The 54,595-nt window shown below is 68.2% G+C and carries 59 protein-coding genes (1 of these 59 only partly in view); 23 read left to right on the top strand and 36 right to left on the bottom strand.

Annotated elements, in window-relative coordinates:
• Positions 1-19: 19 nt before the first annotated feature.
• The 4 genes from MLE64_RS01330 to MLE64_RS01315 form a co-directional block, all read right to left on the bottom strand.
• On the bottom strand, positions 20-493 hold the full coding sequence (locus MLE64_RS01330; protein ID WP_243314985.1) for a hypothetical protein: 474 nt from the start codon (positions 491-493) through the stop codon (positions 20-22).
• Entirely contained in the window at positions 493-2,334 is a 1,842-nt protein-coding gene (locus MLE64_RS01325) for a proline--tRNA ligase (protein ID WP_243314983.1), read from the bottom strand. The genes MLE64_RS01330 and MLE64_RS01325 overlap by 1 nt, the downstream gene beginning before the upstream one ends.
• 204 nt (positions 2,335-2,538) lie before the next feature.
• On the bottom strand, positions 2,539-2,988 hold the full coding sequence (locus tag MLE64_RS01320; RefSeq protein WP_243314982.1) for a GatB/YqeY domain-containing protein: 450 nt from the start codon (positions 2,986-2,988) through the stop codon (positions 2,539-2,541).
• A 104-nt stretch (positions 2,989-3,092) separates the two neighbouring features.
• Complete coding sequence (locus tag MLE64_RS01315) at positions 3,093-3,347, bottom strand: ferredoxin (RefSeq protein WP_243314980.1); 255 nt, start codon at positions 3,345-3,347, stop codon at positions 3,093-3,095.
• 134 nt (positions 3,348-3,481) lie between these two features.
• Between MLE64_RS01315 and MLE64_RS01310 the strand changes: the two genes are divergently transcribed.
• Genes MLE64_RS01310 through recR form a run of 4 tightly spaced genes read left to right on the top strand, consistent with a single transcriptional unit; the run spans position 3,482 to position 5,870 of the window.
• Positions 3,482-4,399 carry a thiamine-phosphate kinase gene (locus MLE64_RS01310; RefSeq protein WP_243314971.1) on the top strand — a complete coding sequence of 306 codons (918 nt, stop codon included), beginning with the start codon at positions 3,482-3,484 and terminating at the stop codon, positions 4,397-4,399.
• On the top strand, positions 4,396-4,914 hold the full coding sequence (locus MLE64_RS01305; RefSeq protein WP_243314969.1) for a DUF2062 domain-containing protein: 519 nt from the start codon (positions 4,396-4,398) through the stop codon (positions 4,912-4,914). The genes MLE64_RS01310 and MLE64_RS01305 overlap by 4 nt, the downstream gene beginning before the upstream one ends.
• A 1-nt stretch (position 4,915) precedes the next feature.
• Entirely contained in the window at positions 4,916-5,218 is a 303-nt protein-coding gene (locus MLE64_RS01300; RefSeq protein ID WP_243293418.1) for a YbaB/EbfC family nucleoid-associated protein, read from the top strand.
• 52 nt (positions 5,219-5,270) lie between these two features.
• The gene (recR, locus tag MLE64_RS01295) at positions 5,271-5,870 is read left to right on the top strand and encodes a recombination mediator RecR (protein WP_243293417.1); all 600 of its coding nucleotides are present in this window, start codon (positions 5,271-5,273) and stop codon (positions 5,868-5,870) included.
• 310 nt (positions 5,871-6,180) lie between these two features.
• Here the strand turns inward: recR and MLE64_RS01290 are convergent, their stop codons facing one another.
• The 5 genes from MLE64_RS01290 to MLE64_RS01270 all read right to left on the bottom strand — a co-directional run bounded on the left by MLE64_RS01290 (position 6,181) and on the right by MLE64_RS01270 (position 10,304).
• Positions 6,181-6,462: a 2Fe-2S iron-sulfur cluster-binding protein gene (locus tag MLE64_RS01290; RefSeq protein WP_243314966.1), complete on the bottom strand. Its 282-nt coding sequence runs from the start codon at positions 6,460-6,462 to the stop codon at positions 6,181-6,183.
• Between the two features lie 59 nt (positions 6,463-6,521).
• Positions 6,522-7,931, bottom strand: coding sequence for a cryptochrome/photolyase family protein (locus MLE64_RS01285; RefSeq protein ID WP_243314964.1), 1,410 nt, complete (start codon positions 7,929-7,931; stop codon positions 6,522-6,524).
• 29 nt (positions 7,932-7,960) lie between these two features.
• Positions 7,961-8,302: a P-II family nitrogen regulator gene (locus MLE64_RS01280; RefSeq protein WP_243288214.1), complete on the bottom strand. Its 342-nt coding sequence runs from the start codon at positions 8,300-8,302 to the stop codon at positions 7,961-7,963.
• Positions 8,303-8,311: 9 nt separating this feature from the next.
• Positions 8,312-9,634: an ammonium transporter gene (locus tag MLE64_RS01275; RefSeq protein WP_243314962.1), complete on the bottom strand. Its 1,323-nt coding sequence runs from the start codon at positions 9,632-9,634 to the stop codon at positions 8,312-8,314.
• 157 nt (positions 9,635-9,791) lie between these two features.
• Positions 9,792-10,304 carry a YqgE/AlgH family protein gene (locus MLE64_RS01270; protein ID WP_243314961.1) on the bottom strand — a complete coding sequence of 171 codons (513 nt, stop codon included), beginning with the start codon at positions 10,302-10,304 and terminating at the stop codon, positions 9,792-9,794.
• 48 nt (positions 10,305-10,352) lie between these two features.
• Here MLE64_RS01270 and MLE64_RS01265 point away from each other — a divergent pair, with 48 nt between their 5' ends.
• A complete protein-coding gene (locus MLE64_RS01265) occupies positions 10,353-11,093 on the top strand; it encodes a hypothetical protein (protein ID WP_243316793.1) in 741 nt (246 codons plus the stop codon).
• Here MLE64_RS01265 and MLE64_RS01260 read toward each other — a convergent pair whose 3' ends face one another.
• The 8 genes from MLE64_RS01260 to MLE64_RS01225 form a co-directional block, all read right to left on the bottom strand.
• A complete protein-coding gene (locus MLE64_RS01260; protein ID WP_243314958.1) occupies positions 11,094-11,309 on the bottom strand; it encodes a hypothetical protein in 216 nt (71 codons plus the stop codon). It lies immediately after the preceding gene.
• The gene (locus tag MLE64_RS01255) at positions 11,306-11,791 is read right to left on the bottom strand and encodes a MogA/MoaB family molybdenum cofactor biosynthesis protein (protein ID WP_243314955.1); all 486 of its coding nucleotides are present in this window, start codon (positions 11,789-11,791) and stop codon (positions 11,306-11,308) included. Before MLE64_RS01255 ends, MLE64_RS01260 begins: the two co-directional genes overlap by 4 nt.
• Before the next feature lies 1 nt (position 11,792).
• Entirely contained in the window at positions 11,793-12,290 is a 498-nt protein-coding gene (gene purE, locus MLE64_RS01250; RefSeq protein ID WP_243314952.1) for a 5-(carboxyamino)imidazole ribonucleotide mutase, read from the bottom strand.
• A 75-nt stretch (positions 12,291-12,365) separates the two neighbouring features.
• Positions 12,366-12,791 carry a hypothetical protein gene (locus tag MLE64_RS01245; protein ID WP_243314949.1) on the bottom strand — a complete coding sequence of 142 codons (426 nt, stop codon included), beginning with the start codon at positions 12,789-12,791 and terminating at the stop codon, positions 12,366-12,368.
• Positions 12,792-12,864: 73 nt separating this feature from the next.
• Positions 12,865-14,571: an N-acetylmuramoyl-L-alanine amidase family protein gene (locus tag MLE64_RS15925; protein ID WP_243314947.1), complete on the bottom strand. Its 1,707-nt coding sequence runs from the start codon at positions 14,569-14,571 to the stop codon at positions 12,865-12,867.
• A complete protein-coding gene (locus MLE64_RS01235) occupies positions 14,568-15,116 on the bottom strand; it encodes a hypothetical protein (RefSeq protein WP_243293405.1) in 549 nt (182 codons plus the stop codon). Before MLE64_RS01235 ends, MLE64_RS15925 begins: the two co-directional genes overlap by 4 nt.
• A complete protein-coding gene (rdgC, locus tag MLE64_RS01230) occupies positions 15,117-15,707 on the bottom strand; it encodes a recombination-associated protein RdgC (protein ID WP_243314945.1) in 591 nt (196 codons plus the stop codon).
• A 17-nt stretch (positions 15,708-15,724) separates the two neighbouring features.
• On the bottom strand, positions 15,725-16,645 hold the full coding sequence (locus tag MLE64_RS01225) for a PP2C family protein-serine/threonine phosphatase (RefSeq protein ID WP_243314930.1): 921 nt from the start codon (positions 16,643-16,645) through the stop codon (positions 15,725-15,727).
• A gap of 87 nt (positions 16,646-16,732) precedes the next feature.
• On the opposite strand from MLE64_RS01225, the gene MLE64_RS01220 reads away from it, so the two are divergent.
• The 4 genes from MLE64_RS01220 to MLE64_RS01205 are packed head-to-tail and all read left to right on the top strand — an operon-like array spanning position 16,733 to position 18,997.
• Positions 16,733-17,755 (top strand): NAD(P)-binding domain-containing protein, encoded by a 1,023-nt coding sequence (locus tag MLE64_RS01220; RefSeq protein WP_243314928.1) that lies wholly within the window; start codon positions 16,733-16,735, stop codon positions 17,753-17,755.
• On the top strand, positions 17,752-18,621 hold the full coding sequence (locus MLE64_RS01215) for a 3-hydroxyacyl-CoA dehydrogenase family protein (RefSeq protein ID WP_243314927.1): 870 nt from the start codon (positions 17,752-17,754) through the stop codon (positions 18,619-18,621). Before MLE64_RS01220 ends, MLE64_RS01215 begins: the two co-directional genes overlap by 4 nt.
• Positions 18,618-18,770, top strand: coding sequence for a hypothetical protein (locus MLE64_RS01210; RefSeq protein ID WP_243314925.1), 153 nt, complete (start codon positions 18,618-18,620; stop codon positions 18,768-18,770). Before MLE64_RS01215 ends, MLE64_RS01210 begins: the two co-directional genes overlap by 4 nt.
• A 26-nt stretch (positions 18,771-18,796) precedes the next feature.
• On the top strand, positions 18,797-18,997 hold the full coding sequence (locus MLE64_RS01205) for a hypothetical protein (protein WP_243293399.1): 201 nt from the start codon (positions 18,797-18,799) through the stop codon (positions 18,995-18,997).
• A gap of 62 nt (positions 18,998-19,059) precedes the next feature.
• On the opposite strand, the gene MLE64_RS01200 is transcribed toward MLE64_RS01205, so the two are convergent.
• The 7 genes from MLE64_RS01200 to MLE64_RS01170 all read right to left on the bottom strand — a co-directional run bounded on the left by MLE64_RS01200 (position 19,060) and on the right by MLE64_RS01170 (position 25,432).
• Positions 19,060-21,078, bottom strand: coding sequence for a type IV pilus secretin family protein (locus MLE64_RS01200; protein WP_243314923.1), 2,019 nt, complete (start codon positions 21,076-21,078; stop codon positions 19,060-19,062).
• Entirely contained in the window at positions 21,075-21,536 is a 462-nt protein-coding gene (locus tag MLE64_RS01195) for a pilus assembly protein PilP (RefSeq protein WP_243314921.1), read from the bottom strand. Before MLE64_RS01195 ends, MLE64_RS01200 begins: the two co-directional genes overlap by 4 nt.
• A 10-nt stretch (positions 21,537-21,546) precedes the next feature.
• Positions 21,547-22,158, bottom strand: coding sequence for a type IV pilus inner membrane component PilO (locus MLE64_RS01190; RefSeq protein WP_243314920.1), 612 nt, complete (start codon positions 22,156-22,158; stop codon positions 21,547-21,549).
• Between the two features lie 8 nt (positions 22,159-22,166).
• Positions 22,167-22,766, bottom strand: a complete 600-nt coding sequence (locus MLE64_RS01185; RefSeq protein ID WP_243314919.1) for a PilN domain-containing protein — start codon at positions 22,764-22,766, stop codon at positions 22,167-22,169.
• Positions 22,763-23,845, bottom strand: a complete 1,083-nt coding sequence (pilM, locus tag MLE64_RS01180) for a type IV pilus assembly protein PilM (protein ID WP_341482248.1) — start codon at positions 23,843-23,845, stop codon at positions 22,763-22,765. The genes MLE64_RS01185 and pilM overlap by 4 nt, the downstream gene beginning before the upstream one ends.
• Before the next feature lie 79 nt (positions 23,846-23,924).
• The gene (locus MLE64_RS01175; protein ID WP_243314914.1) at positions 23,925-24,692 is read right to left on the bottom strand and encodes a Stp1/IreP family PP2C-type Ser/Thr phosphatase; all 768 of its coding nucleotides are present in this window, start codon (positions 24,690-24,692) and stop codon (positions 23,925-23,927) included.
• Between the two features lie 2 nt (positions 24,693-24,694).
• Positions 24,695-25,432, bottom strand: coding sequence for a J domain-containing protein (locus tag MLE64_RS01170; RefSeq protein WP_243314906.1), 738 nt, complete (start codon positions 25,430-25,432; stop codon positions 24,695-24,697).
• A gap of 212 nt (positions 25,433-25,644) precedes the next feature.
• Here MLE64_RS01170 and gatA point away from each other — a divergent pair, with 212 nt between their 5' ends.
• Both gatA and MLE64_RS01160 read left to right on the top strand, forming a co-directional pair.
• On the top strand, positions 25,645-27,105 hold the full coding sequence (gene gatA, locus MLE64_RS01165; RefSeq protein WP_243314903.1) for an Asp-tRNA(Asn)/Glu-tRNA(Gln) amidotransferase subunit GatA: 1,461 nt from the start codon (positions 25,645-25,647) through the stop codon (positions 27,103-27,105).
• Between the two features lie 9 nt (positions 27,106-27,114).
• Complete coding sequence (locus tag MLE64_RS01160; RefSeq protein ID WP_243314901.1) at positions 27,115-28,464, top strand: dihydrolipoamide acetyltransferase family protein; 1,350 nt, start codon at positions 27,115-27,117, stop codon at positions 28,462-28,464.
• Positions 28,465-28,712: 248 nt separating this feature from the next.
• Here the strand turns inward: MLE64_RS01160 and MLE64_RS01155 are convergent, their stop codons facing one another.
• On the bottom strand, positions 28,713-30,086 hold the full coding sequence (locus tag MLE64_RS01155; protein ID WP_243314899.1) for a replicative DNA helicase: 1,374 nt from the start codon (positions 30,084-30,086) through the stop codon (positions 28,713-28,715).
• Between the two features lie 17 nt (positions 30,087-30,103).
• Positions 30,104-33,259, bottom strand: a complete 3,156-nt coding sequence (locus tag MLE64_RS01150; RefSeq protein WP_243314897.1) for a CehA/McbA family metallohydrolase domain-containing protein — start codon at positions 33,257-33,259, stop codon at positions 30,104-30,106.
• Between the two features lie 187 nt (positions 33,260-33,446).
• Here MLE64_RS01150 and MLE64_RS01145 point away from each other — a divergent pair, with 187 nt between their 5' ends.
• A complete protein-coding gene (locus tag MLE64_RS01145) occupies positions 33,447-34,016 on the top strand; it encodes a SanA/YdcF family protein (protein ID WP_243314896.1) in 570 nt (189 codons plus the stop codon).
• Positions 34,013-35,155, top strand: a complete 1,143-nt coding sequence (locus tag MLE64_RS01140; RefSeq protein WP_243314894.1) for a thiolase family protein — start codon at positions 34,013-34,015, stop codon at positions 35,153-35,155. The genes MLE64_RS01145 and MLE64_RS01140 overlap by 4 nt, the downstream gene beginning before the upstream one ends.
• Here MLE64_RS01140 and MLE64_RS01135 read toward each other — a convergent pair.
• Positions 35,152-37,782, bottom strand: coding sequence for an AMP-binding protein (locus tag MLE64_RS01135; protein WP_243314892.1), 2,631 nt, complete (start codon positions 37,780-37,782; stop codon positions 35,152-35,154). The two genes, MLE64_RS01140 and MLE64_RS01135, sit on opposite strands and share 4 nt — an antisense overlap.
• Before the next feature lie 162 nt (positions 37,783-37,944).
• Here MLE64_RS01135 and MLE64_RS01130 point away from each other — a divergent pair, with 162 nt between their 5' ends.
• Together MLE64_RS01130 and MLE64_RS01125 are read left to right on the top strand one after the other, a co-directional pair.
• Entirely contained in the window at positions 37,945-38,676 is a 732-nt protein-coding gene (locus MLE64_RS01130; protein WP_243314890.1) for an ABC transporter ATP-binding protein, read from the top strand.
• Positions 38,677-38,699: 23 nt separating this feature from the next.
• The gene (locus MLE64_RS01125) at positions 38,700-39,368 is read left to right on the top strand and encodes a carbonic anhydrase (RefSeq protein ID WP_243314888.1); all 669 of its coding nucleotides are present in this window, start codon (positions 38,700-38,702) and stop codon (positions 39,366-39,368) included.
• A gap of 16 nt (positions 39,369-39,384) precedes the next feature.
• Here the strand turns inward: MLE64_RS01125 and era are convergent, their stop codons facing one another.
• The 4 genes from era to MLE64_RS01105 are packed head-to-tail and all read right to left on the bottom strand — an operon-like array spanning position 39,385 to position 43,315.
• Positions 39,385-40,317, bottom strand: a complete 933-nt coding sequence (era, locus tag MLE64_RS01120) for a GTPase Era (protein WP_243314886.1) — start codon at positions 40,315-40,317, stop codon at positions 39,385-39,387.
• Positions 40,310-41,095, bottom strand: a complete 786-nt coding sequence (gene lpxA / locus MLE64_RS01115; RefSeq protein WP_243314885.1) for an acyl-ACP--UDP-N-acetylglucosamine O-acyltransferase — start codon at positions 41,093-41,095, stop codon at positions 40,310-40,312. Before lpxA ends, era begins: the two co-directional genes overlap by 8 nt.
• A complete protein-coding gene (fabZ, locus tag MLE64_RS01110; RefSeq protein WP_243288180.1) occupies positions 41,092-41,562 on the bottom strand; it encodes a 3-hydroxyacyl-ACP dehydratase FabZ in 471 nt (156 codons plus the stop codon). Before fabZ ends, lpxA begins: the two co-directional genes overlap by 4 nt.
• Before the next feature lie 49 nt (positions 41,563-41,611).
• Positions 41,612-43,315 carry an HD family phosphohydrolase gene (locus tag MLE64_RS01105; protein WP_243314882.1) on the bottom strand — a complete coding sequence of 568 codons (1,704 nt, stop codon included), beginning with the start codon at positions 43,313-43,315 and terminating at the stop codon, positions 41,612-41,614.
• Positions 43,316-43,403: 88 nt separating this feature from the next.
• Between MLE64_RS01105 and MLE64_RS01100 the strand changes: the two genes are divergently transcribed.
• Together MLE64_RS01100 and speD are read left to right on the top strand one after the other, a co-directional pair.
• A complete protein-coding gene (locus MLE64_RS01100; RefSeq protein WP_243314880.1) occupies positions 43,404-44,576 on the top strand; it encodes a class I SAM-dependent RNA methyltransferase in 1,173 nt (390 codons plus the stop codon).
• Positions 44,573-44,932 (top strand): adenosylmethionine decarboxylase, encoded by a 360-nt coding sequence (gene speD / locus MLE64_RS01095; RefSeq protein WP_243314878.1) that lies wholly within the window; start codon positions 44,573-44,575, stop codon positions 44,930-44,932. The genes MLE64_RS01100 and speD overlap by 4 nt, the downstream gene beginning before the upstream one ends.
• Here speD and MLE64_RS01090 read toward each other — a convergent pair.
• The 4 genes from MLE64_RS01090 to MLE64_RS01075 all read right to left on the bottom strand — a co-directional run bounded on the left by MLE64_RS01090 (position 44,868) and on the right by MLE64_RS01075 (position 47,919).
• A complete protein-coding gene (locus MLE64_RS01090) occupies positions 44,868-45,425 on the bottom strand; it encodes a methylated-DNA--[protein]-cysteine S-methyltransferase (RefSeq protein WP_243314875.1) in 558 nt (185 codons plus the stop codon). The two genes, speD and MLE64_RS01090, sit on opposite strands and share 65 nt — an antisense overlap.
• Positions 45,422-46,834 (bottom strand): DNA-3-methyladenine glycosylase 2, encoded by a 1,413-nt coding sequence (locus MLE64_RS01085; RefSeq protein ID WP_243314873.1) that lies wholly within the window; start codon positions 46,832-46,834, stop codon positions 45,422-45,424. The genes MLE64_RS01090 and MLE64_RS01085 overlap by 4 nt, the downstream gene beginning before the upstream one ends.
• 65 nt (positions 46,835-46,899) lie before the next feature.
• The gene (locus tag MLE64_RS01080; protein ID WP_243314871.1) at positions 46,900-47,400 is read right to left on the bottom strand and encodes a methylated-DNA--[protein]-cysteine S-methyltransferase; all 501 of its coding nucleotides are present in this window, start codon (positions 47,398-47,400) and stop codon (positions 46,900-46,902) included.
• Between the two features lie 54 nt (positions 47,401-47,454).
• A complete protein-coding gene (locus MLE64_RS01075; protein WP_243293376.1) occupies positions 47,455-47,919 on the bottom strand; it encodes a methylated-DNA--[protein]-cysteine S-methyltransferase in 465 nt (154 codons plus the stop codon).
• A 34-nt stretch (positions 47,920-47,953) separates the two neighbouring features.
• Between MLE64_RS01075 and MLE64_RS01070 the strand changes: the two genes are divergently transcribed.
• The 6 genes from MLE64_RS01070 to MLE64_RS01045 all read left to right on the top strand — a co-directional run bounded on the left by MLE64_RS01070 (position 47,954) and on the right by MLE64_RS01045 (position 54,303).
• Complete coding sequence (locus MLE64_RS01070) at positions 47,954-48,763, top strand: menaquinone biosynthetic enzyme MqnA/MqnD family protein (RefSeq protein ID WP_243288172.1); 810 nt, start codon at positions 47,954-47,956, stop codon at positions 48,761-48,763.
• 37 nt (positions 48,764-48,800) lie between these two features.
• Positions 48,801-50,114, top strand: a complete 1,314-nt coding sequence (gene pepQ / locus MLE64_RS01065) for a Xaa-Pro dipeptidase (protein WP_243314869.1) — start codon at positions 48,801-48,803, stop codon at positions 50,112-50,114.
• A 144-nt stretch (positions 50,115-50,258) separates the two neighbouring features.
• Positions 50,259-50,579: a hypothetical protein gene (locus MLE64_RS01060; RefSeq protein WP_243314867.1), complete on the top strand. Its 321-nt coding sequence runs from the start codon at positions 50,259-50,261 to the stop codon at positions 50,577-50,579.
• Positions 50,580-50,607: 28 nt separating this feature from the next.
• Positions 50,608-51,279 (top strand): hypothetical protein, encoded by a 672-nt coding sequence (locus MLE64_RS01055; RefSeq protein WP_243314865.1) that lies wholly within the window; start codon positions 50,608-50,610, stop codon positions 51,277-51,279.
• Positions 51,255-52,094, top strand: a complete 840-nt coding sequence (locus tag MLE64_RS01050; protein ID WP_243314863.1) for a sensor histidine kinase — start codon at positions 51,255-51,257, stop codon at positions 52,092-52,094. The genes MLE64_RS01055 and MLE64_RS01050 overlap by 25 nt, the downstream gene beginning before the upstream one ends.
• 46 nt (positions 52,095-52,140) lie before the next feature.
• A complete protein-coding gene (locus MLE64_RS01045; protein ID WP_243314861.1) occupies positions 52,141-54,303 on the top strand; it encodes a S9 family peptidase in 2,163 nt (720 codons plus the stop codon).
• Positions 54,304-54,577: 274 nt separating this feature from the next.
• Here MLE64_RS01045 and MLE64_RS01040 read toward each other — a convergent pair whose 3' ends face one another.
• Positions 54,578-54,595: the 3' portion of an MFS transporter gene (locus tag MLE64_RS01040; protein ID WP_243314859.1), read on the bottom strand. It continues 1,230 nt past the right edge of the window; 18 of the gene's 1,248 nt are visible here — the last part of the coding sequence; the start codon falls outside the window, past its right edge — the gene reads right to left on this strand; its stop codon occupies positions 54,578-54,580.

The raw sequence follows: 54,595 nt of genomic DNA, 5'->3' as shown, positions 1-54,595 counted from the left end.
ACGGAAAATGGACGGAGCCTCACCCCTCCATCACCGCCTGCAGGGCGGCCTGGCAGAGGCGCCGCACGCCCATCTGCAGGTCCGCGCTCTGGAGGGTCTTCTCGCTGAACCACTGGCCACCGGTGGGGGGCGGGGGCACCAGGTCCTCGGGCGCCTTGGTGCGGAGCAGGTGACTGAGGTAGAGGCGCTGCTGGCCTTCGAGACCTTCCAGGCGGAGCAGCCAGGGCGTCGGCAGGCGGCTGGTGCGCTCGTCGAACACCACAGGGAGCTTGGAGCTGTCCACGAACCGATAGGGCATGCCCCAGCCGGCCTCGATCTGCGCGCTCAACAGGGCTGTGGGCAGGAAGCCCGGCGACCATGGGATCTGGACCGGCATGAGCAGGCCCCGGTTCGGCGCGTGGGGCGAGGGCACGAGCAGCACGTAGGGCGTCTGTCGGCCGTGGACCAGCACCCCCTCGATGAAGGTGGTGAGGTGGACCCGGCCCTCGGCCATCAGCGGCCCCCTGCGGTTTCCAGTTCCTGCATGATGCGGTCGCGGGCGGCGGCCACCTCCGCGGTAGCGGCCTCGGGCTTGAGCTTGACGACTTCCTTGGTCCGGCGGTCGCGGAGCTCCACGATGCCGTCCTTCAGGCCCTTGGCGCCCACTGTAAGGCGCAGGGGGAAGCCCAGCAGGTCCGCGTCCTTGAACTTGGCGCCGGGGCTCATGCCTTCGCGATCGTCGTGCAGCACCTCGAAGCCGGCCTTCTCCAGATCCTGCTCGACCTGGGAGGCCACGCCGGACACCTCGGGATTGGCCGGGTCCAGGCACACGATGTGCACCTGGTAGGGCGCGATGGGCCAGGGCCAGATGATGCCGTCGGCGTCGTAGTTCTGCTCGACGGCGGCGGCCACCGTGCGGGTGATGCCGATGCCGTAGCAGCCCATCACCATGGGGTTCTCCTTGCCCTGCTCGTCCAGGAAGGTGCAGCCCATGCTCTTGGAATACTTCAGCCCCAGCTTGAAGACCTGGCCCACCTCGATGCCGCGGAAGGCCTGGTACGTCCCCTTCCCGCAGCGGGTGCAGGTGTCGCCCTCGGCGGCCATGCGCAGGTCCGTGTAGGTGCAGCCCGGCAGGTCGCGCACGGGGTCCAGCCCGAAGTGGTGGTAGTCCGTGTGGTTCGCGCCGCAGGTAAGGTTCACCGCGCCTTCCAGGCTGCGGTCGATCAGGAACTGGACATCCTTCAGGCCCACCGGCCCCATAAAGCCGCTCTTGGCGCCGGTGAAGGCCTCGGCCTCCTCCAGGGGCATCATCTCCATCTCGGCTGCCCCGATGGCGTTCTTCACCTTGACGGGATTGACCTCGTGGTCACCCCGCAGCACCGCGCCCACCAGCTTCGTGGTTCCGTCCGCGAAGGTGGCCCGGTAGAGGAAGAACTTGCTGGTCTGGGTGATGGGCATGCCGTCCGGATGGTCCGCATCGATCATCCCCGCCGCCTGCTCCACCTGCCCCACCACGCCCGGCGTGCGGAAGTGGTCCTTCTTCAGCTCGGAGGCCTTCCCGTGATCGCCGACAGACAGCGCCGGAGCCTCCGTCTTCTCGATATTGGAGGTGTAGTCGCAGGCGTCGCAGCTGAGGATGGCATCCTCGCCACTGCCCGCCAGCACATGGAATTCGTGGGTGAAGCTGCCGCCGATGGCGCCGCTGTCGGCCTCCACCGGGCGGAACTTCACACCCAGGCGGCCGAAGATCCGCTTGTAGGCATTGAACATGGCCCAGTACTCGCGGTCGGCGCAGGCATCGTCCACGTGGAAGGAGTAGCCGTCCTTCATGGTGAACTCGCGGCCCCGCATCAGGCCGAAGCGGGGTCGGCGCTCGTCGCGGAACTTGGTCTGGATCTGGAAGAGGTTCATGGGCAGCTGCTTGTAGCTGCGCACATTCTTCCGGACGATGTCGGTGATCACCTCTTCGTGCGTCGGGCCGAGGCAGAAGTTGTAGAACTCGCGCTCGTCGGGCTTCTCGCCCCGGGCTCGGCGCTCGGCCATCTCGGCCTTGGCCTTGCGGTCGCAGAAGCGCAGGAGCTCGTCGCCGTAGAACTTCCAGCGACCGCTCTCCTGCCATAGCTCCGCGGGCAGCACCGCAGGCATGAGCAGCTCCTGGCAGCCGTCCTTGGCCAGCTCTTCGCGGACGATCTCCTCGAACTTGCGAATGCTCCGGAAGGCCAGCGGCAGGTAGCTGTAGATGCCGGCGGCCACTTTCTGGATCATGCCGGCCCGCATCATGAGCTGCTGGCTCACGACGTCGGCATCGCGCGGCGTCTCGCGCAGGGTCTGGATCAGGAGCTTCGACTGCTTCATCAGGGGCCTCGAATCTCCAAGTCTAACCCAGGCAGCGGCCACATCCGGGCCAGGAATGCCGAACCTCGAAAGGCGCGAAAGGCCCTGCGGGCCTACGCGGAAGCACCTGAGCGAGAAGGAATCGGATCGCCTCCGGAGGTCAGAGATGGAAGCCCGGGCCAAGAGCCCGGCATTCTTTCGCGCCTTTTCGCGTGTTTCGCGGTTTCAATTCAAAAGGCTCTGCACCAGGGCGCTGGCGGCCTTGCCGTCGAAGGCGCCGCCGTGGGCGGCCTGCATGGCCTTCATGACCAGGCCCATGTCCTTCTTCGTGGCGGCCCCCGTCTCGGCGATGGCGGCCTTCACCGCCGCCTCTAGGGCCGGACCCTCCAGCATGGCGGGCAGGTAGGGATTCAGCAGCTCGATCTCCGCCCGCTCCTGGGCGGCCCGCTCCGCCTGGCCCACCTTCTCGAACTGGGCGATGCTGTCCTCCCGGGACTTCACCAGCCGCTTGAGGACGGCCAGGGCGTCGGCCTCCGCCAGCGTCCCCTGCGGGCCCAGCCCCTTGGCCACCGCCTCGTTCTTGTAGGCGGCGAGCGCCATGCGGAGTACCTGGGTCCGGGCGGCATCCCTGGCCAGCATGGCGGTTTTAAGATCGGCCTGCAGACGGTTGAGCATGGGAACCTCCGGGGACTTCCATGGTGACGCAGTTGCATCTCGAAGTACAGAACGGGCGCCGATTGGCGCCCGTTCTCATCTGAAACGGCGAAGCCGTTTCAGCCCTAGGCCTTCTCGAACTTGATGACTTCCACGGGGCAGCCGGCCGCGGCGGCCTCGATGCTGGCCTCCAGATCAGTGCCGAAGCTGCCGGAGAGGGGGCTCTGCTCGTCCCGGTTCTCGGAATCGACGCCGTCTTCGCGCACGGAGCCGTTGATGTTGCAGCTGGTGTCGGTGACGTGGAACACGTCGGGGCACTCGGCCTCGCAGGCATTGCACACGATGCAGCCTTCGTCGATCCAGACTTTGGTGATGGCCATGGTCGTCTCCTCGAGATTCAATGGGGGCCCTGGCAGGGGCGAACCCAATCAACCTAGCATCGCGCGGGCCTCGGACCAAGCGTCGCCTGGCCTCCAGGGGCGTGGGAGACTGGAGTTGTGACGGAGGTCCGCCCATGCGCCTGAAGGAAACGGGAATTCTTGCCCGTATCCGGGAGCTGCTGCCCGGCGGCGGCACGCTCATGGACGATTGCGGCGCCCTGCCCGCGACCCCGCCGGGCCAGACCCTGCTGGTCACCACGGACCTTATGGAATCCGGCCAGCACTTCCGGCTGGATTGGCACCCCCCAGACCTTCTGGCCCGGAAGCTGTTGATGGTCAATCTCTCCGACCTGGATGCCTCCGGGGCCCGGCCCTTCGGCTACACCCTCACGCTGGCCCTGGGCCCGGAAATCGACGGGGACTGGCTGGAGACCTTCCTGGCGGGCCTGGCCGGGGTCTCCCGCGAAGCCGGTGTCCAGGTGCTGGGCGGCGACACCGTGGGCCGGCCCGCGGGGCTGGGCCTGGGTCTCACGGCCTTCGGCTTCGCCGCCCGCTGGCTGCGGCGGGACGGCCTGCGGCCCGGTGACCGGATCTTCGTCGACCAGCGCCCCGGTGCCAGCCTGCGGGGCCTGCGGAAGCTCCAGTCGGGTCAGCGCTGGAACCCGGCGAAGCCCGACGCGGATCTGGAGGCCCATCTGGCGCCCCACCCGCGTCTGGGCCTGGGCCCACGCCTGGCGGAGATCCCCGAGGTCCATGCCTGTCTCGACCTGTCGGATGGCCTCAGTCGGGACCTTCGCAACCTGGCGGAGGCCTCGGGACTCAGCATCGCCGTGGAACCCGGCCTGGACGAGGATGCGCTACGCGGCGGCGAGGACTACGCTCGCTGCTTCGGCGCCGCCCTGCCTCCGGCGGAATTGGAGAAGCGCCTCGGCCTGCCGCTGATTCCCGTGGGCGCGGTCCTGCCCCGCGGGGAATCACCCCTCCTGGCCTATGATGGAGGATCGCTCCGCCCCCTGCCCGACCTCAGCTTCGACCACTTCGGACCTTCATGACGCACCACGACAAGACGCACATCTGGGCCCGAACCAAGCGGTTCCTGGCAGACCCCGACCTGGAGCCGCACCACCTGGCCTGGAGCTTCGCCCTGGGATTCGCCATCGCCTGGAACCCGCTGCTGGGCACACACACCGGTCTGGTCGTCCTGTTCTGTGCCCTGGCGAAGAAGCTGCACCGGCCCCTCGCCTTCATGGGCGCCTTCACCAACAACCCCTGGACCATGGTGCCCATGGCCACCGGCTCGGCCCTGTTCGGCAACGTGCTGCTGGGGCGCGGCCTGCACCTCGATCTCAGCGGCGTGGACTGGAAGAGCTTCGGCTGGCAGAGCTTCACCACCCGCGAGGGCTTCGAGGCTGCGGCCGCCATGCTCAAGCCCATCCTGGTGCCCTATCTGCTGGGCGGTTTCGTGTTGAGCGCGCTGGCCATCCCCGTGGGATATTTTCTGATGCTGCGGCTGGCGCACCGCTTGCGCGGCCCGAAACCGGTTCCCACCCCTCTTTCCGGAGACTGACATGGACATGCGCTTCCTGATGAAACAGGCTCAGCAGATGCAGGCGAAGCTCGCCGAGGCCCAGGCCAACCTGCGCATCGAGGGCACCGCCGGCGGCGAGCTGGTGAAGGTCACCCTGAACGGCTCCAAGGAACTGATGGGCCTCTCCATCGCCAAGGACGCCATGGATCCTGAGGATCCCTCCATGCTGGAAGACCTGCTCATGGCCGCCTTCCGCGACGCCACCGCCAAGGTGGACGAGGCCATGAAGAAGCAGATGGGCGGCATGGGCGCGGGTCTGGGCATCCCCGGGCTGGGGCTCTGATGGCCATCAGCTGTCAGCTGTCAGCTGTCAGCCGGAACTGTGAGGGTTCGCGGTGAAGCTGCCGCCGCCCCTCGAGGCCGTGGTGGAGAGCCTCCAGAAGCTGCCGGGCGTGGGCGCCAAGTCCGCCCAGCGCATGGCCCTGCACCTGCTGAAGGAGGGGCCCGAGGCCATGGCCCACCTGGCCCATCAGCTCCAGCAGGCCGCTGACAAGGTGGGCTTCTGCCAGGTCTGCGGCGCCTTCACGGACCAGCCCACCTGCCCCATCTGCCTGGATCCGCGGCGGGACCCCTCCAGCCTCGTCATCGTGGCTGAGGCCTCCAACGTGTTGAGCTTCGAGCGCAGCGGCCACTTCCGCGGCCGCTACCACGTGCTGGGCGGCCTCATCTCGCCCCTGCGCGGCGTGGGCCCCGACCAGCTGCGCGTGCGCGAGCTGCTCAAGCGCCTGGAGGACGGCGCCATCCAGGAGATCATCCTGGCCACCAACCCCACTGTGGACGGCGAGGCCACCGCCAGCTGGCTGGCCCGCATCCTCGAGCCCATCGGCGTGCGCACCACCCGCATCGGGCTGGGCCTGCCCATCGGCAGCGACCTCGAATACGCCGACGAGCTCACCCTGGACCGCGCCATGGAGGGTCGCCGACCCGTCGGGTAGCCTTCCCTTCCTGACGAACAGAAAGAACCTTCGAAGGAATAACGCGAAGAGCGCCAAGAGGAGCTTCGATCCTGGCGAAGGGCGCGAAGATAGCCCATCGCCTCGGCGGAGGACATCCAGGCCTTCGGCCTCAGGTTGCGTGCGGCGCGACCTGATTCGAGGGTGGCGGATCGAGGCGGCCCTCGAAGCCGCCCAAATCCGCCACCCTCGAAGGGATGTCCGGGATGGGTCGAGGCCCCATTCGCGCTCTTCGCGCGCCCAGAGGGCGTCTTGGCGCGCTTCGCGTTCTGCTTTTCGAAAACGATCCGGGTCAGTACTTCACGGAGACATCGCCCCGGGCCCAGGCCTGGCAGGCGAGGCGCTGGTCGGGGCCGGCCTTGAGGACTTCGAGCACGCGGGTCTCGGCGGTGCCCTTCTCGCTCAGGTGCTCCGCACCCTCGACGACGGTGACGAGGCAGGTGCCGCAGCGAGCGTGGCCGCCGCAGCGGTGGTTCAGGGGCACGCCGGCCCGGGTGCTGGCCGCCAGCAGGGCGGTCTCCTGCTCGCACTCGGCGCTGCCGGGTTTCTTGCCGTCGAATCGGATGGTGTGCATCGGATACCCATAAGTCAATAAAGCAGAAGGGATAGCGGTGGACCGCTGCCTCCACTCTATCAGGGCGCCCCAGGCCCCAGATGCCCTTTCGCGGTGGCCAGGAACCGCTCCCGGGCGAAGGCGTGGTCCACGATGGGTTCGGGGTAGTCGAGGCGCTGGCGGACTGCCTGCGGCGCCTTCCAGGGCTCATGTATGAAGGCGGTGGGGCAGTCGGCCAGCTCCGGAACCCAGCGTCTGACGTAGGCGCCCTCCGGATCGAACTTCAGTCCCTGCGAGGTGGGGTTGAAGATGCGGAACCAGGGCTGGGCGTCGCAGCCGCAGCCGGCGCACCACTGCCAGCCCGCGTTGTTCGCGGCCCAGTCGCCATCCGTGAGCCAGCGAAGGTAGTGGGCCTCGCCGGGCCGGTAGTCGAGGAGCAGGTGCTTCGTGAGGAAGCTCGCGGCCACCATTCGCGCACGGTTGTGGACGAAGCCTTCGGACTTCAGTTGCCGGGCCGCCGCGTCCACCACCGGATAGCCCGTGCGGCCCTCCGTCCAGGCCTCCCAGGCGGCCTCGTCCTCGCGCCAGGGAAAGCCCTCGAACGCGGGACGGAAAGGGCGCTCCAGCACCTCCGGCCACTCCCACAGAAGGTGGTGGCTGAACTCGCGCCAGAGCAGCTCGTTGAGGTAGCGGCGCCCGGACTCCCCTGCTCCGGCTGCCGCCACGGCCTGCCAGAGCGCACGCACGGACAGGGTGCCGAACTTCAGATCGGCGCTGAGCCGAGAGGTGCCGGGCAGGTCCATGCGGTCCCGGCCCACCCCGTAGTCCGCCAGAGCCGCTTCCAGGAAGGCTTTCAGGCGCTGGTGGGCCGCCCGCTCCCCGCCGGCCTGGAGGCGGGGATTGGGTGCGAGCCCCAGGGCCTGCGGCGAAGGGATCGGCACCGTGTCAGCCCGGATGTCCCCGGGAACCGGCGGGAGCGACCGCGGGGCCGGCAGCGCCGGTTCCAGGTCCAGCTTCGCGCCGCAGGCCCGGGCGAAGGGCGTGAACACTCGGAACATGCCGCCCTGCCCGTTCCGCACCGAGCCTGGCGGCAGCAGCGTTTCGCCTTCGAACAGGCGGAAGGCGATGCCCGCGCGGGCCAGGGCCTCATCCACCCGGCGGTCGCGCTCCCGCGCGAAGGGCTCCACCCAGCGGTGGGCCAGCACCTGGTCCGCTTTCCAGGCCGCAGCCAGGCGGGGCAGCACCTCCACGCTGCGGCCCGGCACCACCAGCAGGCGCGATCCCAGGTGCGCCAGGTTGGCCTCCAGGGACACCAGCGACGCCAGCAGGAACTGCATGCGATGGGGCAGGCCCTGGGCCCGCTCCGGCGCGAAGAAGAAGGGATCCAGCACGAAGAGCGGGATCACCTCGCCTACGGCGGCGGCCGACGCGAGCGGCCCGTGGTCCGCCACGCGGAGGTCCTTGCCCCGGAACCAGACGATGCTGCGCATGCAGAAAGCCTAGCCCGGAAGCCAGGGATTCAGATGGCCTGGCCGCCCCGCTCGCCGGTGCGGATGCGGATGCACTCCTTCAGGTCCTGGACGAAGATCTTGCCGTCGCCCACCGCGCCCGCCCCATGGCGGGCCGTGCGGATGATGGTGTCCACGGTGATGTCCTCGAACTCGTCGTTGCAGGCGATGGTGATCTGGACCTTGGGGATCAGGTTGGGCACGATCTTCTTGCCGCGCTGGACCATGATCTCCTGCTGCCGGCCGTGGCCGCTGACGCGGGAGACGGTGATGCGTTCGATCTCGGCCTCGATGAGGGCCTCGCGGACCTCGTCGAGCTTCTCCTCGGGGATGATGGCGGTGATGAGCTTCATCAGAGCCTCCTAATTCAGGTTGTTCAAGCCGTAGGCGCGCTCGCCGTGGATCTCATGGTCGAGGCCGGTCTTCTCCACGCCCTCGGCCACGCGGAAACCGACCACCTTCTCCACCAGCCAGGCGATGAGCAGCGTCATGGCCACGGAGAAGACAATGGTGGTAGCCACCGCGAAGGCCTGGACCTTCAACTGGGAGAGCAGGCCCCAGCCGGGGTGCCTGGCCGCAGCCTCGGCCCACCAGGAGCCGCGGATGAAGAAAGTGAGGCCCAGGGCCCCGACGATGCCGCCGGTGCCGTGGATGCCGAAGGCGTCCAGGGAGTCGTCGTAGCCCAGGCGGTTCTTCAGCATGATCATGCCGTAGCAGGTGCAGGAGGCGATGGCGCCCATGGCGAGGGCCCCGCCCACCTGGACCACCCCCGCGGCCGGCGTGATGACCACCAGACCCGCCAGGATGCCCGAGGCCATGCCCAGGCTGGTGGGCTTGTCCTCGCGGATGATCTCGATGAGCACCCAGGTGAGGGCGCCCGCGGCCGCGGCCACCTGGGTGACCGTGAGCGCCCGGGCGGTCTCCAGGTTCGAAGCGATGGACGAGCCCGCGTTGAAGCCGAACCAGCCCACCCACAGCAGCCCCGCGCCGATGAGGGTGAAGGTCAGGTTGTTCGGGGCCATGGCGGTCTTGGGATAGCCGTGGCGGGCCCCCAGGAAGAGGGCCAGGGCCAGTCCGGCCACGCCCGAGGAGATGTGCACCACGGTGCCGCCGGCGAAGTCGATGGCCCCCTTGGCGCCGAGGTTGAAGAAGTAGCCGTCCGAGGCCCACACCCAGTGGCAGAGCGGGCAATAGACGAACAGCACCCAGAGCGTGATGAAGGAGACCCAGCCCCGGAAGGAGATGCGCTCGGCCACGGCTCCGGCGATCAGGGCCGGCGTGATGATGGCGAACTTGCCCTGGAACATGGCGAAGGCGTACTCGGGAACGCCGGCCGGCAGGATGGTGTGATCGATGCCGCGCAGGAGCACCAGGTCCCGGCTCCAGCCCACCAGGCCGCCGAGGGCGTTGGGGCCGAAGCTCAGCGCGTAGCCCACCACCGTCCAGAGCACGCCCACCACGGCCATGGCCGAGAACGAATGCATCATCGTCCCCAGCACGTTCTTGGTGCGGACCAGCCCGCCGTAGAACATGGCCAGCCCGGGCACCATCAGCAGCACCAGGGTGGTGGAGGTCAGCATCCACGCTGTGGTTCCCGTGTCGTTCACCGGGGCGGTCCCCGTGGCAGCCAGGGGGAGCCCCGCGCCCAGGATGGCGGCGAAACAAAGGGATCGCATCCAGGTCATCGGTTCCTCCGGGGAAGCGGGGTGGGCCTGCCGGTGAAATTGAAGATGGAAAGTCTACCTTTGAATCAATCCATTTAATGGATTGAGCGCCAATCATTAAAATAATTGATACACGTATAACCCGGCCCTCCGGGGACCACGGCGAGAAGCGCCCCGCTCAGCCGTTGGCGCCGCTGGCCAGGGCCACCTGCCAGAGCCCCGTGGGATCCGGATGCATGAGCCATTCGGAGACCACCGGACGCCGCGTCCATGCGCCCACCTCCAATTCGTGATCGAGCTGCCCCGGGCTCCACCCGGAGTAGCCCAGGAAGAGGCGGTAGCGCGCCGATGGATCCGCCAGCAGAGACTCCAGCAGGTCCTTGCGGTGGCTCACGAAATGGGTGAGGTCCACCACCGTGTCCTCCTCCGCCGGCAGGCCGCCCTGCACCAGGAGGATGCCCCGCTGCGGATCCACGGGTCCGCCCCGCCAGGCGGTGGCGTCCTCGGAGCCTTCATAGGCCAGGCCGTCCTCCTCGCCGACCTGGGCCAGCGCGAGGGGCAGGGGCCGGTTGAGGATGATCCCCAGCGCGCCCTCCTCGTCGTGTTCCACCACCAGCACCACCGTGTGCAGGAAGTTGGGGTCCAGGAGAGAAGGACTGGCCACCAGGAGGCAGGGGGCTTCAGGCGTCATGATGCCGAGAATGATAGCCCACGGGGCGCGCCCGGATAGCCTGGAGGGATGCGCACGCCTGCACCATCCCACCTCGGCGCCCTGGGCGAAGGCCTCGCCCTGCTCCGCCGCCACCCCCTGCTCTGCCTGGGACTGGCGCTGCTGGCCATGGGCCTCTCCCAGCTGGGGCCGGCCCTGGAACTGGCGGCCGGCGCCGGTCCCAGCCTGCCGGTCCAGGCCCTCTTCGGCCTCGCCGGCCTGCTGCCGTTGGAGATGTACTTCATCCCCAGGCTGACCGCGCGACTGGATGCGGAGCGCTGCGACCATCCGGCCAACCCCGGCGCCGGCTGGCACGACGCCTTCGAAGGCCGCTGGCTGCGCACCTTCCTGCTCCGCCTCGGCCTGAGCGTGGCCATCGGCCTGGGCCTGCTGTGCTTCCTGCTGCCCGGCATCCTCATCCTCACCCTCTTCGGCTGGGCGCCCCTGCGGATGCTGCTCCGCGGGGATTCCGTGCCGGCCGCCCTGCGCTGGAGCCAAGCCGCCATGGCGCGGCATTGGCCCCGGGTCGTCCAGGCGGTGCTCGCCCTGCTGCTGGTGGCCCTGCTCTACCAGATCGTCGCGGGCTGGGCTCTGGATCGCCTGCTGCCGCCCACGGACCCCGACCTGGGCCCCGGGGCCCTGCTCCGCCTGAAGCATCCGGCCTTCTGGGTCTTCAACCTGCTGGGCGGCGCCATGAACCTCTGGCTCAGCTGCTCCCTGCTGGCGCTGTACCACCGGCTGGAAGCCGTGGTGGCCACGCCTGCGCCCTGATCAATCCTCGTCGCTGAAGAAGCCCGGATCCTCGATCTCGACCAGGTCTCCGGCCTCCAGGGACCGTCGCTGCGCGGAGGTGAGAGAGGCTTCCGCCCAGCGCGGGTCCGTCTTGCCGTGGAGGAAGTGGGCCGAGGGCTCGGCTTCCTCGAAAGCCTCGCGGGTGCGCCAGAGGTGCACCCAGCCCACGTGGTTGATGCGGGCCCAGACCTTCACGTGCAGGGCCCTCCGGCCGGGCCTTCCTTCCGCAGCACGGACACCGCGTGCAGGAGCAGGGGCCAGGCCAGCTGGATCTGCTCCAGGGCCGCCGCGGGACGGCCGGAGAGATTGAGGATCACCGTCCGCCCCGCGATGCCGCAGACCGCGCGGCTGGCGAAGGCCAGGGGGTGGCCGCCTTTGGCGCGGATCAGCTCGCAGATGCCCGGTGCCTCGCGCTCCATCACCCGGCGCGTGGCCTCGGGCGTGGTGTCCCGGGGCCCGAAGCCCGTGCCCCCGCAGGTCAGCACCAGGGGCGCACCCGCGGCGACCGCGGCCCGGAGGTCCGCCTCCAAGGCCGCAGGATCGTCGGGCATCAGCGAGGATGTCACCGCCTTCACCCCTTGTCCCTGGAGCCAGGAAGTCAACATCGGTGTCGACTGATCCTGGTACTCTCCGCGCGAAGCGCGGTCCGACAGGGTGATGAGGTGGACGCGGTCCATGTCAGGGCATCACGAGATCGTCGTCGGCCAAGGCCTTCTCGGTCTGGGCCTTCCGATAGGCCAGGTAGCGGTCGCGGATGCCGGCATCCGTAAGCGACAGGATCGAGGTGGCCAGCAGGGCGGCGTTGATGGCGCCGGCCTTGCCGATGGCCAGAGTACCTACCGGAATGCCCGCGGGCATCTGCGCCGTGGACAGCAAGGCGTCCATGCCCTCCGTGGCCCAGCCCTTCATGGGCACGCCCAGCACCGGCAGGTGCGTCTTGCTCGCGCAGACGCCCGCCAGGTGCGCTGCCCCGCCCGCCGCCGCGATGATCACCTTCATGCCGCGGCCTTCGGCGCCCTTGCAGAACTCGACCACCTTCTCCGGCGTGCGGTGCGCGCTGGCCACATGGGCCTCGAAGGGGATCCCCAGCGCCTTGAGCGTCAGCGCCGTGTGCTGCATGGTCTCCCAGTCGTTCTTGGATCCCATCAGGATGCCCACCAGGGGAGTCGTCGTCATGGTCGCCTCTCAATCACCAGGGGCCAGGAGGGCCGCCTTGGGAAGGGCCATTCTAGCGGAGCCCGAGGGCGCCTCCTACCACCTCGACCACCCCAGCGCCCAGAGGATGCCCAGGAAGGCCAGGGCTTCGCGGTCGTCGTCATCCATGCGCTGGTTCCGCTCGCGGAGCTCCTCGGGGCCGGGGCCGCGCATGACGACACGGTGGGTGTCCTGGGCGGGATCCTCCAGCAGCACCCAGTCGGGGGCCGTGCGGCCCACCACGGCAGCGCCGATGCGCGGGGCGGCGCCCTGGGCGCCGGGCTTCCAGCGCACTTCCAGGGGCTCCCACTGCCCGGCGTTCATCACGCGCCAGGAGCCTTCGGCCGGCACCGCGGCGAGGTCCAGCACCGCGTCGCGGTCCAGGAACCGCACGATGAGCCGCGCCTGCGGCGCCGCCACGGCCTCCGGCTTCCGACAACCAAGACCGGCCAGCAGGAGGAATGCCACCATCAGCCACCGCATCCGATCCCTCCGGCCCCCATTCTGAGTCTTTTCCCTCCTGCGCAAAGGGCACCTTTGCGCAGCCACCGGCTCCCTACTTCCGGTAGTACGCCCGGATCGCGTTGACTACGGCCACGGCGTAGCGCTCGCGGAAGCCGGGGTCGCGCAGGTTGGTGGCATCGTCCTCGTTGGTGAGGTTGGCCACTTCGATGAGGGCCTTGGTGGCGCCGGTGCTGTAGCGGATGACGGCGGGGATCCACTTGCCGCCGCCGCGGTGGATAACGTTGCGGATGGGGCGGTTGGCGTGGACGGGGATGCTGTCCTTCTGGAGGGCCGTCAGGAGGGCCTCCGAGAACTGGCGGGACCGGGCCTCGCCCTGAAGCTTCTCCCGGCCCGTGAAGGCCACGTGGCTGGAACGCCTCGCCTCGGCCACGCGGCCGGTCTTGGCGCCGCCCAGGGCGAAGGTCGAAGGCACCAGGGCGGCCCCGGGCACGTAGATCATCGATCCCCGCGCCGAAGGGTGCAGGCTGTCCGCGTGGAAGCTGAGGAAGAGCGTCTTCTGGGCATCGCCCCGGGTCCTCCGGAAGTCCGCGAAGAGGTCGTTGGCCAGCACCCAGCGCAGGTGGACGCTCACCGCAGACGGGCTTTCGCCATCCACGGCGAAGGGCGGGCTGGTGAGGATCTCCGCGGCGCGGCTGGGCGTGCGGATCGTTTCGCGGCTCCTGAAACCCAGGCCGGGGTAGCGGATGGTGCTGCTCACCTGGGCCTCGGTCTCCTGCTCCAGGAGCCGGCGCACTCGCATGGTGATGTCGTAGACGAAGTCCGATTCCCACAGACCGTTTGCCCGGGCGCCGGGGTCTACGCCGCCGTGGCCGGCGTCCAGGATGATCCGCACGCCCTTGAGCTTGGGACCAGCCTCCACGCGGGCCGTGCGGCGCACCTCGGCGCGGACCTCGCGTTCTTCCGCCAGACCCGAGCTGCCTTCGGACTGGAAGGGATCCGCCAGGTAGGCCACGGGAATCTTGACGAGCTGGCCGGGCTGGATGCCGCGCACGTCGGCGATGCCGCTGCGTTTGGCGATGAGGTCCGCCAGTTCGTTCACGCCCTTGGGATCCACGCGGTCCGTGTAGCGGATGACCACACTCGAATACAGCGCCTCGCCCTTGCGCATGCGGTAGGCGGCGTACTTGCCCTGGGCGTCCTCGCCGAAGGAGAGCAGCGCGCGATAGGCCGCCACGCGGGCCTCGTCGTCCAGTTCGTCCTCGGGCTGGGACCGGTCGGGGCCCCGGCCCGCGCCGCCGAGGTCCGCCGACAACAGGTTGCGGGGGATGCGCCAAGTGTCGCCCTCCCGCAGCTTCTCCGGCAGGTCGGGATTCTCGGCCATGAGCCGGTCGTAGTTCTGGCCGTGACCGGTGAAGAGGGCCGCCAGGGTCCAGACCGATTCCACCTCGGGGTGGCGGACGGTGTGCCGCACCTCCTCCTGCCGCCACTGGTCGTCCGGGAACAGCGCCGACAGGGCCCAGCGCTTGCCCTGGGGGCTGAGCCCCTCGAAGGCCACCCAGCCCGTGGGGTCCGCGCCCTTGGCCAGAAAGGCCTTCGGCAGGGCCTTCCCTTCGACGCTCAGCCCCTTGCGGAACTGAAGACGGAGGAGGATGGCCCGCCCTTCGGGGGTGCGGGCCTGCGCCAGCACCGGCGCGGGCTCCTGCGCCACGGCGATCACCGCGGGCAGGAGCAGGAGCGCCGCGCCCCCCAGGCCTGCCGGCATGCGGAGGCTCACGCCTGCCGGTATGCGGAGGCTCACGCCTCCCACGGGGCCTCGCCCGTGGGCAGCGCCTCGCCGGAGCGTCCGGCCCGCACCCAGGCGCGGAAGGATTCCTGGAGGCCCTCGGGATCCTCCGAGCGGGCGCGGAGGAAGATCGCCAGGCGGCGCTCCAGGTGGCCAGCACCTTCCTCCAGCAGGAAGAGCCGGTCGTGGAGCCGCTCGTGGGGGGCCTTGCCGGTGCTGGGCGGCAGCTTGAGCGTGCCCATGTCCAGCGTGGCGGCGTTGAGTGTGAACACCCACTCCAGGTCGCCGGAGAGGATGCGCAGCTTCATCTTCGCGGGGCGCATGCCCCGGCCCAGGGCTTCGAAGGCTTCGCGACTTTCCGAGGGGTTACCCTTGCGGAGGCTGATCTCTTTCACCTCGCCACGCTCGGAGGCCAGCTGGATGGCGTCGTCCACGAAGCAGCCGGAGCCGTCGCCGTCTTCGCCGCTGGCGCCGCCCTCGGTCATGCTCTTCATCCACAACCAGAGCAGGAACTCTTCGCCGAGAAAGCGGCCCTGCTCCATCAGTTCAAGCGGCTTCACCTAGGCCTCCTCGACTTCGAGATCCAGCGGATCCAGGGCCATCAGGCCCTCCACGGGCAGTTCGGGGCACAGCCGTCCGGCCAGCACCAGGGGCGCCAGGGGATGGACCTCGCACCCAAAGGACTTGATGAAGAGGCTCGTGAGCGCGCCCTGGGCCTTGCTGGAGGAGGCCGTGGTCCAGAGGATGCCGCCCTTCAGGTCCCAGGCCACCTCCACCACCTTGGGCGTGGGCAGCACCTTGCGCAGCAGCTCGGCCTTCACCTCGTCCTGCAGGGAGATGCGGGCCTCCTTGCCGATGAAGGCCAGGTCCTTCTCCTTCTGGATGGTCTGCAGGCGGAGCTCCACATGGGCCTTCAGCAGCGTGGCCGGGACCCGGCGCGTGTCGATGCGGAGGCCGAAGACCGCGAAGCGCTCCTGGCTGACCCAGTTCTCGTCAGGCGGGGTGATGAGCGGGTTGCGCCAGTCGCACCAGCCGATGCGCTCCTCTTCAGAACCATCCTGGAAGGGACGGAATTGATCCTGTTCCAGGCCCGCCTGGAGATCCTTGGGATCGGGCACGGGACCCAGCACCAAGAAGCGTTTGAGAGACACGGTCCCTTGAAGCATGCTCATGAGGCGCCGCCTCCGAAAAGTCCCCGCAGGCGGCCCCAGATACCGCTGGCATGATCCCGGGCATCCGGGCGCAGCAGGTCCAGGGGCTCTCCCCTCGCGGGCAGGGGAAGGGAGGGGTCGTTGAGGACCAGGACCACGCCGGTGACGTTGTCCCGCCCACCCCGCGCAATGGCCTCTTCCACCAGCAGCTCCAGGCTGCGCCGGGGGCTGAGGCTCTGATCCAGCACCGTCCGGATGTGGCCGTCGCCCACCTCGCCGTGGAGCCCGTCGGAGCAGCAGAGGAGCCGGTCCCCCCGCCGCAGGGTGAGCCGGGAGAGGGCCACCTTCAGCGGCTGGGGCGAGCCCAGGGCCTGGGTGATCATGTTGCGCTGGGGATGGGTGCGCGCCTGCTCCCGGGTGAGGGTGCCCTGGGCGACCATGTCGTTCACGAGGGTCTGGTCCTCCGTGATCTGGTGGAGGGCGCCTTGGCGCAGCAGATAGGCTCTGGAGTCACCGATCTGAGCCACGTAGGCGCAACCGCCCCAGATGACCGCGGCCGTGAGCGTGGAGCCCATGCCCCGGGCCGTGCGGTCGTCATCGGAGTAGCGCAGGACGGCATCGCTGGCCTCCCGCACCGCGGCCTCCAGGGCCTTGACCAGGTCCGCCTCGCGGCCCTGGCCCGGCGCAAGGCGCCCCCAATGCCCGAACAGGTAGAGGGAGATCGCCGCCAGCCCCTCGCGGCTGGCCACCTCGCCGGCGGCGGCTCCGCCCATGCCGTCGGCCACAGCTACCAGCAGGCCCGGCTCGCCCACTTTCAACGAGTTGGCGGGCGCATTGATGATGGGCTCTTCGCCATCCAATGCGCTCAGCAGGTAGGCATCTTCGTTGTTCCTCCGGACTTTGCCCGGATGGGTGATCGCGGCGAAATCGATGAGCATGAGGAATGACAACCCTGGCGAGCGGCGGGTTCGGGGAGGTACGGAGGGCCCTTTCCGTTCATCATAGCGGGTGGAGGAGCGAATCTAATGGCTGAAGGCCCCACGGGAACGGATCTTCTGGACTTGTTGATCATCGGGGCGGGCCCCGCGGGCATCGCCACCGCCGTGGAGGCGCGCCGGGCGGGCATCCAGCGCCTGCTGCTGCTGGAAAAGGGGCCCAGCCACAGCTTTTCCATCGAGAAGCTCTACACCCCCGGGAAACGGGTGGACAAGGTCTACCTGGGCCAGGACGTGGATTGCGAGGGCGCGGTCTGCATCGTCGACGGCACCCGGGAGACCGTGCTGGCGACCCTGGACGACTTCGTGCGCCAGTACGGCCTGGAGATCCGCAGCCACACGGAAGTCAGCCGCATCACCCCGCTGGAGGGGGGCGGGTTCGAGGCCGCGGATGCGCAAGGGACCCTCTACCGGGCAAAGACCGTGGTCATCGCCATCGGCGTGTTCGGCCGGCCCAACAAGCCGGACTATCCCATTCCGGCCAGCCTCAAGGGCCATGTCCGCTTCGACCTCACGGAGGCGGTTCCCGAGGGGGAGCGCGTGCTGGTGGTGGGAGGCGGCAACACGGCGCTGGAATACGTGGAATACCTCTATGCGGGGCGTTCCGTGACCCTGGCCTACCGCGGGGCGGAGTTCAACAAGGCCAACGAGGTGAACCGCCGGATCCTCCAGGAACTGGAGGCCTCGCGCCAGGCTGCGGTCTGGCGGAACGCGGACATCGCCTCGCTCAAGGACACCGGGGAGGCCTCGCGGGTCGAGGTCCTCTTCAAGGACGGCCGGACGGCCCGGTTCAACCGGGTGGTCTACGCCCTGGGCGGCGCCACGCCGGAGGGATTCCTGCGCCAGGCCGGAGTCGAGTTGGACGGCAGGCACCCCCAGGTGGACCACCGGTACCACTCCACCGTCCACGGCCTCTTCCTGGCGGGCGACCTGGTGGCGGGCGGGAGAGGTTCCATCGTCAAGGCCTTCAACACGGGTCGGGCCGTGGTCTGGGAGGGACTCTGCCAGGGGCACCTGGAATGCCGGATTCCGGGGTCTGAGGCCCGGCTTTGACGGACTGCCTCGCCATCCTCGGGCCGGGCGCCCTCGGCCTGTCCACGGCCCAGTGGGCGGCCGAGTGCGGGCTGGAAGTGCGGCTTCTGGGCCGGGATCTGGCGCATGCCCACCACGGACTGCAAGAGGTGGAACGACGCTGGAAGGCAGCCCTGGAGAAGGGCACCTTGTCGCCCGAGGCCCATGGGCACGCCCGGACCAGAATCCATGCGGCCCCTTTTGGACCGAAGGCCATGGAGCACGTGAACATCTTCCTGGAGGCCCTGCCCGAAGATCCCGCCGTGAAAGCCCCGGCCCTGGCCGAAGCCGCCCGCTGGGGCGCCGCAAACCTGCTGCTGCTGTCCGGCACCTCGGCTCTGCCCATCTCCGGTCTGGCGGAAGCCGCGCGGATCCCCGGGCGCCTCCTGGGCTTCCATCTCTTCGTGCCCGTGCCCCGCATGGCGGTGGCGGAAGTCGCGGTGCCTCCCGGGGCCACGCCGGATCTGCTGGCCCGCGCCCGGACCCTCGGCCTGGCCCTGCGCAAGCGGGTGGTGGTCGTGAGGGACCAGCCCGGATTCGCCGCGGCCCGCATGGCTCTGGCCCAGGGGCTGGAGGCCATGCGGCTGCTGGAGGCCGAGGTAGCCACCGCGGAGGACCTGGATGCGCTCATGACCCTGGGCTACGGCCACCCCGCCGGGCCCCTGGAGCTATCGGACCGCGTCGGCCTGGACCTGCGTCTGCGGATCGCGGAGGGGCTCTTCCAGAGCTCCGGAGACGCCCGTTACGAACCGCCAGCCCTGCTTCGGCAGCTGGTGGCCCGGGGAGAGACCGGCCGGAAAGCGGGGAAGGGTTTCTACAGCTGGGACCCAGACGGGAGGCGCCGATGAGCCCCACCATTCTCGTGGTCGGAGGCCTGGTCCTCCTGTTCGTGATCTACGTCGCATATCGGATCGGCAAGGTCCTGCTGCGGGTCTTCGTGGGCCTGGCCGCGCTGGCTCTGCTAAGCTGGGGGCTCTGGAAACTGTTCCATTCCTGAATCTCCAGCCTTCCCGAGGAGCAAGCATGGCCGCCATCTCCTGCACCCACTGCGGCGCCGATCTGACCGCCCCCCAAAGCGTGCGCATCGCCGAATACCACTTCGGCCGCCTGGAGAAGGTCTCGGAGGATCCCGGGTTCAAGTACCACTTCGAGCAGGCGGACAACTTCACCATCCTCTGCAACAGCTGCAAGCGCCTCGTCCGCACCCTCCCCATCACCAAGTAGTTTCTTCTTACCCAAAAGGAAACGGCCCCGTTCGGGGCCGTTTCCTTTTGGGTGGCGCCGGACTACTGGCGCAGCACCCGCGGCGTGATGAAGATCAGCAGCTCGCTGTTCGATTCGGCCTTGGTGTCCCGACGGAAGAGGAAGCCCAGGAGCGGGATCTTCGACAGGAAGGGAACGCCGGCCCGGCCTGTCGAGTGGTTCGTGATGTAGACGCCACCCAGCACCGCGGTGCCGCCATCCCGCACGAGCATCTGGGTTTCCAGGGCCTTGCGGAGGATGGTGGGAGTGCCGTTCACGGTGCGGCTGAAATCGGCCTCAGCCTTCTCCAGCTTGATGTCCATGATGATGGTGCCCTCGTTGGTGATCTGGGGCGTGACATCGAGCTGCAGGTTCGCGTCCACGAAGGCCACGGTGATCGCGCCGCCGGCCGCGCCGCCCTGCTGGGTGGGATAGGGGATCTTCTCACCGCTGAGGATGGTGGCCTTCTTGTTGTTCTGGGTCACCACCTTCGGAGAGGACACGATCTTGACCGTGCCGTCCGACTCCAGACCTTGCAGGACAGCATTGATGCTCAGACGGTTGCTGAGGAAGGAAAGCCACAGCTCACCCGCGGGAGCGGCGATGGACGTGACGCCAGGCATGCCCGGAGACCACGCCACGGAGGCGTGCTGGCCCGAGGCCGTGCGCGTGTAGCCCTGGATGCCATTCCAGAAAGGAGCCTGGCTGCCCACCCACGGTCCCCCGAGGGTGGCGTTGCCACTGTCGGCTTGGGGCCATTTGACGCCGAACTGGCGCTGCCAATCCTTGTTGGCTTCCACCACGCGGGCTTCGATCTGCACCTGCTGGATCTGGACATCCAGGGTGTCCAGCAGTTCAGAGATGACGGGAATGCGGGAAGGCAGGTCCGTGATGATGAGGGTGTTGGTGCGGTCATCCAGGATGGCCGAACCGCGCTTGGTCATCATCTCCTTGAGGATCCTCTGGACATCGCTCACCTTCGCGTAGGAGAGAGGGCGGGTGATGGTTTGGAGTTCGCCGGCAAGGGCCTTCGTCTCCTCCAGCCGCTTGCGCTCTTCCTCTTCCTTCTGAAGCTTGTCCATCCTGGCTACGCGCAGGACACCGTTCTGAATCTCCTTGCCCAGGCTGGCGTTCTTGAGCACCACATCCAGGACCTGGTCCCAGGGAGTCTCGTTGAACTTGAATCCGTAGTTGCCCTGCACGTCCGGGTCCATCACCAGGTTCAGCTTGCCGGTGTCCGCGAGGATGCGGAGGAAGTCCCGGATATCCGTGTTCTGGAGGTCGATGGTGATCTTGGCGCCGGTGTACCTGGTGGTGGTCTCACCGAGGGTGCGGCCTGCGTAGCGGTTGTGGGCCGGAGCCTGGGTCTTCTCGGCTTCGGGCAGCTGCACGGCTTCGGGACTCGCCACCGGGAGGGCCGTGGAAGCGGCCAGCTGGGGCAGAAGCTGGAAGGAACCACCCATGGCCGGGAGGCTGGCCAAGGGCTTGGACGCGGCAGCGGATGTCGGAGTGGGTGCATTCACCGGGGTGGAGGCGACAACCATAGGAGCCGAAGCCTTGATGGCCGTCGGAAGCGGCAGAACCTCAGGGCGGTAGATGCCCTCGAGATGAGCCTGCACGGGACCCGCGCCGGGATTCAGCATCAGCTGGACCCCCTCGGGGTTGCTGCCCACCACCACCTGGGTGCCGGGTGCCACTTCGAGCACCAGTCGGGTCACCGGCTTAGGCGCCATCGAGAATTGGCCGAGACGGGCCTTCTGGACCAGCGGATGGGTCAGAAGGGCCAGGTCCTTCTTCGTGACGGCGGTCCCCCGCTCGACACCCGGAAGATCCAGGACCACCCGGAGGGGACTGGACAGGACCTGGATGGCGGGCTGCCCTGCCATGCCCGGGATCCGGAGCAGGACCTTGGCCCCCGCGCCGGCGGGTTCCAGGGTTGCGCCGGCCAGGACGGCCTTCGCGGCAGTGGTTTCCACGGTCGGCGAGGCGTGGAGGGACCCCGTGTGGATCCCCGCCAGGACCACGCCCCCTGCGACCAGCAAGGAACTCAGGCGAGCATTCATCGTTTACCCTCCTCACGCTTGAACGTCTTCGTGATGGTGCGGAATACAGAGCGGTTTGTGGTGTTCACGTCCCATTGACGGAACGTCACGGCCTTGTCGGTGATGCTGGCGATCTCGCCGTCCTTGAACCGGTGGCCGACTGGCAGCCAGCGGACGGTTCCGCGGCTGTCGGAGACGATGGCAAAATTCTTGCCGTCTTTTCGGATCATGCCCTTGACGGAGATATCGTCGATGAGGTCGAGCGCATCGACGGGACGATCATCCCGGGGAGTGGAAAAGGGATCCCGCTGGATGGTTGGCTTGTAGGGCGTGATCTTGATGACGGCCACGTCCTGGGCGGGGGCTTCGGGGGCCGGCGTCGCAGCTGCGGGGGCCTCGGCGGGTTTGACCACCGGACCGGTCTGGGCGGCCAGCGCGAGGCCGGCAAGCAAGGGGAGAGGCAGGAGTCGATGGATCATGGCGAGTTCCTCAATCCTCCTTGGCCCGGCCCTTGGCAGCTGGCGCCGGGGCGGGTTTCTTGGCGGGGGCAGCTGCGGCAGGTTCAGGGTTGTAGATGAAGGCGCTGACGGTGCACTTCACCGTGGCCGGATAGACGCTGCCCTTGTCAGCCTTGCGGGTGAACTCGATGTTCGAGACGTTGATGATCTTGTCGTAGCCGGAAACCAGCGAGGTGAACTGGCCGAAGGTGTGGTATCCCACCCGGAATTCGAACTCCACGGGCTTTTCCGTGTAGTAGGTGTCTCTCCGTTCGGGCTTGAGGGCGAAGGAGACCTGGTCGATGCCGGCGTCATCCGCGAGCTTCTTGATGCGATAGGGGATCTCGCCGTAGTCAGCTTCGGAGGGCATGATCTTGATCAGCTCTTCGATGCGCTTGTCCTGCTTGGCGACCTCGTCACGCAACTTCTCGTAGCTGGCCTTGAGAAGACGTCCCTTGTCCACCTCTGCCTGGAGGGTCTTCACCTCGGTCTGGACCGTTTCCAGCTCGCTCCGCTTCCCGCCGAGCAGGAAGTAGACCAAGCCGGCCACGACGATGCCCGCCACCGCGCCGACGCCGATCTGTTTCTGAAGCTGGGGATTCATGGCCTACCTCAGACAGCGTTCTGGAGTTCGAAGGAGATCGTGAAGTCGAAGGAGCCGGTGGTCCCGCGCTTCGCGCTCGGATAGTTGATCTTCTTGAACCAGCGGGTGCGGGACTGGAGGTTGCCGTAGAAGGCATTGATGGCCTCGAAATTCCGGCCCTCGCCCTCGATGGTGATGAGGGCCCCCTTCTGGCTGATCTTCTTGAACCACACGTCGTCCGGCAGGCTGTTGGCGAGCTCTTCCATGAGGTGCACCGGGAGCGACTGCTGCCGCTTGAGGGTGGTCATCACCTCTTCCTTCTTCTGGAGGGCAGCCTTCTTCTCGCGGAAGGTCTTCTCCAGGGCGATGTAAGGCTCGTACTGCTTCTTGTCGCGCTCCAGGTCGGCCTTCTGCTTCTCGGCCTTGGTGAGGAGGCTGTTCAGCCAGACGTAGTAGACGCCGCCGCAGGCCGCGATCGCCAGGCCCACCACCACACCGGCGATGGGCAGGCTCGAGCGGCTTCCGCCTTCACCCGTATAGACCTGGACGGGTTCGGCGGCCGCCTTGCTGGCCCCCTTCTTTCCCCCGGCCTGAGCCAGAGCGTCACCCAGCAGGTTGATCTTGATCATCGGTCCCCCACTTGGCGCAAGGCCAGCCCGACCACGACGGTGGCACCGCCGCCGATCTCGCGAACCGTCATGGGATCCTCGGTCCGACCATCGATCTCAACGAGCTGGAAGGGATTGAAGCGGTCCACGGAAACCCGCAGCCGATCGCCCAGCACATCCATCAGTCCATGGATCATAGAGCCGCCCCCGCTGACGAGCACGCGATCGAGGCGGTCCACCTTGAAACTGCTCTTGAAGAAATCGAGGGTCCGGCTGAGTTCATCCGCGAAGGCGTCCGACACGGCATTGATCGATGGCTGGACTTCGTCCGGTTGGTGCCCTTCGGCGGCCTGGTTCCGCTTCAACTGCTCGGCGCCCTCCCGGGTCACGCCCCAGTCCTCCATCAGCTTCTCGGAGTAGCGGCTGCTGCCCCAGGCCATGTCGCGCCAGAACACCGATTTGCCTCCCACCATCATGGTGAGGTTGGTGAAGGTGGCGCCTAGGTTGACCAGGGCGACGACTTCGTCGCGCCCGCCTCCCATGGTGTTGGCTTCGTAGGCGTTCTGGATGGCGAACACGTCTACGTCCACCACTTTGGGGCTGTACCCCGCCTGGGACACGCAGCTGACGTAGGCCTCCAGCTTGTCCTTGCGGCAGGCCACCAGCACCACATCCATGTTGCCGTCCGCGGCCCGCTCCTCGATGAGGTAGTAATCCAGGGCGTAGGAATCCAAACCCTGTCCAGCCGGGAAGAAGCTCTCGGCTTCCCAGCGGACGGATTCCGCCAATTCCGCCTGGCTCATGAGCGGGAATGTCACTTTTTTGACCATCACCTGCTGACCTGACACGGAGATGGCCACATCCTTGGCTTTGATTTTCTGTTCCGCCATGACCTGACGGATAGCGGAGGCCACGGCATTACTATCCATGATGTCGCCGTCCACGATGGCATCGGGGGGCAGGGCGACCCGGCCCAGCTTCTGGAGGCGGTAGCGCGACTGGCCACCCTTTCCAATCTGCTGGAGCTCACAGACTTTCACCGAGCTGGATCCGATATCCAAGCCAACAAGACTTTTGGGTTTGCTTCCGAAGAGACCCACCGGATGCCTCACTTGGAGAATAAAGGTATTGGAGATGGTAGCGCTGGAATGGATTAGGTCAAGGTTAACTATTTTTGCGTCAGGTCAATTCAGGGCCAAGACCGACCAGGATGGCGGTGATATTGTCCTCGCCACCCTGCTCTCGGGCAGCCAGAACAAGTGATTCCACAGCCTCTTGAAGGTTCGAGGACTGCGTCACGATGTCCCAGATCTGTCTATCGCCGATCATTCCTGACAGGCCATCAGAGCAAAGCAAAAGTCGCTCCGTTTTGCCCAGCTCCAGGTTCTGGACTTCAATATCCAGGTCCCCCCCATTGCCCAGCGCCTGCGTGATGACGTTCCGGAAGGGGTGAACCCGGGCTTCGGAAGGCGTCAGGATGCCGCTCGCCACCTGCTCGGCCACCCAGCTGTGGTCCCGCGTCACCTGCCGGATGCCATCGGGGCCCAGCAGGTAGGCCCGGCTGTCCCCCACATGGGCCAGGGTCACCTGCGAGTTGTGAAGCAGACCGGCCACCACGGTGGAACCCATGGTCTCCCGCTCGGGATTGCGGCGGATATCCTCAGCGATCGCGCGATCCGACAGAAGCAGCGCCGCCCTGAGCCGGTTCCCGTCGTAGGAGAGGTTGGGGTCGTACTCCATGGGCCAGGTGCGGTCCTTCTCCCGGGTATCACCCACGAACTTGGCCACGGTGTCCACGACAATCTGGCTGGCCACCTCACCGGCCGCGTGTCCGCCGAGCCCGTCCGCCACGACGAAAAGCCCCAGGTCCGCATCGGCCAGGTAGCTGTCCTCGTTGTGCTTCCGGACACAACCGACATCGGTCTTGCCCGCGGCGTGGATCCTCATGGTCAACCCTTTCCCGTCAATCGGCCCCAGAGGTCCTTCAGTTGATCCACGAGACCCGGCTGGCCGGCCGGGGTGGTCTGGACCTTCCCCTTCTGGCCCGCGGCCCCAGCAGCCCCCTTCCCGCCCCTGGGGGCGGTCTGCCGAAGTTTCGGATGGTTGGGGGCGATCTCGCGGGCGGTCTCGAGGTGACGCTGCGCACGGGCCACCATCCCCAGCGTCCGGAAGTGGGTGGCCAGGCGTAGGTGGCTGTCCACATCCCGCGGGGCCAACCGGACCGCTGCCTCCAGCGCCTTCACCACCATGCGGAGATCGCCGCCGCTCTGCTCCAGGATCGTGGCCAGCAATGCGTGGTACTGCGGTTTCTTGCCGTCCATCCGGATCGCGTACTGGATGAGGGCCTGCGCCTGGTCCACCCGGCCCGCATCAAAAGCCTCCTTGGCCAGCGCCGCCCAGTCCTCGGCGGTGCGCTCCGGCGCGGCCTCGGCATCCTTTTCCTTTCCGGGCGGCGTAGAGGCCGCCACCGGGGTTTTTGGCAGCTGCTGCATCACGGCGAGGCGTTTCCCTGGATCCTTCAGGATGCTGAAGGCCTCCGCCAGGTCCCGGAACCTCGCTTCGGCCTCCACTTTTGCGGCGCCGGTGTACCGGTCCGGGTGCCACTGCTTGGCCAGCCGGTGGTACGCGGCCTTGATGTCCTCAGGAGAGGCATCGGAAGGGATTTCCAGCACATCGAAAGGATTCATGGGGGTCCACAGGGCACCCTGCGCCAGCGCATCGCATGGGGATGGAAGAACAGGGCTTGAGCAGAGGATGGTAGCCTATTTCCATCCCGCGTGCAGGCTTTTGGACCACGAAACATGGCGGAATCTCACCAGGAGGCGGTGGTGGCCAGGCCCGTCCAGACTGGAAGAAGCGCCAGCGTGATGGCACAGTAGAAGGTTCCACGGGAGCGCGCATGGCGTTGGGCAAGGCAATGGACTGGCGTGGAGGCCTGGATGCCGGCGACCTGTCCTCCGAGAGCCTGGTGCTTGCCGCCTTCGACCGCATCCGAAACCTGGACGGCACCCTCCACGCCATCCTGGCCGTCGATGAGCCGCGCAGCCTCGAACTGGCCCGGGACGCCGACCGGCGTCTGCGGGCTGGCGAGCGGACCCCGGTGCTCGGCATGCCTGTCGTCCTCAAGGACAACCTCCACTGGTCCGGGCTTCCCATGACGTGCGGCTCCCGGGTGCTCGAAGGCTACGTCGCCCCCTACGACGCCACCGTGGTTCGCCGATTGATCCAGGCGGGGGCGGTTCCCATCGCCAAGGCCAACCTGGATGAGTTCGCCATGGGCTCCAGCGGCGAGTACAGCGCCTTCGCCCCCGCCCGGAATCCCTGGGACACCTCCCGGGTGCCCGGCGGCAGCAGCAGCGGTTCCGTCGTGGCCGTGGCCGCCGGCTACGCGCCCCTGGCCCTGGGCAGCGACACGGGGGGCTCGGTGCGCCTGCCCGCCAGCTTCTGCAACGCGACGGCCCTGCGACCCACCTACGGCGCCCTCAGCCGCTACGGGCTCACGGCCATGGCTTCCAGTCTGGATCAGGTGGGACCCATCGCCGCCACCGCCGCGGACCTGGCGTTGGCCTTCAGCGTCATGGCCGGCGCCGATCCCCTGGACAGCACATCAATGGACCTGCCGGGCGTGGAGCGTCTGGCGCGCCTCCACCCCCTGGACCTGAAAGGCCTCTGCATCGGCCTTCCGAAGGAGTACTTCGCCGACGGCCTGGAACCCGGCATCCGGGCTCTCCTCGACGCCGCCCTCCGGGTCTTCGAAAGCCAGGGCGCGAAGCTGGTGGAGGTGGACCTCCCCCATACCCGCTACGCCATCGATACGTACTACCTGCTCTGCACCAGCGAGGTCTCCAGCAACCTCAGCCGTTTCGATGGCGTGCGGTACGGCCTCCGGGAGCCTTCACCCGAAGGCGGCCTGCCGGGGATGATCGCCCGAACCCGGGACGCGGGCCTGGGCGATGAGGTCAAGCGCCGGATCCTCCTGGGGACCTTCTGCCTATCGAAGGGTTATTATGACGCCTTCTATATGAAGGCCCTCAAGGCGAGGGCCCTCATTACCGCCGATTTCCATGCCGCCTTCGCCAAGGCCGATATCCTGGCCTCCCCCGTCAGCCCGGGCACCGCTTTCCCCTTCGGCGCCAAGACGGACGACCCCATGTCCATGTATCTGGCCGATGTCTTCACCGTACCCACCGCCCTGGCGGGACTCCCCTGCCTGTCCATGCCGGCGGGCCTCTCCGGCGGCCTTCCGGCCGGCATCCAACTCATTGGGCCGGCCCTTTCGGATGTCCGCCTGCTGGAGGCGGCCCACGCCTTCCAGTCCCTGACCCGCCACCACCTCGAAACCCCGACCCTGTCCGCATAGGAGCGAACCATGGCCTTTGATGTCGTCATGCCCCAGATGGGCGAGAGCATTGCGGAAGCCACTGTGCTGAAGTGGCACAAAAAGGCCGGCGACGTGATCGCCAAGGACGAGACCCTCTACGAGATCAGCACCGACAAAGTGGACGCGGAGATTCCCGCCCCCGCCGCCGGCACGCTGCTGGAGATTCTCGTGGAAGTCAACGCCACCGTTCCGGTCGGCACCGTGGTGGCCCGCATTGGCGATGCCTCGGAGAAGCCCTCGGGTGCAACCGCGCCCGCCGCGGCCACCCCCGCCGCGGCTCATACCCCTGTCGCCGCCCCCCCCGCCCCGCTGGCCGAGGAGGATGACAACAGCCTGGAAGGACGCCTGCGCACCAAGAGCAGCCCCCTCGTCCGCGAGATGGCCAAGCAGCACGGCATCGACCTCGCCAAGGTCTCCGGAAGCGGCCAGGCCGGCCGCGTCACCAAGGAGGACCTGGAGGCCTACCTGGCCAAGGGCCCGGCAGCCACCACCGCCGCCCCTGCCCTCTCCATCGCGCCATCCATCGCGCCGGCCCTGCCCGCGGTGCACGATCCTTCGGCGCCGACCATGGGCCTGGCGCCCAGCATGTCCATCGCCCCTGCCCCCGCCATGCCCGCCTTCGCCCCGGGCGAGCGGGTGAAGGTGGAGCCCATGAGCCGCATGCGGAAGATCATCGCGGACAACATGGTGGCCAGCCGCCGCACCTCGGCCCACGTCTACACGGTCTTCGAGATCGACATGACCCACGTGGCCCAGCTGCGCAACAAGCACAAGAAGGCCTTCGAGGCCCAGTTCGGCACCAAGCTGAGCTTCATGCCCTTCGTGATGATGGCGGCCTGCAAGGCCCTCCGCGCCTATCCCATCGTCAACGCCTCCGTGGATGGCGACAACATCGTCTACAAGCAGGACATCAACCTCGGCATCGCCGTGAGCCTGGACTGGGGCCTCATCGTGCCCGTGGTGAAGAACGCCGACATGATGAACCTGGGTGGCCTCGCCCGCAGCCTGAACGACCTGGCCGAGCGCGCCCGTTCCAAGCAGCTCAAGCCCGACGAGATCAGCGGCGGCACCTTCACCATCACCAACCCCGGCGTCTACGGCGACACCTTCGGCCTGCCCGTCATCAACCAGCCCCAGGTGGCCATCCAGGGTGTGGGCGCCATCGTGAAGCGCCCCGTCGTCATCACCGGCCCCGACGGCACCGACTTCATCGCCATCCGCCAGGTGATGTTCAGCAGCCTCGGTTTCGACCACCGGATCATCGACGGCGCCATGGGAGACCTCTTCATGGCCTTCGTCAAAAAGGAGTTGGAGAACTCCACGTTCGGGTTGGAGTAGTCGATGCTCCTCCGCGGCTGAGCGCGCGCTTCGCTGGCGCGCACGCCGCTGTTGGCTGCCCCCGATCGCGGGCCCCGCTGGGGCCCGCTCCCTTTCGGCCTCCGGCCTCACGGAGGGGGGCCCCCCTTCGACGGCGTCATGGGAAACCTGTTCATGGCCTTCGTCAAAAAGGAGCTGGAGAACTCCACCTTCGGACTGGAGTAGCGGTCCACCCGCGCATGAAAAGGGCGGCCCGTTGGCCGCCCTTTTCATGCGTAGGAGGACGTCTCTCTGATCATCTCCCTATACATCGCGTACTCGCCCTGGAAGTGCAGCTGAATGATGGCGGTGGGGCCGTTGCGGTGCTTGGCCACGATGAGCTCGGCGCTGTTGTCGGGTTCTTCGTTGGCGCTGGGCATCATCTTCCGGTGGATGAAGGCCACCATGTCGGCGTCCTGCTCAATGGCGCCGGAATCACGGAGGTCGCTGAGCTGCGGGCGTCCGCCCTGGCGGTGCTCCACTTCGCGGTTCAGCTGGGAGAGCACCACCACGGGAATACCGAAATCCTTAGCCATGAGCTTGAGGCCGCGGCTGATCTCGCCGATGCGGACGGCCTCGTTCTGCTTGGCCCCGCGGCTGTTCTCGGGGCTGCTGAGCAACTGCAGGTAGTCGATGAGGACGAACTCCACCCGCCGATTGCTCTGGCTGCCCTGCTTCACGATCATGTTCTGGATCTGGGGCACCGTGATCGAAGCCTGGTCGCAGATGAGCAGCGGCATCTGCACCAGCTCGTCCCGGGACCGCATCACATGATCCAGCCGTCCGGTGGCGCGCCCGGACTGGAGGTCCTTCATGTTGGTCTGGCTCTGCGCAGCGAGCAGGCGCAGGAAGACCTCTTCGTGACTCATTTCCAGGCTGAAGAAGGCGCCGCAATGGCCCGGGCGGCCATCCCGCTCCTGGGCCGCGCGCAGGACCCAGTTCAGGGCCAGGGCCGTCTTGCCGATGCCAGGCCGGGCCGCCAGCACGATGAGATTCCCCGGCTGGAAGCCCTGGGTCAGCTCATCGAACCGCTGGAACCCGACCCGCACGCCGGGGGACAGCCGGCCCTCCAGCCGCTCGTGCAGGCGCTCCATGGCATCGTCCGCCACCGATTGGATGGAAAGCAGACCCCGGGCCTTGGCATCGCCCTGCGCCAGGTGGAAGAGGCTCTGGGCGGTCTGATCCACCAGCACTTCGGGAGGCTCGTCTTCTTCGGCGGCCTGGCGCACCAACTGGGCCCCCAGATGCACGAGGCGGCGCAGCTTGGCCTTCCGCCGGATGAGGTCCGCCAGCACCTGGGGACGCTCCACATCCTCGCCCGCCAGCAGTTCCACCAGGCCGGGGTAGCCGCCCACCTTGTTCAGGCTATCGTCCTGATCCAGGGCGTCCTTCAGGGTGAGGGAGTTAACCTCCACCTGGGCCTCGATGAGGGTGCGAAGGGCCCGGAACACGGCCCGGTGGGCCGGGTGGACGAAGTCCTCCTCGGCCAGGGCGAAGACGGCCTCGCTGGCCACGAAGCCCGCGCCCGGGGCGCAGCAGGTGGCCAGGAAGGACCGTTCCGCATCGATATCCTCCGGAAGGCGTTCCGGAAGCCAATCCGCCATCACATCACCCCTGCCGACTAGAGTCCCGGAGGAGTGTACCCCCCGCCGTCCACATCCACAAAGATCGGGTTGGTGACGGCGATGGGATAGATGCCCTTCATGATCTTGTTCCAGGGCGTTCCGGCCTGATAGGCCCCGGTCGTAGCCAGAGGCACACCCGCTTCGACCACCACCCAGGCGTCCTTGCCCGTGGGCATGGCCACGCCATCCAGGGTCGCCGTGCGGAGGCGGAAGTCCGTGGAGGAGGCGGTGAAGCTGCTCATGGGCACCACCTGGGCCACACCATTCACGACCACGCGCACCTCATCAACTGGCACCCAGTCCGCCGCGTAGAGCGAGATGGTGATGGATACGGTGGTGGCGGGTCCGGTCACCAGCCCTCCAGGGCCCACGCCGTTGACCGCCACGTCGAGCAGGGGCCCGGTGGAGGCCACGGCCGCGCCGCTGCGGAGGGCGGCCAGCAGAGGATCGAGGGTGTCCTGGGTCAAGGTTCCGGAACCGAGCTTCAGGTAGGTGCGGGCCAGACCCACGGGCGTGTCATAGCTGAACTTCGAGGCGGAGAGCCCCAGCGCCTTGGTGAAGGCCGTCGGAGTCTGCTGGCTGAGCAGGGAGAACCAGTCGCTCCGGACCGCCTTGAACTCGGCGAACCAGGCGGTGGGATCCGCGGGATCGCACCCTTCGGCCCGGATCAGCTCCAGGGCATCGAAATCCCCGTGGTGCGCGCCGAGGGAGACAGGGCCGGTCTGGGTCCACCAGGCATTCGCTCCCGATCCGAGGGGAACGGCGGGATCGAACCCGCGGACGGTGAACAATCCCTGCGGCCCCCGGGGCCGGTGGACGATGTTGTAGCGCCCCTCCGCCTGGGTGATGAAGTCCGCCAGGGTCCACCCCTTGGAGGGCCTGGCTCCGCCGTTGCGATCTCCGTTGGGGACGGGCGTGAACAGGGCCGTCACGAATCCATCCGCCAGCGTGGAGCTACGGGCGCCAACCACCAGCGGATCGATGCCGATGGGGACGCGTTGGGCGTCCGTGACCGCCGCGTTCTCGATCTCCGTCCGGAACTCAGTCCTGAGGGCCGTTGGATCCGTCAGATGATCCTCTTCCGTGCGGGCCACCGCATCCACCCCCTCCGCGAGGGCGGAGCTGAGCATCTCGCCGGGGTTCAGGCCGCCGGTGGTCGCCTGGGTGGGGCTCGGGACATCGAAGGCCTTCCAGCCGGCCGGCAGGGCCGGGGGCAGGGTCACAAAGGTGTGGCTCAAATCAGTCTGGCCGTCATAGGACTTCACGGGCAGCGCGTCCAGATGGGACAGCGGGCCGCGGGTGCCGTAGGCCAGGTAGTCTCCCGGAGCCAGGAAGACCGAGGCCCCGCCGCCGGAATACCGGAAGGACGTTCCGAAAACCTGATTCCCGGCGGTGTACTGGTAGTCCGCCACGCTCGTGCTCGAGATCACCTTGGCCTTGTAGACCCGGTCGTAATATCCGGCCAGACGGCGGGACCGCCTCATGGAGGGATCGGGAGCCCCCCCCTGGCCTGCCAGAGTGATGCGGAGGGGGTTCAAGCCGTCCACTTCCAGGGTTCCCGCCTGCCGGACCAGGAAGGAGTGCCGTGTCTGCTTGCTTCGGACCACGTTCCCTGACGCGTCCGTGACGTCGGCCCGCTCGGGACTCAGGTTCTCCGCCAAGGTCCAGATCTGGCTTTTGGACGGCGTGATCGGGGTGGGCAGGTAGGGCCGGTCGGCGTTGGACGTATTGGTGCCGAGATAGAGCGTGTTGCTCTGGAAAGCGTTGCGCGCGGTCAGCCGGTACGGCTGGCTGAGGCCCGTGCCACGGGCATCCGCGATGGCCGGGAGGAACACGCCGATGGCTCCGCTGGAGGAGGGGATGTCGCTGGGTTCGCGCCACTCCACACGCTCGGTGACCCAATGCGAAGGATCCGCGTCGGTGGACGGATCCGCGCTCGGGCCGGTGTAGCGATCGAACCGGAATTCGGTCTGGAGCGGACCCGTGCGGGCGGCCGTGCCGAACGTGTCGAACGTGAGGATCCCATATTCGCCGCTGTGGAATCCCAACCGGGCCTGGACCATCTCATTGAAGACCGCGGTCGCCTGGGCCGGCTGGGTGCTTGAGATGCTGGCATTCCCGTACTCCCCGCCCAGGACGTACAGCCGGCGCCGGTAGGTCATGGGTTGCCCTGCCGGCAGGTTGGCCGCCGCGGGGCTCCCCACGACCAGCCGGCCCGGAAAGCGGGGGCGCAGCTCGGTGAGCGCGGGCTGCGGATCCGAGGCCACCAGCACCTGATCCACGTCCAGCGGCAGAATGCCCAGGGTGGAGTGGGCGTCCAGCGTGTCCCCGGACGATTCCGCGCCCATGAGCGCCACCATGGGAGTCGCCACGCTCGTGGTCAGAGGCGCCGTGAAGTCCGATCCCGGAATTTCCACGCCCCAGCTGCTGATCGGGGTCCCGTCGAATGTCGTTACGGCGGGGACCACAAACCGGAACCCACCGCCATGCTGCGAAAGAAAGTCCCCGAGGTTCCGGATGGGGAGGGCCGACGTCCCCCCATTGGTGATCGTGGTCTCCAGGGTGAAGTAGGTGTTGGCCTTGTTCAGGGTGATCCGGTGGGTGACGCTAACCCCCGGCACCCTCCCCTGGGCATCCGTGGCCACTCCGAGCTTCCCCTTGGGATCCAGGAGGTAACCCTGCATGTCCAGGTACACCTCGTTCACGCCCGTCCCGGGCGAGTAGCGATCGAAGACCAGCGGCAGGTCCGGGTCCTGGTTCACCACGGGCCCCAGACGTTCGACCATGTCCGTGGGCAGGGACACCCGCTTGTAGTTCTGGTCGAGGGCGACGTTGCCCACGTCAAGGATGGCGCCGCCGGAGGGCGCGCCGAACTGGCCTTCCCGGTTCCCGAAAGCCGCGCCGTCCACGGCGATCTGGACCGCATCGTTGCCAAGGTAGAAGTCCCCGGGTCCCGAGGTCGCCTTCAGGCCGTGCAGGCGATCGCCTCCGGAAGCGGGGATCTCCTCCACCGCCACCGTGGGCCGGCCCACGCCTGTTGCCCGGAAGCAGCCCGTGACGCCCCCGGCCAGGATCAGGGCCAGCGGAGCCAGGGCCAACGGGAGGCGGCGCGGGAACAGACGAGTGGAACGGACTGCGGGATCAAGGCTCATGTTCATCAAGGCGTCTCGTTCAGGCGGGAGGTCCATGGGGCTGGGGCGTACGGAAGGTCTATGCTAACTCACGATGCCGATCTCCGCCTTTCTTCATCGCTTCAGGCCGCACCGGCGGACCCTGCTTCTGGCCCTGGCGCTTCTCCTCCTGGGAGACTTGCTCTGGACTCTGGGAAGGTTCCCGGCCATGCACCACCAGCAAATCTACCGGGCTGAGGAGCTTCCACCGGTGGGCGGCCCGGTGCTCGTGCTGGGCGCAGGCGTCTACGGCGACGGCGAGCCGACCGAGCTCCTCCAGGGCCGCCTCCGCACGGCCCTGAGCCTCTACCAGAGCGGGAAGGTCCGCTGGTTCCTGGTGTCCGGCGACAACCGCCATCCCTCCTACAACGAACCCCAGGCCATGCGGCGCTGGCTGGTCAAGCAGGGCGTCTCCCCCACCCGCATCATCAGCGACTATGCGGGCTTCCGCACCTGGGACAGCCTCAAGCGCGCGCAGACCGTCTTCGGCCAGCAGAGGGTGGTCATCGTCACCTCGGATTTCCACCTGCCCCGGGCCCTCTACCTGGCCGATCACCTCGGCCTGCAGGCATGGGGCGTCCCCGCCTCCACCGAGAGCCGTCCACCCGTGAATCGGATCCGCTACTGGGTCCGCGAGTACGTCGCCAGGCACCTGGCCCTCTGGGATGTCTGGTTCCCGCCGGATGCGCGGCTGGGCCCCCGGGAGCCGACCCCGGATGATTGGGATCCGGCCTCATGAATGAAGCCCACGACCTGCTGATCTTCTCCGCAGGGAGGCTCCCTCAGGGCCGCTACGGCGGCAGCCTGGCGGGCCTGGGCGCCGTGGCCCTCGGACGCGCCGCCGTGGAAGGCCTTCTGGCCCGGCCGGACCTGCCCAGACCCGGCAGCCTGATCTGGGGCATGGCGCGGAGCCACACCCAGGGTATGAACCCGGCCCGCACTCTGGCCCTGCAGGCCGGCCTGCCCTTCGACACCCCGGCGTTCACCGTGAACATGGCCTGCGGCTCCAGCCTCCAGGCCCTCATCCTCGCCGCCCAGCGCCTGAAGGACGGCGCGGAGGCCCCGGTGCTCATCGGCGGCAGCGAAGCCATGTCGGATACGCCCCATCTGGTCCCGGGCCTGCGCTGGGGGTTCCGCATGGGCCACCGCCAGCTGCCGGATGTCATGCACCACGACGGCCTGCGCTGCCCGGTGACCGGGTTTCTCATGGGGGAGACCATCGAGCGGCTGGCCGCCAAGCGCGGCATCACCCGGATCGAGGCGGACACCTGGGCGGCCGAAAGCCATCGGCGGGCCTCCCGGGCGGACTTCCGGGCGGAGCTCCTGCCCCATCCGGCGCTGGATCACGACGAATGCGTGCGTCAGGAGGTCGCGGTGGAGGATCTGGGCCGCCTGGCCCCGGTGTTCGATCCCCATGGCCAGGTCACGGCGGGGAACGCGTCGGCCCTGTCGGATGGCGCGGCGGGGCTCCTCATCGGCCGAGGTGAGCAGGCCGGCGGCGCCGTTCCCCTGGCCCGGATCCTGGGGTGGAGCGAGGCGGGCGTGGACCCGCTGGACATGGGCGAGGCGCCTGTTCCCGCCGTGCGGCGTCTGCTGGCGGCCCATGGACTGACCGTGGCGGACATCGACCTGTGGGAGCTGAACGAGGCCTTTTCGGCCCAGCTCCTGGTCTGTCAGCGGCAGCTGGGTCTGCCGGAGGACCGCCTCAACGTCGCCGGTGGTGGCGCGGCCCTGGGCCACCCCATCGGTGCTTCCGGAGCGCGCATCGTGGTGACCCTCGTCCATCAGCTCCGCCAGCGGGGCGGAGGCCTGGGGGTGGCCACCCTCGGCATCGGCGGGGGGCTGGGGTTGGCCCTGCTCCTGGAGGTTCCGACTTAGGCCCCGGCCTCTTCCAGCATGGCCTTCAGGGCCCGGTAATCCGTCTTCCCCGTGCCCAGGGTCGGGATCTGGTCGATCTGCCGGACCACGCGGATGTTGTGCAGCGAGGAAAGTCCCGCGGCACGGATGGCTGCGTTGGCGTCATCCCGGCCGATGCCCGCCACGGAGAAGAGGATCAGGTCGGGGTTGAGATCCTCCGGGGTGGCTTCCACCGCCAGCAGCGGCTCGATCTCGTCCTCCCCATGGAAACGTTTGGCCAAGGCCTCCTCGATGGCCGGCAGGGAGACCATCTCACCGCCCAGCTTCACGAACCGCTTGAGGCGCCCCGCGAACACCAGCACACCCCGCTCCTGGCGCACCAGGTCCCCCGTGCGATACCAGTCCCGGCCTTCGAAGGACTCGAAGGGCGATTCCACATCGGGGTTGAGGTAGCCGGAAAAAATGCTCGGGCCACGCACCAGGAGCATGCCGGCCTGGCCCGGCTCCACCCGGCGCCCCGCCTCCAGGTCCACGATGGCCCATTCCACGGACACCAGCGGCTTCCCGATGGTCCCGTTCCGGGGATCCTCCTCCCGGTTCACGGACACCACCGGCGAGCACTCGGTGATGCCGTAGCCCTCCAGCACGGTGGTCTTGGGCCAGCGCCGGGCCAGGGTGGCGTACACCTGATCCGGGCATTTCTCGGCGCCGGACACCACGATCCGCAGGGATTCCAGGTGGCGGTCCTCGGCCGTGCGGAGGATGCCGCCCAGGAAGGTGGGCGTCCCCACCAGCAAGGTGGCGTGATAGGCCTCAATGAGGCGGGCCAGCATCCGTCCCTCGGTGGGATTGGGATGGTAGACCACCCGCAGGCCCAGCAGCAGAGGCAGGATGGTGGTGGTGGTGAGGCCGAAGGCGTGGAAGGGCGGCAGGCATCCCAGCACCCGCTCATCCTCGTGGAAATGGATGGCCTGGGTGATGTCCCGGATGTTGGCCAGGATGTTCCCGTGGCTCAGGGGAACGGCCTTGGGGTGGCTTTCGCTGCCGCTGGTGAAGAGCAGGGCCGCCGTGGAAGGGGCTTTCGCCGGATCGAGGGAGAACCGGCCGAGGCGCGCGCGGAGCGCGGCGGATACCTTGGTTCGCAGGGTGATGCCTTTCCCGACCTCGTCCAGCAGCAGCAGGCGATCCTTCACGGCCGAGAGGTCTACGCCCTGGGCCTGGAGCCGATTCACCAGCGTGGACACGGTGACCACGTGCTTCACGCCCACCAGGTCCAGACCATAGGCCGTGCTGCGGGCCCCGGCGGTCCAGTTCACCAGCACGGGGGTCTTCCCCGCGAAGAGCAGGGCCAGGTAGAGGATGCTGGCGCCTCCCGAGGCGGGCAGCATCAGGCCCACATGGGTTCCTTCCAGGCGCTCGAAGATGGGCTTCAGCACAAGCACTGCCGTGATGACATCCCGGTAGGTCTTCACGCCGCCAAGCTGGTCCGCCAGAACCACGCGGCCCGGGTCACGCCGCGCCTGCTTGAGGAAGACCTCGGGGATGGTGTCTCCTTCGGGCATCTCGATGGGCAAGTCCGTGCGCGAATGGAACCAGGCATGGGGTACCGCCTTGAGTTCCCCCTGGCGTAGGGAGACGGCCGCGCCGGTAGCCGCCAGCAGGAGATCGCCCACGGTCTGAAGGGAGGCCGGGTCACTGCAGGGATAGCCGAAGGCCTGCTCGAGCCAGATCTCCAGTTCGCGATGACCCAGGACATCCAGGCCCAGGTCCTTCACGAGGTGATGGTGCTCCTGGATGTCCGGATGGCCCGTCACGGCCTGCAAGTGGCGCCTCACCGTGTCCCTGACCTGGGGCGGCACGCTGCGGGGATTGCCTTCCACCCTGGGCCGGGGCGGCTCGGGGAGGGTGCGGGGCGCATGATCCCGCCAGACCAGGTAGGGCACGAAGATGCGCGGCGTGGCGCCTTCGTTCAGGCGGGACTCCAGTACGCGGTTGATGGCCTCGCGCCCGGCCTGTGCGGGCAGGTCATGGAGTTCCTCGAAGGCCACCCGGACCTCCCGCCGCGGCATGAAGAACAGGGCATTGGCCAGCAGATAGCCCAACCCCTTCAACAATTCAGGACCTACGGAAGGACGCCGCCCCGAGGCGGCGCTGAACCGGCTGCCCCAGAGCCCGTGCAGGCGCACCACCACCACCCGGGCGCCCGGGGATTGGCGGAGGATCTCCGCAACGGCGCTGTTGTCGGCGAGGTCCTGGGTCTTCTGCCGGGCCAACCGGGCGCCCGGGAACATCAGGATGTTGCGACCGGAGGCCAGGCGACCCGCCAGCGCCGCCAGTTCCCTGTCCAGGGCTTCCCGGGTGTGGTCCCCATGGTCCACGGGATCCGGAAGGGGCCTGGCGCCCAGGGCCCGGGCCAGCCAGCGCATGGGCGCGGAGGCGGCATGGTCCCGGCCCATCACCAGGGTGGGCGCGAACCGCCTGTGCAGTTCCGACCCCAGGATGAAGGGATCCACCAGGCTCGGGTGGGAGGCCAGGAAGAGGATCCCCGGCTTGGCGCTCGAGGGAACGGCCTCCAGGCCCTCGGTGTGGATTCGGTAGCGCAGCCGCAACAGCGGCTGACCCAGGGCTCGGATCAGGGAATCGATCATCGTGGCGGAACCTAACGGCAGGATGTAGGCGGATCAAGGATTGTAGCGGGAATCCAGGGAGGGCCCCAGCGAGGCGTCCTGGGGTTTTGCCAGGAGCCCTAAACCTGACCCGGGGCTTCTGCGAAGATGGACCAGGGCCTTCGGAGGCCCCTCGAGGATCCCATGACCGACGCGCCCCTGATCCGGCTCACCGACATCACCAAGGTCTATCAGATGGGCGACATGGAAGTGCGGGCCCTGGACGGCGTGTCCATGGAGATCCGCCGGGGCGAGTACGTGGCCATCATGGGCCCTTCCGGATCCGGCAAGTCGACCATGATGAACGTCATCGGCTGCCTGGACACCCCCACCAACGGCACCTACGAACTGAACGGCAAGCTGGCCTCGGCCATGACGGATGACGACCTCGCCCAGATCCGCAACGAGGAGATCGGCTTCGTCTTCCAGACCTTCAACCTGCTGGCCCGCACCACCTCCCTCCAGAACGTCGAGCTCCCCCTGATCTACGCGGGGAAGACACCCGCCGAGCGTCACCAGATGGCCATCAGGGCCCTGGAGAATGTCGGCCTGGGCACCCGCAGCGACCACATGCCCAACCAGCTCTCCGGCGGCCAGCGCCAGCGCGTGGCCATCGCCCGGGCCCTGGTGAACGATCCCTCCATCCTGCTGGCGGACGAGCCCACCGGCGCCCTGGATTCCAAGACCAGCGTGGAGATCATGGCCCTCTTCGAGGACCTCTACCAGAAGGGCAACACCATCATCCTTGTCACCCACGAGGAGGACATCGCCCGCCATGCCCACCGCATCATCAAGCTGCGCGACGGAAAGGTCATCCACGACGAGCCGAACACGCCCATCAGCTCCGAGGAGCACCTGGCGCACCTGAATCTTTAGCCTACCTCCGGTAGACTGGAGGCATGCAGAAGCTCGTCCACGGCATCCACCAGTTCCAGACCCAGATCTTCAAGTCGCACAGGGATCTCTTCGAACGCCTGGGCAGGGACCAGGCGCCGGAGACCTTGTTCATCACCTGTTCGGACTCGCGCATCAGCCCGAACCTGATCACCCAGACCCAGCCCGGCGAGCTGTTCATCCTGCGCAACGTCGGGAACCTGGTGCCCCCCTACGAGAGCCTGGGCAGCACAGCCGCGGGCATCGAGTTCGCGGTCGCCGTCCTCCAGGTCAAGGACATCATCGTCTGCGGCCATTCCAACTGCGGCGCCATGAAGGCCCTGCTGGAGCCCGAGCAACTGGGGCAGCTTCCCGCCACCAAGTCCTGGCTGGCCCATGCCCGCAAGACCGAGCGGATCATGTGGGAGAGCTACGGGCACCTCAAGGGCCACGAGCTGTTGCATGCCACCGTCGAGGAGAACGCGCTCGTGCAGCTGGAGAACCTCCGCAGCCATCCGGCGGTGGCCAAGGCCATGGCCAATGGCGCACTGCACCTGCACGCCTGGGTCTACAAGATCGAGACCGGCGAGGTGTTCGCGTTCGATCCGGACCGGGGCCAGTACACCTCGGTCACGGGCACGGCGGGCCTGGCGCCGCTTGACACGGAGCACCGGGCCACGGACCTCTCGATTTAGCCGGCCGCGCTGGGGATCAGATCTCCAGGCGGTCCAGGCGATCGGGCCGGTCCCGCCAGCCCTCGTCCACCTTCACGAACAGCTCCAGGCGCACCGGGCGCTGGAGGAGCTTCCTCAACTCGCGCTGGGCGCTCTGGCGGATGTCCTTGATCATGTCGCCCTGGCTGCCCAGCAGGATCTTGCGGTGGCCGTCGCGGTCCACCAGGATGCGCGCGGCAATGAAGACGCCCTCGGGTCCCAGATCCTCTGGATAGTCCGCGTGGCCGGGCTCGATCCACTGCTCGATGAGCACCGCCACACCGTGGGGAACCTCTTCGCGGGTCTTGCGGAGCACCTTCTCGCGGATGAACTCCGCGGCCAGGGAGCGCTCGGTCTGATCCGTGAAGGTCTCCTCGTCGTGCAGCCAGCCGGGCTGGGCGGCATCCCGCTCCAGCAGGGTCCACAGGGGATCCAGGTTCAACCCCATCTTGGCGCCGATGGGCACGATCTCCTTGAAGGGGAGCAGGTCCTTGTAGGTGGCCACCTTCTCCAGGAGGCGCCCCTTGGAGAGCAGGTCGATCTTGTTCAGCAGCAGGTAGGTCGGCCGCCCCATCTTGCGCAGGCGCTTGGCCAGGGCATGCTCGCCAGTTCCCAGGTAGTCGTCCGCGTCCACCACCCAGAGCAGCAGGTCAGCCGCCTCCAGCGCCTGCTCCACATGGGCCATCATGCGCTCGTTGAGGGCGTGCTTGGGCAGGTGGATGCCCGGCGTGTCCAGGAAGGCCAGCTGCACGTCGCCGCGGTTCACCACGCCCAGCACCCGGGTGCGGGTGGTCTGGGGAATCTGGCTGGTGGCGGCGAGCTTCTGGCCCAGCAGGGCGTTCAGCAGGGTGGACTTGCCGGCGTTGGGCAGGCCGATGATGGCGATGGTCGCGTGACGCCGCTGCGCGTCCGTGCCGGGCTGGTCAGCCACGATGCACGCCCCGCTTGGCTTCCCGGATGAACTGCAGCAGGTAGGCCACCTCGGCCACGTGCCCCACTTCCTTCTCGGTCTGGGCCATGGCCTCCTCGCGGAGCAGCCCGGCATGGAAGAGGAGGCGGTGGGCCTTCTTCAGGGCCTCGACGACCTCCACCGGGAAGCCCTTGCGCTGGAGGCCGATGGTGTTCACGCCGTAGCTCTTGGTGTCGCGGGCGCCAGCGGTCTTCATGAAGGGCAGCACGTCCTGGGTGGCCACGGTGAAGCCGCCCATGAAGGCATGGTGGCCCACGCGGCAGAACTGGTGGACGGCGGAGAAGGCGCCGATGTTGCAGCCGTCCCCCACTTCCACGTGGCCGGCCAGCGTGGCGCAGTTCGCGAAGATGTTCTTGTTCCCGACATGGCAGTCGTGAGCCACGTGGGAACCCGTCATCAGGAAGTTGTCGTCGCCCAGGGTGGTCAGGCCGCCGCCGCCCTCGGTGCCGCGGTGGAGGGTGCAGCCCTCCCGGATCACGTTGCGGTTCCCCACCTTCAGACGGGTGGGCGCGCCCTTGAACTTGAGGTCCTGGGGCCCCATGCCCAGGGTGGCGTGGGGGTAGATGTCGTTGTCCTCGCCGATCTCGGTATGGGGGCCGATGACCACGTGGCTGCGCAGCAGGGTGCGGGCGCCGATGACAGCGTTGCCCTCTATGACGCAGAAGGGCCCCACGACCACGCCCTCGCCCAGCCGGGCCTCCGGGCTCACCACGCTGCTCGGGTGGATCTGCGTGCTCATCGTCCTTCTCCCTCGGCCAGGTCCATCAGCATGGACATGAATTCGGCTTCCGCGACCTTCTGGCCATCCACGAAGGCCTCGCCGCGCATCTTGCAGATCCGGCCCTTGAGCTGGACCACCTTGACTTCCATCACCAGCTGGTCGCCGGGCAGCACCGGCTTCCGGAACTTCGCCCCGTCGATGCCCATGAAGTAGATCACCTTGCGGGCCCGGTCCTCGATGTCCTGCAGGAGCAGGCAGCCGCCGGTCTGGGCCATGGCCTCGAGGATGTAGACGCCCGGAAACACGGGCCGGCTGGGGAAGTGGCCCTGGAAGACCTGCTCGCTGAAGCTGATGTTCTTGAGCCCCCGGATCCACTGTCCGGGTTCGAAATCGAGGATGCGATCCACCAGGAGGATCGGATACCGGTGGGGCAGCAGGTCCAGGATTCCTTGCAGGTCGATCGTTCGGGGTTCGCGTTCCGACATGGGCACTCCAATCCTATAGGTTACCGGCTCCGCCCCCCGGCCTCCAGCCTCAGGATCGCCGGGCCGTCCGCTCGTAGATCCGGGCCTCGATGAACAGGTCCAGCAACCCCCGGTCCAAGGCTCCGGCCCGGGCCTCGTCCTCCAGGATGGCCAGGCTCCGCTCCACGGGCACCGCGCCCTTGTAGGGCCGATCCTGGGCCGTGAGGGCGTCGTAGACATCCGCGATGGCCATGGCCCGGCTCTGGACGGGAATATCCGGTTCCGTGAGCTTCCGGGGGTAGCCCCGGCCCGTCAGCCGCTCGTGATGGGCGTAGGCGATGTCGGGGATGCCGGCCAGGTCCCGGGTCCAGGGAATCTGCTCCAGGAACCGGAAGGTATGGGTCACGTGGCTTTCGATCTCGAGACGCTCCGTCTCGGAGAGGCTGCCCTTGCGGATGCGCAGGCTGGCCAGGTCACCGGCTTCCATCAGGGGCCGGCGCTCGCCGCTCCAATGGGTGAAGGTGAGGTCATCCAGGAGCCCCAGCCCCTCCGCCACCTCCTGGGCCATCACCGTGGGTTCATTGCTCTGGCGGACCAGATGGATGAGCCGCTCCGCTTCCTCCCGTCGATCTCGGATGGCGCCTTCCCACAGGTCGATGCCCCCCCCGCCCTTCCAGGCCTGGGCCAGGGCCTCGAGGGCCTGCTCCAGCTCCCGCTGGCGCAGGCGTTGGAGGATGATCTCCAGTTGGCCGGGATCGAGCTTCTTGGCCTTCACCAGCACCTGCTCGCGGACTCCAACCTTGCCGAAGTCGTGCAGCAGGCTGGCATAGCGCAGCTCCCGCAACTGGCGGTCGCTGAAGGATAGGTCTCCGTAGGCTCCGCTGGGCGTCGCGTTCACGGCCTCCGCGAGGCCGACGGTGAGCTCGGCGACACGACCGGAGTGGCCGCTGGTGACCGGGTCCCGGGCCTCGATGGCCGTCACGGAGGCCGCCACGAAGCCTTCGAAGAGCCGTTCGATCTCTTCCCGGAGCTGGGCGTTCTTCACGGCCACCGCCGCCTGGCCGGCGAGGCTCTGGGCCAGCCGCTGGTCCGAGGCAGAGAAGGCGATCGCGCGCCCGTCTTCGTCCAGGCGGTTGAGGAGCTGCAGGACCCCGAGGATCTCGCCTTCCGTATCCAGCATGGGCACCACGAGCATCGAGGTGGTGCGGTACCCCGCCAGGCGGTCGAAGCTGTCGTTGAACCGGTAGGGAGCCTCGACCGGGAGGTCGTAAACATCCGGCAGGTTCAGGCATTCCTTGCAGAGGGCGACGAAGCCCGCCAGGTTTTCCCGCGAGATGGGCAGGGCCTCCCGGTGGAAGGGGAACCTCACGCGGGCGTTCTGCGTGTGGGCGAAGAGCAGCTCGGGACGGTCCTCCTCGCCGGTGAGCAGGTAGATGGACCCCGCTTCGGCGTTCAGCAGTTCCCGCGCCTTGGTGAGGATCAGATCCAGCAGCCGGTCCAGGTTCTGTTCCGAGGCCAGGGCGCGGCCCACCTCGTGGAGCCGTTCCATGTCCCGGCGATCCTGCAGCCGCGCCCAGGCTGCCCGCACCAGGGCCTCGGCGGCCTCCAGTCCCGGCCAGACCTCGCAATCGGCGAAGGTGCCGTCGCCGGGCACTCCCAGCACCACGTCGGCCCGCCCGCCCTCTACGAAGGCCAGAGCCTCCCGCAACTCCCCGGCCACGCGGTCCAGGAGGATGCTACGGTGCTCTGGGGGGACGGCGACAGTGAAGCGCAAGGCGGATGCAGGCTCCAGGAAGGCGAAGACGAAAGTCCCGTCAGCATATCGGAATTCCCCCGCCCCCACCGCGACCTGGCAGGGATCCGTGGATCGCCTGGCCTGGGGCGGCCGGGGCGTGGCCCACGAAGCTGATGGCCGCCTGCTGCTGCTGGAGGCGCCGCTGGCCCTCTTCCCCGGCGAACAGGTGGAGGCCACCGTCATCTGGAAGGCCCGCCACGGCGAAGGGCGCGTCACCCGCTGGCTCAGCCGGGACCCCCGCCGAGCCCCCGCAGAATGCCCCGTCGCCGGAACCTGCGGCGGCTGCGAGCTATGGGAGGCCGGCCGGCACGCGCCCGAGCTGAAGCGCCAGATGGTGGCCGACCTCCTCCGCCGCCAGCTGGGCGAAGAGGCGCGTTGGGACTGGCGCCCCGCCCCGGAGGAGGCCCGCCGCCACCGCATCCAGCTCCACTGGGACGGCTCCGCCATGGGCTACTTCCGACGGCACAGCCATGTGCTGGTGCCCGTCTCCGCCTGTCCCGCCGCCGCGGAACCCCTGTCCCAGGCCATCCCGCGCCTGCAGGAGGCGTTGGCGGCGCACATCCTCACCTCCCGCCCAGGCCGCTGGGAACTGTCCACCGGCACGCCCGCGAGCGAAGTGCTCGCCACCGATGAGCGGGGCCGCACCTGGCGCCTGGAACCCGATGGCTGGCATCGCAACGAGGAACCCCTCGCGCAGCGCCTCGGCGGCATCACGCTCCGGCACGAACCCGGCGCCTTCTTCCAGGTGAGCCCGCCCTGGGCCGCCGAGGCCTTCCGCAGCCTGCTCGAAGGCTGGAACCTGAAGGGCCGCACCCTCTACGATCTCTACGGCGGCGTGGGCCTATTCTCCGCGCTGCTCGGCAAGCGCTTCGACCAACGCGTGCTGGTCGAGTCCGGCGAGGCGGCCGTGGCCTGGGCCCGCCGCAACCTGGCGGCCCTGGGCCTGCCGTCGGAATGCCAGGTGGGCGATGTGGCCGCCTGGGTGCCTGAGGGGCTGGGGCATCCGGAGGACGTGATCCTGCTGGATCCGCCGAGGGCGGGACTGGAACCGGCCCTCACGGAGCGCCTCTGCGCCGCCGGAGCCGGAAAGCTCGTGCTGGTGGGCTGCGACGGCGCCGCCTTCTGCCGGGACCTGAAGCGCCTGGCGCCCGCATGGGACCTCGAGCAACTGGCCGTGCTGGACCTCTTCCCCCTCACCAGCCACGTGGAGTGCGTGGCCTTGCTGGCCAAGCGGCTATGAGCGCCCTCGGCCGTCATCTGCTCGTGGAATACACGGGCTGCGACGCCGCCATCCTCGCGGACCTGGAGCGGATCACCACCGCCATGCTGGACGCCGCCCGGGCCTCCGGCGCGACCATCGTCACCCACAGCTTCCACCACTTCAGCCCCCATGGCGTCAGCGGGGCCGTGATCATCGCCGAGAGCCACCTGGCCATCCACACCTGGCCCGAGCACCGCTTCGCTGCCGTGGACTTCTTCAGCTGCGGGCCCGTGGACATGGACCGGGGCCTGGCGGTCCTCCGCACCGCCTTCAAGGCCGCCGGGGAAACCCGGATGACGCTGGAGCGCGGACCCCTGCGGGCGATCCATCCCTGATCGCCCCTTCGAGCCGCAACAGCCGCTCCTTCATTCCGAGGCCTCCGGCATAGCCCGTGAGGGTGCCGTTGGCGCCAATGACGCGATGGCAGGGCACGAGGATGGAGACGGGGTTGGCGCCGTTGGCGCGGCCCACCGCCCGGCTGAGATTCGCGCCGCCCAGGGTTGCCGCCAGCTGGCCGTAGCTGCGGGTCTCGCCGAAGGGGATGCGCTGGAGCTCGGCCCAGACGCGCTGTTCGAAGGGGCTTCCGTGGAGACGGATGGGCAGGTCGAAGGCCGTTCTCCGACCGGCGGCGTAGGTCTCCAGCTGGTCGCGGAGGCAGGTTAGGGCGCGGGGGTCCGGCGACGCCACCGGACCCAACCGGGCGACTTTCGCCAGCAGGGCCTCGCGGAATTCATGGCCCGCAAAGCCCAGGTAGATGACGGCGCCCTGGGCGTCGAAGGCGGCCTGGATGGGACCGAGAGAGGTCTCGAGGCGGTGGATTCCCGTCATGCGGGCACCCCCTTCAGGCTGGCCCAGAGGTGGAAGGTGGCGAGGCTGCGATGGGGCGCGAAGGGCGCCATGAGCCGCTGGGTCTCCACGGGACCCGGCCGCGACTCGAGCTGGAACCAGCGCTGGAGGGCCAGGGTGAGCGCCGCGTCTCCCACGGGCACGCAGTCCCGGAAACCCAGGCCGCGCATCAGCACGTACTGGGCCGTCCAGGGGCCGCAGCCCCGCAGGGCCAGGAGCGTCTTCTCGGCCCGGGTCGCGGTCAGCACGTTCTCCAGCTTCAGGTCGCCCTTCGCCACCAGGGTCGCGGCGTTCAGGACATATTCGGCCTTGCGTCGCGAGAAGCGCCGGGCGGTCAGGTCTGCGGGGTCCAGGGCCGAGATGGAGGCGGCGTCCGGATGCGCGATGAGGCCGCCGACGGGGGTTCCCGCCAGACGGATCAGGTCGCGGCGGAGGGCGTAGGCGAAGGCCAGGTTCACCTGCTGGCCCAGGATGGCCCAGACCAGCGCCTCGAAGGGATCCAGGGTGAGGGGCACCCGCAGGCCCTCCCGCCCCCGGGCCAGCCGGGGATGCGCTTCTTCGAACGGGGCGGCATCCCCGTGCCAGGCCAGCAGCCGCAGGGCCGCCCGGTGGGCTTCCGCCATGGCCCCGGGGCCGCCCGCGCCCGCCAGGGACACTACCACCTCCCCGGGACCGAAGGCCAGGCTCAGCACCCCGGGCCGACCGGCGAAGTGGGCGGCCTTGCGAAGGGTATCGCCCTGCACCTGCTCGGACACGCTCTCCGCATCCCGGCCATGGAACCGGAGCAGATCGCCAAGCCGGGTGCGCTCCGGCAGCGGCAGCGTGAAGCGGTCTGAGCCCAGCAGGTCCCGATAGGCACCGGGTGCCAGGCCCGTCTGGCGCCGGAAGGCCTCGTGGAAGCCGGAGGGGCTCTCGAAGCCCACGGCGGCCCCGAGGTCCAGCAGGTGCGTGGCGCCCTCCCGCAACCGGGCGCAGGCGGCGCGGATGCGGGCGCCCTGGAGGAAGGCGGCGGGCTGGGTATGGGCATGCTCGCGGAACAGGGCCTTCAGCTTCGTGAGCCCCACACCGGCCACCTCCGCCAGGGCCTCGGCTTCGGGGAAAGCGGCCGGGTCCGCCCAGGCGCGGGCCATGGCCTCCTCCAGCCGGGCCAGGTCCGCGTCCTCACCCCGGTAGAAGGCGTCGGGTCGGCAGCGTTTGCAGGGCCTCAGTCCGGCCGCCTGGGCGGCGGCTTCATCCAGGAAGAACCGCACGTTGCGGGCCAGGGGCTTCCGCGCCGGACAGGAAGGCAGGCAGTAGATCCCCGTGGTGAGGACGCCCGTGAGCACCCGTCCGTCGAAAGAGGCATCCTTCGCCAGGATCCGTTCGTAGAGGTGTTCGTCCGACCAGCGCATGGCTCCATGCTAGGAGCCCGCCGCAGGGAAGTCCTCCGATGGGCGGCGCCGGAATTTTTTTGGCGTCAATCCCAGGTCAGCGGCAGGCGGGGCTGGGGCGGAGCCTTGGGCAGCACCCCCTCGAGGCGCAGCAGGAACTCCTTCATGTCCAGGCCCCCGGCATAGCCCACCAGGGATCCGTCGGACCCGATGACGCGGTGACAGGGGATGAGGATGGAGATGGGGTTGGCGCCGCTGGCGCGGGCTGCCGCGCGGATGCATTTCTCATCCCCCAGGCGCCGGGCCAGCTCCAGGTACGAGATCGCCTGCCCATAGGGGATCTTCTGCAGCTCCTTCCAGACCCGCGTCTGGAAGTCGGTGCCTTCGGCATGCATGGGGATGTTGAAATTCCGGAGATTCCCCGAGAAGTAGGCCTCCAACTGGCGCTTCAGGAAGGGGAGGCTCTTGGGCTCAGGACCGGCCGGAACCGGGGGAGGCTGGCCGTGCAGCCGGACCAGATGGGAGAGGCGCCCTTCCCCGTCGAAGGCCGCGCCCAGGTCCCCGAGGGGGGTGCGCAGCAGATGCAAGGGCCCGTTCATAGGCACCAGCATGCCAGAATCACGGTTTTTTGTTGCAACGGATCAGGGATTTCGCCAACCCAGGCCCGATTCCAATTCCCGCAGCGCCCTTGGGAGGGGCCCCTCGCCAGGCAGGACCACTCGGTGGCAGGGGACGAGCAGGACGATGGGATTCGTCGCGCAGGTCATGACGATGAGGTCCTCGTCCACACCCAGCCAGGCGGCGAGGTCGGCGGGACGGCGGGACTGGCCATAGGGGATCGTCCTCACCGTGTCCCAGATGCGCAATTGCATGGGCGATCCCTGGGGATCCACGGGCACCGTGAACGTCCGGAGGGTTCCCGCCAGGTAGGCGTCCAGCTGACGGTCGAGGTAGCGCTTGGCTTCCCGCTGCTCCTTGGGCGGCAGCGGGCTGGTCTTGCGGGGGTCAAGGCCCTCTACCGCCAGCTCGCGCAGACGCCCACGCCCATCGAAGGCCGCACGCATCGGCCCCAGCAGGGTGTTCAGCTCGTAGTGCCAGAGGACCATCAGGGAATCATCGCAGGGTCGTTAGACTGTTTCCATGGCCACTGAACCATTTCGCCTGTCCATCATCGACTACCTGAACGCCGCTCCCCTGAACCACGGATTCAAGCATGGCCTCGGCTGGGAGCATTTCCACCTCAAGTTCCACTACCCCTCGGCCTGCGCGGACCGCCTGCGCTCCGGCGAGGTGGACGCCGGGATCGTCAGCTCCATCGAGTACCTGCGGATCCCGGACCTCCTGATCGTGCCGGGCCTCTGCATCGCCTCGCCGAAGCGGGTGCGCAGCGTGGTGATCCTCTCCAAAGTGCCGCCGGAGCAGATCCGGACCCTCGCCCTGGACACCTCCAGCCGCACCAGCGTGGTGCTGGGTCAGCTCATCCTCCGGGAGCGCTACGGCGTGAGCCCCGAGATCACGGACATGGGACCGGACCTGCCAGCCATGCTCGAAGCCCACGACGCCGCCATCATGATCGGCGACTCGGCCATGCGGGCCCCCCGGCAGGGGCTCTTCGTGCTGGACCTGGCGGAGGAGTGGCACGCCTGGACCGGCCTGCCCTTCGTCTTCGCCCTGTGGCTGGTCCGGAAGAACGCCCCGCAGCTGCCCGTGCCCGGCGGCGTGGCCTCCTTCTTCCACAAGAGCTACGAGATCGGCATGGCCCAGCTTCCGGCCATCATCGAGGAGGCCCGGCGCACCATCGGCTGGACCAAGATCGAGCTGCACGAGTACTTGACGGAGAACATCAGCTACACCCTGGGCGAGGCCGAACGCGAAAGCCTCGCCCTCTTCTTCGAGAAGGCCGTGCGGCACGGTTTCGCGCCTGAAGAAAAGCCGCTGCGGTTCCTCTGAGCACGCCCGCCACCGACACCCCCCACCAGGACGCCCCATGACCGACCTCGCCTCCCTCTTCCACGCCCACATCGCCGAGCGCCAGCGGACCGCCGCCGAGGCCCTGGCCGAGACGGGCTTCGACGCCCTGGTGATCTCCAGCGGCCAGGTCTACACGCACTTCGCGGACGACCAGGACGCCCCCTTCCATCCGACGCCCCACTTCGCTCACTGGTGTCCCATGGCGGGCCCCCATCACGTCCTCGTGGTCCGGCCCGGCCAGCGTCCCAGGCTCATCCGGTACGCCCCCGAGGATTTCTGGTACGAGCAGCTGCCCCTGGGAAACCCGTTCTGGGCCCAGGAATTCGATATCGAGGAGGCGGGCACCGTCGAGGACGTATGGAAGCGCGTGGGAACCCCCACCGGGGCCGCCTACATCGGCAATGAGGTGGAGCGGGCCGAGGCCGCCAACCTGGAGCTGAATCCGGCGGGCCTCACCGCCCGCCTGGATTGGAATCGCACGAACAAGTCCGCCTATGAGGTGCAGTGCATCGAGGAGGCGACGGTGCTGGCCGCCCGGGGCCACCTGGCCGCCCGGGCCGCCTTCCTGGCCGGCGCCAGCGAGCTGGAGATCCACTACGCCTATATCCAGGCTGTCGGCATCGTGGATCACGAGATGCCCTACGGCAGCATCGTGGCCCTCAACGAGAAGGGCGCCATCCTCCACTACGAGCACAAGCGCGCCAACGTCAGGAACGGCGATGTCCTCCTCATCGACGCGGGCGCCCAGGCCCGCGGCTACGCCGCCGACATCACCCGCACCGTGGCCGCGCCCCACTGCGACAGCCGCTTCGCCGACCTGGTGGACGGCATGGTGAAGCTCGAACTTGGCCTCTGCGACGCCGTGAAGCCGGGCATGCCCTACGGGGACTTCCACCACCTGGGCCACCTGGCCATCGCGGCCCTCCTGAAGGAACACGACATCCTCAAGGCCGATCCCGAGGAGGCTGTGGAACTGGGCCTGAGCCGCCCCTTCTTCCCCCATGGCCTGGGCCACCACCTGGGCATCCAGGTGCATGACGTGGCCGGCCGTCAGGGCGCGCCCGACGGCACCCTCGCGCCTCCGCCGCCCCAGCACCCCACCCTGCGCACCACACGCACCATCGAAGCGGGCCAAGTGTTCACCGTGGAGCCCGGCCTCTACTTCATCCCCATGCTCCTGCGCCCCTTCCGTGAGAACGAGCACAAGGCGAGGTTCGACTGGAAGCTCATCGACGAGCTCACCCCCTGCGGCGGGATCCGCATCGAGGACAACCTGCTGGTGACCTCCTCCGGGCACCGGAACCTCACCCGGCCGCATCTGCCCAACTAGCCTGCGGATCTGCCTGGATCAGGCAACCTCACCTTTTGCTTCAGTCCCATCTTGTGAGCCGGTGCGTCTTCGGGTCTGATGGGAGGGACATCCTTTTGATCTACCTCCCAATCAGGCCCCCGGCCGCCCTCCAGGAGTGACCCTGTGTCCGCCCAGCCCTTCGATTCCGCCCGCGACCACCGCATCACGCGTGACGAGGCCGCGAGCCTGGTCCGGAACCACCAGGTCCGCGCCGAGGCCGGCGCCCACCGCGCCTCGGCCTTCAACCGCAGCGCCTTCGAGCAGCTCCTGGCTCAGCCCGGCGCAGCTGGTATCCGCATCTACCACGCCCGGCACGCAGACGGCTCGCCGACGATGGTGATGGTGGCGGTGGACGCCGCCGGGGAGGACCTGGACAGCTCCCAGGCGGTCTACATCCAGAACAGCCACGATTGCCCGCCCTATTGCACCGGAACCAGCCTCTAGGAGGACTTTTGAGGAACCTGGTGTCCCGGTGATCAAGCCCATCTATAGGTGGATCCTCCTCTACGTCTTCGATCCGTTCATCCTGGCGCCGATCCTCGCTTTCGTCTGGAGCCGGATCCGGGGAGGGTTTTCCCGCCCTCACTGGATGGGAAGGTTCCTCGCGGTCCAGGTCGTCGATCTGGTTCAAGGGGTCATTTTCATTGCCCTGGCCCTTTCCCACCGTAACAACCAGTGGTTCCGACATTTGTCACAGCCCGTGGTCTTCGCGGGAACGCTCTGGGTGCTCGTCAGGACCTCGCACCCGTCACCACGACGGGTGGGGCTCTACTGGGCCTGTGCTGGAATCGGCCTGCTGGCCGCCGTGGCCGGGGTGTTCGTGAACGGCCTGTTCCTGCGGAATGCGCTGTTCACCACCACCCAGTGCCTGATTTTCATCGTTCTGGGCATTTACGAACTGCGCGGGCTCGCCCTGCGGGACGATGACGAGGACCTCGCGGCCAAGCCCGAGTTCTGGCTGAACAGCGCGATCCTGATCTACGGCTCCACCACCTTGATCTTCAATGCCATTTCGAACCACTTCCTGCGTGTCCTGCCGCCCCACCTGCTCCCTCTTCCCTGGCTCGTGCATGGTCTGGTGATCGTCTTCTACGAAATCGCCCTCGCCAAGGTGTTCCTATGCAGGAAGTCCATCTCTTCCTGATCTTCGTGCTCGCCACGTTCGTCGTGGTGGTGCTGGCATGGCTCTCGCTCTTCAGCGTGGTGTCGGCGAAGTCGCGCGTCATCCGCGAGCAGCGCAAGGCCCTGGAGGCGGAGCAGCGCCTCCGCCTGGCCCAGGAAGCCTTCATGGACAACGCGCACCACGAGCTCCGCACGCCCGTGCAGGTGCTGGCCGGCCACCTGCAGATGGCCCGGGACCTCAGCACCAGCGAAGAACAGGTTGCGATCCTGGACCGCGCCCAGGAAACGGCCACCCGCCTGGGCCATCTGGTGCAGGGCCTCCTCGACTTCGCCAGCCTCGCCCAGGGAACCCTCACGCTGAGGCCCGGCCAGACGGACCTGGGGTCCCATCTGGCGCAGCTCGGGAAGAAGCTCGAATGCCAGGCCAGGGCCAAGGGCCTGGAGGCGAAGGTCGCCCTGGATCCGCTCCTCGCCCCCCTAGTCTGCGACGCGGCTCGCCTGTCCCAGGCCCTGGAGGCCCTGCTGGACAACGCCGTGGGCTTCACCGAGCGCGGCACGGTGTCCTTCCGCATGGTCGCCCGGCCCGAGGGCCGCGCCTGGCGCCTGCGCTTCGAGATCGAGGATCAGGGCCCCGGTCTGCCGCCGGACTGGGAGCGGCTTCTGAGACCCTTCGAACAAGAGGAACGCAGCCTTCGCCGACAGCGCGGCGGGCTCGGAATCGGCCTGCCCCTGGCCGCCGGCATCGTCCACCTGATGGGGGGTCAGATGGGCCTGATCCCACTCGCCACGGGAACTCTGGCCTGGGCGGAGATCCGCTTGGAGGAAGCAGAGGGCTGACGAAGCCTCGTTTTCCGATATACATGGATGGTCCCCCGGAGCCTCCATGCCCGTCCGCGCCCTCCTGGCCTGCCTGATCTTCGTTCCCGCCCTGTTGGGACAGGGTTCGGGCCAGCTCACCCTCGAAGCCGTCGCGCATCCCACGAAGCGGGTGGCCTATGCCGGTCGGCCCGCCACGCGCCTGGACTGGCTGCCGGACGGCGCCCTGGTGGAAACCCGCCGGGAAGGCGATCAGGTGGCCCTCTACCGGATCGACCCCGCCACCTGGGAACGGAAGCCCCTGCTGGAGTCCACCCGTCTCCAATCGGCCCTCGTGACGGCAGGAGCCGGAGACGCCGCCGCCAAGGAGGCCCTCGGGCGCGGCGCCTTCATCTGGAAGGACGACCACAGCGCCTTCCTGCTGACCGTGGCAGACGACCTCTTCCTGGTGGACGTGAAGGCGGCCACAGCCAAGCGGTTTGCAGGGGGGAATCCGGAAGAAGCGTCCTTCAGCCCCGACGGCGGGCAGGTCGCCTATCTCAAGGGCAACGACCTCTACCGGGTGGAGGTGGCCACGGCCCGGGAGACCCGCCTCACCACCGGTGGCGGGGAGACCGTGTTCAATGGGCGCCTGGACTGGGTGTACCAGGAGGAGGTCTATGGCCGGGGCAGCTTCCGCGCCTTCTGGTGGGCCCCGGACTCAAAGCGTCTGGCCTACCTCAGCCTCGACGAGACCAAAGTGCCGGTCTACACCCTCATGGATGACCGCTTCCAGCCCCAGAAGGCCCTGAGGGCCCGCTATCCGAAGGCCGGCGATCCCAATCCCACCGTCCGCCTGGGCGTGGTGGACCTCACGGGGGCCACCACCTGGATGGACGAGCCCTATCCCGGCCAGGAGACCCTCATCGTGCAGGTGGGCTGGGACCCGGCCGGCCACCTGGTGGCCACCCACCAGGACCGGATCCAGAGCTGGCTGGACCTGCGCCGCTACGACGGTGCCGCATCCCGGTTGCTCATCCACGAGAACGGCCGCGCCTGGCAGGAGCGGCTGCCCCTGCCCCACTTCCTCTCCGACGGGGGTTTCCTGTGGGAGTCCGGACGCACGGGGCGCCACCACGTCTACCGCTACGGGAAGGATGGCCAGCTCATCGGCGCCGTCACGGCCGGGGACTGGGATGTCCGGCAGGTGCATGGCGTGGACGCCAGAACCGGACAGCTCTATTTCGATGCGACCGAGCGCAGCCCCATCGGCCTGGACGCCTACCGTGTGGGGCTCGATGGGAAGGGCCTCGTGCGGCTGACGGACCGGCCCGGCACCCACCGGGTGAAGCCCAATGCCGCGTTCACCGCCTTCCTCGACACCTGGAGCGACATCCACACCCCGCCCCAGCAGGCGCTCCACGACAGCCAGGGCAAGCTGGTCCGCCTCATCGACGCCAACCCCGCCGAAGCCTGGAAGGCCCTGAAGCTCGGCAGGGTGAGCTTCCAGCAGGTGAAGACCCGCGACGGCTTCCCCATGGAAACGATGCTGGTCCTGCCCGTGGACTTCGATCCCGCGAAGAAGTACCCCGTGTTCCAGACGCTCTACGGCGGCCCGATGGCCCCCGAAGTCCGGAACCTCTGGCGCCGGGACATGCCCTGGTTCCAGTTCCTGGCCCAGCAGGGCATCGCCACTTGGGTCTGCGACAACCGCAGCGCCTCGGGGAAGGGCCTAGCCAGCGCCCATGGCATCTACCGCAACCTGGGGGCCCAGGAGCTCCAGGACCAGCTCGACGGCCTGGCCTGGCTGAAGGCCCAGGTCTGGGCGGACATGGACCGGATTTGCCTGGACGGGTGGAGCTACGGCGGCTTCATGACCACCTACGGACTCACCCACAGCAAGGCCTGGAAGCTGGGCATCGCCGGAGCGCCGGTGACGGACTGGCACCTCTACGACAGCATCTACACCGAGCGCTACATGGGCCTGCCCTCGGCCAACCAGGCCGGCTACGAGTCCAGCTCCGTGCTCAAGGCCGCGGCCAACCTGTCCGGCAGGCTCCTGCTGCTCCACGGCACCCTGGATGACAACGTCCATCCCCAGAACACCGTCATGCTCATCGACGCCCTTCAGAAGAGCGGGCACGCAGTCCAGATCGTCCTGCTGCCCGGTTCCGACCACAGCCCCCGCGCGCCCCAGCACAACTGGGCGCGCTTCCAGGCCATGTGGGACTTCCTGTCGAAGTACCTATAGAGTGCCTAACAAAACCCCGACGGGGCCGCGCGAGGGTCGCCGGGCGAGCGAGGCGAGGAACGCGAGGAGACGCGTAGCGGGTACTACGCGCGACGAGCGTGACGCGGCATCGCGGCACCCGCCGGCCCTCGCCTGGAGGGAGAAAGCCAGGTGGGCGCCCCGCGGCGTCAGGGCCCTTGAACGATGTCCCGCATCGCCCTGCGGGCCCTTCCTTGCGGTGCATCCCACCTGGCTTTCTCGCGACCCTGTCGGGGTTTTGTTAGGCACTCTTAGATCAGGCTTCCCGTGTCGC

The sequence above is a fragment of the Geothrix paludis genome (assembly GCF_022808815.1).
Lineage (GTDB): Bacteria > Acidobacteriota > Holophagae > Holophagales > Holophagaceae > Geothrix > Geothrix paludis.
This window is presented reverse-complemented; position numbering and strand designations above follow the sequence as displayed.

Coding starts and splice junctions, on each gene's coding strand:
- MLE64_RS01330 (WP_243314985.1), bottom strand. CDS start 493: ATGGCCGAGGGCCGGGTCCACCTCACCACCTTCATCGAGGGGGTGCTG.
- MLE64_RS01325 (WP_243314983.1), bottom strand. CDS start 2,334: ATGAAGCAGTCGAAGCTCCTGATCCAGACCCTGCGCGAGACGCCGCGC.
- MLE64_RS01320 (WP_243314982.1), bottom strand. CDS start 2,988: ATGCTCAACCGTCTGCAGGCCGATCTTAAAACCGCCATGCTGGCCAGG.
- MLE64_RS01315 (WP_243314980.1), bottom strand. CDS start 3,347: ATGGCCATCACCAAAGTCTGGATCGACGAAGGCTGCATCGTGTGCAAT.
- MLE64_RS01310 (WP_243314971.1), top strand. CDS start 3,482: ATGCGCCTGAAGGAAACGGGAATTCTTGCCCGTATCCGGGAGCTGCTG.
- MLE64_RS01305 (WP_243314969.1), top strand. CDS start 4,396: ATGACGCACCACGACAAGACGCACATCTGGGCCCGAACCAAGCGGTTC.
- MLE64_RS01300 (WP_243293418.1), top strand. CDS start 4,916: ATGGACATGCGCTTCCTGATGAAACAGGCTCAGCAGATGCAGGCGAAG.
- MLE64_RS01290 (WP_243314966.1), bottom strand. CDS start 6,462: ATGCACACCATCCGATTCGACGGCAAGAAACCCGGCAGCGCCGAGTGC.
- MLE64_RS01285 (WP_243314964.1), bottom strand. CDS start 7,931: ATGCGCAGCATCGTCTGGTTCCGGGGCAAGGACCTCCGCGTGGCGGAC.
- MLE64_RS01280 (WP_243288214.1), bottom strand. CDS start 8,302: ATGAAGCTCATCACCGCCATCATCCCCGAGGAGAAGCTCGACGAGGTC.
- MLE64_RS01275 (WP_243314962.1), bottom strand. CDS start 9,634: ATGACCTGGATGCGATCCCTTTGTTTCGCCGCCATCCTGGGCGCGGGG.
- MLE64_RS01270 (WP_243314961.1), bottom strand. CDS start 10,304: ATGACGCCTGAAGCCCCCTGCCTCCTGGTGGCCAGTCCTTCTCTCCTG.
- MLE64_RS01265 (WP_243316793.1), top strand. CDS start 10,353: ATGCGCACGCCTGCACCATCCCACCTCGGCGCCCTGGGCGAAGGCCTC.
- MLE64_RS01255 (WP_243314955.1), bottom strand. CDS start 11,791: ATGGACCGCGTCCACCTCATCACCCTGTCGGACCGCGCTTCGCGCGGA.
- purE (WP_243314952.1), bottom strand. CDS start 12,290: ATGACGACGACTCCCCTGGTGGGCATCCTGATGGGATCCAAGAACGAC.
- MLE64_RS01245 (WP_243314949.1), bottom strand. CDS start 12,791: ATGCGGTGGCTGATGGTGGCATTCCTCCTGCTGGCCGGTCTTGGTTGT.
- MLE64_RS01225 (WP_243314930.1), bottom strand. CDS start 16,645: ATGCTCATCGATTTCGCCGCGATCACCCATCCGGGCAAAGTCCGGAGG.
- MLE64_RS01220 (WP_243314928.1), top strand. CDS start 16,733: ATGGCTGAAGGCCCCACGGGAACGGATCTTCTGGACTTGTTGATCATC.
- MLE64_RS01210 (WP_243314925.1), top strand. CDS start 18,618: ATGAGCCCCACCATTCTCGTGGTCGGAGGCCTGGTCCTCCTGTTCGTG.
- MLE64_RS01205 (WP_243293399.1), top strand. CDS start 18,797: ATGGCCGCCATCTCCTGCACCCACTGCGGCGCCGATCTGACCGCCCCC.
- MLE64_RS01200 (WP_243314923.1), bottom strand. CDS start 21,078: ATGAATGCTCGCCTGAGTTCCTTGCTGGTCGCAGGGGGCGTGGTCCTG.
- MLE64_RS01195 (WP_243314921.1), bottom strand. CDS start 21,536: ATGATCCATCGACTCCTGCCTCTCCCCTTGCTTGCCGGCCTCGCGCTG.
- MLE64_RS01190 (WP_243314920.1), bottom strand. CDS start 22,158: ATGAATCCCCAGCTTCAGAAACAGATCGGCGTCGGCGCGGTGGCGGGC.
- MLE64_RS01185 (WP_243314919.1), bottom strand. CDS start 22,766: ATGATCAAGATCAACCTGCTGGGTGACGCTCTGGCTCAGGCCGGGGGA.
- MLE64_RS01175 (WP_243314914.1), bottom strand. CDS start 24,692: ATGAGGATCCACGCCGCGGGCAAGACCGATGTCGGTTGTGTCCGGAAG.
- MLE64_RS01170 (WP_243314906.1), bottom strand. CDS start 25,432: ATGAATCCTTTCGATGTGCTGGAAATCCCTTCCGATGCCTCTCCTGAG.
- gatA (WP_243314903.1), top strand. CDS start 25,645: ATGGCGTTGGGCAAGGCAATGGACTGGCGTGGAGGCCTGGATGCCGGC.
- MLE64_RS01160 (WP_243314901.1), top strand. CDS start 27,115: ATGGCCTTTGATGTCGTCATGCCCCAGATGGGCGAGAGCATTGCGGAA.
- MLE64_RS01155 (WP_243314899.1), bottom strand. CDS start 30,086: ATGGCGGATTGGCTTCCGGAACGCCTTCCGGAGGATATCGATGCGGAA.
- MLE64_RS01150 (WP_243314897.1), bottom strand. CDS start 33,259: ATGAGCCTTGATCCCGCAGTCCGTTCCACTCGTCTGTTCCCGCGCCGC.
- MLE64_RS01145 (WP_243314896.1), top strand. CDS start 33,447: ATGCACCACCAGCAAATCTACCGGGCTGAGGAGCTTCCACCGGTGGGC.
- MLE64_RS01140 (WP_243314894.1), top strand. CDS start 34,013: ATGAATGAAGCCCACGACCTGCTGATCTTCTCCGCAGGGAGGCTCCCT.
- MLE64_RS01135 (WP_243314892.1), bottom strand. CDS start 37,782: ATGATCGATTCCCTGATCCGAGCCCTGGGTCAGCCGCTGTTGCGGCTG.
- MLE64_RS01130 (WP_243314890.1), top strand. CDS start 37,945: ATGACCGACGCGCCCCTGATCCGGCTCACCGACATCACCAAGGTCTAT.
- MLE64_RS01125 (WP_243314888.1), top strand. CDS start 38,700: ATGCAGAAGCTCGTCCACGGCATCCACCAGTTCCAGACCCAGATCTTC.
- lpxA (WP_243314885.1), bottom strand. CDS start 41,095: ATGAGCACGCAGATCCACCCGAGCAGCGTGGTGAGCCCGGAGGCCCGG.
- fabZ (WP_243288180.1), bottom strand. CDS start 41,562: ATGTCGGAACGCGAACCCCGAACGATCGACCTGCAAGGAATCCTGGAC.
- speD (WP_243314878.1), top strand. CDS start 44,573: ATGAGCGCCCTCGGCCGTCATCTGCTCGTGGAATACACGGGCTGCGAC.
- MLE64_RS01090 (WP_243314875.1), bottom strand. CDS start 45,425: ATGACGGGAATCCACCGCCTCGAGACCTCTCTCGGTCCCATCCAGGCC.
- MLE64_RS01085 (WP_243314873.1), bottom strand. CDS start 46,834: ATGCGCTGGTCGGACGAACACCTCTACGAACGGATCCTGGCGAAGGAT.
- MLE64_RS01075 (WP_243293376.1), bottom strand. CDS start 47,919: ATGGTCCTCTGGCACTACGAGCTGAACACCCTGCTGGGGCCGATGCGT.
- MLE64_RS01070 (WP_243288172.1), top strand. CDS start 47,954: ATGGCCACTGAACCATTTCGCCTGTCCATCATCGACTACCTGAACGCC.
- pepQ (WP_243314869.1), top strand. CDS start 48,801: ATGACCGACCTCGCCTCCCTCTTCCACGCCCACATCGCCGAGCGCCAG.
- MLE64_RS01050 (WP_243314863.1), top strand. CDS start 51,255: ATGCAGGAAGTCCATCTCTTCCTGATCTTCGTGCTCGCCACGTTCGTC.
- MLE64_RS01045 (WP_243314861.1), top strand. CDS start 52,141: ATGCCCGTCCGCGCCCTCCTGGCCTGCCTGATCTTCGTTCCCGCCCTG.